Here is a 57671-nt window from a genome sequence, read left to right as displayed (position 1 = left end):
TCCCTGAGCAACTGCACGTTAACCCCTATTTGTGCACTTTCTACTACGAAATCAATAATCAACGCGCGCCATTCACCGATGCGCGCGTGCGCGCGGCCGTTAAGATGACGTCGGATCGCGACCTTATCGCCAAACAGATCATGGGCCAGGGGCAAATTCCGGCTTACACCTATACACCGAGCTTTATCGCCGGGGGAGCCTTTGCCCAACCGGAATGGGCTGGCTGGACGCAGGAAAAACGCAACGCAGATGCTCAAAAGCTGTTACAGGCAGCGGGATTCAGCGCGGAAAAACCACTTCAGTTCACCTTGCTGTACAACACGTCTGATCAGAATAAACAGCAGGCGATAGCGGCGGCCTCCATGTGGAAGAAAAACCTGGGCGCTGAGGTTACATTGCAGAACCAGGAGTGGAAAACGTCGTTGCAGAGTCGCCATGAGGGCCAGTTCGATGTCGCTCGCGCCACCTGGTGCGGGGATTACAACGAGCCGAGCGCCTTTCTCAATATGCTGCTTTCCAACAGCAGTAATAATACCTTTTTCTATAAGAGCCCGGCGTTTGACGCACTGCTTGGCAGCACGCTAAAAGCGCCGGACGCCGCCGCGCGCGCGGCTATTTATCAGCAGGCAGAAACGCTGCTGGATAAGGATTCTGCCTTGATCCCGGTGTATTACCGGGTTAGCGCACGCTTGGTTAAACCCACGGTCGGCGGTTTTACCGGCAAAGATCCGCTTGATTATGTTGATGTGAAAAACTTTTACATCATCAAGCAGTAACGACGGGTATTACCGGCAACAACGGTAATACAGAGCAAAGGCTGCGCCGTGTCGTTCCGCGGCGGCTGGCCAAAATCCCACCCGGTCAACGGGCAACGCAGAACCCATGATGGTTCTGTGATAATAAAAACTGGAGTTAACGATATGACCAACATCACAAAAAAATCACTCCTGGCTGCCGGTATTATTGCCGCGCTGGGGATTACAGCAATGGGAAGTGCGATCGCGGCTGAGGTGCCAGCGGGGGTACAGCTGGCAGACAAGCAGGAAATCGTTAAAAACAACGGTGCAGAAGTACAGTCTCTCGACCCGCACAAAATTGAAGGGGTGCCAGAGAACAACGTTACCCGCGATCTGATCGAAGGGTTGGCTAACACTACACCGGATGGTTCCATCGTTCCGGGCGCGGCAGAAAGCTGGGATAACAAAGACTTTAAAGTGTGGACCTTCCATCTGCGTAAAGACGCTAAGTGGTCTAACGGCCAACCGGTGACGGCGCAGGATTTTGTCTATAGCTGGCAGCGTATTGTCGATCCGAAAACCGCATCTCCTTATGCCAGCTACCTGCAATATGCCCACGTAGAGAACGTTGATGACATCATTGCCGGTAAAAAAGACAAATCCACCTTGGGCGTGAAAGCCATTGACGATCACACTTTCCAGGTCACGCTGACCGAACCGGTGCCTTATCTGGTGGAAATGACCCAGCACTACGCCATGAAGCCGGTCAATAAAGAAGCGGTAGAGAAGTTTGGCGAGAAATGGACTCTGCCACAGAACTACGTCAGCAACGGCGCCTATAAGCTGAAAGACTGGGTGGTGAACGAACGTATCGTGCTGGAGCGTAACCCAGAATATTGGGATAACGCCAAAACGGTAATCGATAAAGTGACCTTCCTGCCGATCTCATCGGAAGTGACCGATGTAAACCGCTACCGCACCGGCGAGATCGACATGACCTATAATAACTTGCCGATCGAACTGTTCCAGAAGCTGAAAAAAGAGATCCCGAATGAAGTGCGCGTAGCGCCTTATGTTTGCACCTATTACTACGAAATGAACAATCAGAAAGCGCCGTTTACCGATGCACGCGTGCGTGAGGCACTGAAACTGGGGCTGGATCGCGATATTATCGTCAATAAAGTCAAAAATCAGGGCGATCTGCCAGCGTACAGCTACACTCCGCCTTACGTTGATGGCGCAAAATTAACCGCACCAGAGTGGTTCGGCTGGACGCAGGAAAAACGTAATGAAGAAGCGAAAAAGCTGTTGGCTGAGGCAGGCTATGGCCCAGGCAAGCCGCTGACTTTCTCATTGTTATACAACACTTCCGATCTACATAAAAAACTGGCGATTGCTGCCGCCTCGATCTGGAAGAAAAACCTGGGTGTGGATGTGAAGCTGGTGAACCAGGAGTGGAAAACCTTCCTGGATAGCCGCCATCAGGGGAATTTTGACGTTGCACGTGCTGCTTGGTGTGCAGACTACAACGAGCCTAGCGCTTTCGTGAATACGATGCTGTCGGACAGCAGCAACAACACCTCACATTATAAAAACCCGGTGTTCGATAAGTTAGTGGCTGACACACTGCAAGCCAAAACTAAAGAAGAGCGCGCAGCGCTGTATCAGAAAGCCGAAGCTCAGTTGGATAAAGATTCCGTCATCGCGCCCGTTTATTATTATGTGAATGCCCGCCTGGTGAAACCTTACGTTGGTGGTTACACCGAGACCGACCCGCTTGATAACGTGTACGACAAAAACCTGTACATCATCAAGCATTGATACGGTAAGGATCGGTGGCGTAAGCCGCCGGTCCATTTTCAGACGATAAGCCGTTATCAGGCTGGAGCAGGGCTATGCTTAAATTTATCTTTCGTCGCCTGTTAGAGGCGATCCCAACGCTATTTATTCTTATCACCATCTCCTTCTTTATGATGCGCCTGGCACCCGGTAGCCCATTTACCGGCGAGCGCGCATTACCGCCAGAAGTCATGGCCAATATTGAAGCCAAATACCATTTGAACGACCCAATCTGGAAACAGTACGGGCATTATCTGGTGCAATTGTCGAAAGGCGATTTCGGCCCGTCGTTTAAATACAAAGACTATTCGGTGAACGATTTGGTGGCCGCCTCCTTCCCGGTTTCAGCCAAGCTGGGTTTTGCCGCCTTTATGCTGGCAGTGGTGCTGGGCGTCAGCGCCGGGGTGATCGCTGCGCTGAAGCAGAACACCAAATGGGACTACACGGTAATGGGGTTTGCCATGACTGGCGTGGTGATCCCCAGTTTTGTGGTAGCGCCGTTGTTGGTGCTGATTTTCGCTATCACCTTGAAATGGCTGCCCGGCGGCGGCTGGAATGGCGGGGCACCGAAGTTCATGATCCTGCCGATGGTGGCGTTATCGCTGGCCTATATTGCCAGCATCGCCCGTATTACCCGTGGCTCGATGATCGAAGTGCTGCACTCCAACTTTATCCGCACAGCGCGCGCCAAAGGTTTGCCGATGCGCCGCATTATTTTCCGTCATGCCCTGAAACCCGCGCTGCTGCCGGTGCTGTCGTATATGGGGCCGGCGTTTGTTGGCATCATCACCGGTTCGATGGTGATTGAAACCATCTATGGTCTGCCGGGGATTGGCCAGCTATTTGTCAACGGGGCGTTAAACCGTGACTACTCGCTGGTACTGAGCCTGACCATTCTGGTGGGCGCTCTGACCATTCTGTTTAATGCGATCGTCGACGTGCTGTACGCGGTGATCGATCCGAAAATCCGTTATTAATCTGGAGCACGTCTCATGTTGACGAAAAAGAACAGCGAAGCTCTGGAAAACTTCAGTGAGAAGCTGGAAGTTGAAGGGCGCAGTCTGTGGCAGGATGCGCGCCGCCGCTTTATACATAACCGTGCGGCGGTAACCAGCCTGTTTGTGTTGGCGCTGATAACCCTGTTTGTGGTCTTTGCGCCCTGGTTGTCACAGTTTGCCTATGATGACACCGATTGGGCGATGATGTCGGCCGCGCCAAGTATTGAGTCGGCACACTATTTTGGCACGGACTCCTCCGGGCGCGATCTGCTGGTGCGCGTAGCGATTGGCGGGCGAATTTCGCTGATGGTTGGCGTGGCCGCTGCGCTGGTAGCGGTGGTGGTCGGCACGCTGTATGGTGCGATGTCCGGTTATCTGGGGGGCAAAATCGACTCGGTGATGATGCGCCTGCTGGAAATCCTTAACTCCTTCCCGTTTATGTTTTTTGTGATCCTGCTGGTGACGTTCTTCGGGCAAAACATCCTGCTGATCTTTGTGGCGATCGGCATGGTGTCGTGGCTGGATATGGCACGTATCGTGCGCGGCCAGACCTTGAGCCTGAAGCGCAAAGAGTTTATCGAAGCGGCGCTGGTTTGTGGCGTTTCGACGCGCAATATCGTGTTGCGCCATATCGTGCCAAACGTGCTGGGCGTGGTGGTGGTCTATGCCTCGCTGCTGGTGCCGAGCATGATCCTGTTTGAATCCTTCCTGAGCTTTTTGGGATTAGGAACGCAGGAGCCGTTAAGCAGTTGGGGGGCATTACTCAGCGATGGCGCCAACTCGATGGAGGTTTCACCCTGGTTGCTGCTGTTCCCGGCAGGCTTCCTGGTGGTCACTCTGTTCTGTTTCAACTTTATCGGCGATGGCCTGCGTGATGCCCTCGATCCGAAAGATCGCTAAGGAGTGCCATCATGAGCATTATTGAAAATCCATTGCTGCTGGACGTCAACGATCTGCGCGTGACCTTTGCCACGCCAGATGGCGACGTTACGGCAGTAAACGATCTTAACTTCGATCTGCGTGCTGGCGAAACCTTAGGTATTGTGGGCGAGTCCGGCTCCGGCAAATCGCAAACGGCTTTTGCACTGATGGGCCTGCTGGCCAGCAATGGCCGCATCGGTGGTTCGGCGAAGTTTAACGGCCGTGAGATCCTCAACCTGCCAGAAAGCCAGTTGAACAAGCTGCGGGCTGAAGAGATCTCGATGATCTTCCAAGACCCGATGACGTCGCTCAACCCCTATATGCGCGTCGGCGAGCAGCTGATGGAAGTGCTGATGCTGCATAAGAAAATGAGCAAAAGCGAAGCCTTTGAAGAATCGGTACAGATGCTGGATGCGGTAAAAATGCCAGAGGCGCGTAAGCGTATGCGCATGTATCCGCATGAATTTTCCGGCGGCATGCGCCAACGGGTGATGATCGCCATGGCGCTGTTATGTCGGCCCAAATTGCTGATCGCCGATGAGCCCACGACGGCGCTGGACGTGACGGTGCAGGCGCAGATCATGACGTTGCTGAATGAGCTGAAGCGTGAGTTCAATACGGCAATCATCATGATTACCCATGATTTGGGGGTAGTAGCGGGGATTTGCAACAAAGTATTGGTGATGTATGCCGGTCGCACCATGGAATACGGCAGCGCGCGTGATGTGTTTTATCGCCCGAGCCATCCTTATTCGATTGGGCTACTGAATGCGGTACCACGGTTGGACGCTGAAGGTGAATCGCTGATGACCATCCCAGGTAACCCGCCAAACCTGCTGCGTTTACCCAAGGGGTGCCCGTTCCAGCCACGTTGCCCGTATGCCATGGAACAGTGCGCGAGTGCTCCGCCGCTGGAGCAGTTTGGTGAAGGGCGCTTGCGCGCCTGTTTCAAGCCGGTGGAGGCATTGGTATGACTGCAACCGATAAAAAAGTGCTGCTCGAAGTGGCCGATTTAAAAGTGCATTTCGATATTCACGATGACAAACAGTGGTTCTGGCAGGCACCGAAAACCCTGAAAGCGGTCGATGGGGTTACCTTACGGCTGTTCGAAGGTGAAACCTTGGGAGTGGTTGGGGAGTCTGGCTGCGGTAAATCCACCTTTGCCCGCGCGATTATCGGCCTGGTGAAAGCGACCAGCGGCCGGGTTGCCTGGTTGGGGAAAGATCTGCTGGGGATGAGCGATGCTGATTGGCGCAAAACCCGCAGCGATATCCAAATGATCTTCCAGGATCCGCTGGCTTCGCTTAACCCGCGCATGACCATCGGCGAAATCATCGCCGAACCTTTGCGCACCTATCATCCGAAAATGCCGCGCCAGGAAGTGAAGGACAAAGTGAAAGCGATGATGATGAAGGTAGGCCTGCTGCCGAACTTGATCAACCGCTATCCGCATGAATTCTCGGGGGGGCAGTGCCAGCGTATCGGTATTGCCCGCGCGCTGATCCTGGAACCGAAACTGGTGATTTGTGATGAACCGGTTTCGGCGCTGGACGTGTCGATTCAGGCGCAGGTGGTGAATCTGCTGCAGCAGCTGCAGCGCGAGATGGGGCTGTCGCTGATCTTTATCGCCCACGATCTGGCGGTGGTGAAGCACATCTCCGATCGCGTGCTGGTGATGTATTTGGGCCATGCTGTGGAGTTAGGAACCTATGATGAGGTGTATCATAACCCGCAGCACCCTTACACCAAGGCGCTGATGTCGGCGGTGCCGATCCCGGATCCGGACAAAGAGAAGGGCAAGCAGATCCAGCTGTTGGAGGGGGAACTACCGTCACCGATCAACCCGCCGTCCGGCTGCGTGTTCCGCACGCGCTGCCCGATCGCCGGGCCTGAGTGCGCCAAGACGCGCCCGCTGTTGGAGGGGAGTTTCCGCCATGCGGTATCCTGCCTGAAGGTAGATCCGCTTTGATTGACGAGTAACCAATAAAAAACCTGCCGCTGGGCAGGTTTTTTTATCTCGATGAGGCGCTTATTCTTTCCACAAAATGTGGCACAGCTTGTGGTCTTTTTCACGACAAATCAGCACGCGGGCAAAAACGTCATTGATGGGTTCACCGTCGCTGTCTGCCAGGCCAATCACCACCTCAGCAAAGAAGTCCGGGTTCAGATCGTAATCGACATGTTCCTGCCAATCTTCTGCCGGATCGTACAGCTCTGCGCCGCCACGCTCTTCGAACTGCAGATTGAACAGCAGAATATCCGCCGGATCGAGATTGTCGCCAGCCAGTTCCAGGAAAATGTCGTAAGCCTGCTCCAGCGTTTCGTCTTCGGTAAGACGATTATTCAAATCCATAAAAAATCCCGATAACAAATGAATTGGCGTTATTAAACCATGCCCGTTGCGGCTTTTACAGCAACGGACTGAAAAAGTAGAACAAACGCTCAACGATACGGTGCCAGAACGGGCGCTTCAGCCACTCTTGGGCATCCAGCAACTGCGAGCGGGCGATATAGTCATCCTGTACACAGGCCAGGTCGCTACCAAAACCGGCATCGTCAATCACCAGTGTGATCTCAAAGTTCAGCCACAGGCTGCGCATGTCCAGATTGACCGTGCCCACCAGGCTGAGTTGGCCGTCAACCAGCACGCTCTTGGTATGCAGCAACCCGCCTTTGAACTGGTAAATCTTCACCCCGGCTTCCAACAGCTCGGAGAAGAAGGCGCGGCTGGCCCAGCGCACCATCATCGAATCATTGTCGTGTGGCACGATAATGCTGACTTCAACACCGCGCAGCGCAGCGGTACAGATGGCATGCAGCAGATCGTCACTGGGCACGAAGTAGGGCGTGGTCATGATGAGCTGTTCACGTGCGGAATAGACCGCCGTGAGCAATGCCTGGTGGATCATCTCTTCAGGGAAACCAGGGCCGGAAGCGATCACCTGAATGGTATGGCCGGTTTCCTGCTCGAACGGCATGATATTGACGTCGGGTGGCGGTGGCAGAATACGTTTGCCGGTTTCGATCTCCCAGTCACAGGCGTAAACAATCCCTAAGGTGGTGGCTACTGGGCCTTCGGTCCGGGCCATCAGATCGATCCACTGGCCAACGCCTGCGTCTTGCTTGAAGAAGCGCGGATCGACCATGTTCATGCTGCCGGTATAGGCGATGTAATTGTCTATCAATACGATCTTACGGTGCTGTCGCAAATCCATACGGCGCAGGAAAACGCGGAACAGATTAACCTTGAGCGCTTCGACCACTTCGATTCCGGCGTTGCGCATCATGCCTGGGTAGGGGCTGCGGAAGAACTGCACGCTCCCGGCGGAATCCAGCATCAGGCGGCAATGCACCCCACGGCGTGCGGCGGCCATCAAGGATTCCGCCACCTGATCCGCCAGGCCCCCAGGTTGCCAGATGTAAAACACCATCTCAATGTTGTGCTGCGCCAGTTCGATATCGCGAATCAACGCCTTTAGCGTGCTGTCGGTAGTGGTGAGCAGTTGCAACTGATTCCCTTTGACGCCGTCAATACCCTGCCGATTATGGCAAAGCTGGAACAGCGGGCGGGCAACTTCACTGTATTCGGTGGCAAAAATCCGGCGGCTTTCTTTCAGCTCATTCAGCCAGCGTGCGGTAGACGGCCACATGGCTTTGGCGCGCTCGGCACGGCGTTTACCTAAATGCAATTCACCGAAAGATAAATAAGCGACTATCCCCACCAGCGGCAGAATATAGATCACCAACAACCAGGCCATGGCGGAAGGGGCAGTGCGTCGTTTCATAAGAATACGCAATGTGACACCGGCGACAAGCAGCCAGTAGCCAAACACCAGAAGCCAACTGATTACGGTATAAAATGTTGTCATAAAGACGAAAAATCCTGTTCAGAAACCCCTAACAGTGAGTGTACGCACAGAATGGTAAAGGTGAAACCTTTTCCCCGCACTTAAGTGACATAAAAATGATTGATGAAAGGCACTTGCCGAAAATAAAAGAGTACTTTTCTGCAAGCCGATGCGTGTAAACAGCATTTGATAGGCGACTTGGATTGCCGTCTGAAAAGGCTATAATGCCCGCGGTTGGCATTGGATGGGTGAAAGAACGATGAAACGCAGTAGAAACGAGGTGGGGCGCTGGCGGATGCTGCGGCAGATCCAGCGGCGCAGGCGCCATTGGCTGGAGCGCCAGTCCTGTAGTAACCGACATATCATTCGCGTACGCCGCCGGTTGGACGATCAGCACCGCCGCGCATTGTTGTTTGTCATGGCTTATGAATGGTGAAACAAAAACAGTCCCGCTTTGGGACTGTTTTTGGTAAGGATTATTTGCCCAGATAAGCGTTCAGCATCCATACCTGCTTTTCCTGCTCTTTGATGTAATCGCTCATCAGTGAGGAGGTGCCTTCATCACCAGCATCAGCGGCCAGCGTCAGCAGTTCACGCTGCTGCTGCAGCAGAATGGCGTAACCATTCAGCAGGCCGCGTAGCGTGCCTTTGTCGTCGGTCACGTTGGTATCTTCTTTGATGTCTGCGGTTTTCAGGTAGTCACTGAAAGCATGACGCGGTTGTGAACCCAGGGTTAGAATACGTTCCGCCAGCTCATCGACTTTGAGCAACAGATCGTTGTAAGTCTCTTCAAATTTAACGTGCAGTTCAAAGAAGTGCGGCCCGGAAATATTCCAGTGATAACCGCGTACGTTCATATACAGCACCTGATAGTTCGCCAGTAATGCATTCAGAGCGTCAGAGAGTTTTGCTGATTGCTTGGTATCCAGGCCAATATGCGTTTTTGCTGTTTTCTTTGCCGTTGCCATAATAATCTTCTCCTGATTGTGGGTTCCAATGATCTCGTTGACACAATAACTGGATTAATCTCAAGGTTAAAGACGATAGCAAGTATCACTATAATCGCTCAAACCGATAGTACAAAAGTAGAGTAGAGCCTTTATTGACGCAGGGCGAATTTTAATACTCCGGCGCCTAGGCTCACCAGCAGGGTGGCGGCAACCAATACGGCGATAAATGCACGATCGAACGCAGAGCGCGCCAGTTGGATCAGCTCTGCTGCGCTGTCAGCACTCATATTACCCGCTACGCGCAGCGCTTCATCAATGCTGTCATAGGCCAGATCGCCTACCTGCAGGCTATCTGGCAGTGCCAGGCTATGGCTGTAGACCGCCGTCATCAAGCCGCCCAATAGCGTGATGCCCAGCACGCCACCCAGTTCCCAGGAAACGTCTTCGATAGAGGCCACCATACCGGCTTTTTCTTCTGGGGCATTCAGCATGATGGCGGTAGACGCGGCCGTAATGGCGCCGCCAAGACCAAAGCCGATAATAAACAGACAAATAAGCTGCATTACCACGTTGCCTTGATACCAGAAAACGACGCCAAGAATACCCAGCGCGGTGAGGATAAAACCACCGATCAACATACTGCGCTCACCATAGCGTGGCATTAACATCCCGGCTAATGGGCCAGCCAGCGCAGAGGCCACTGGAATAGGGAGAATAAACAGCGCGGCCATTAAAGGCGACATTCCAAGCACCAGTTGCAGGCGTTGACTCAAGACCAGTTCAACCCCAACCAGTGCGATCATCGACATGATCGCCACACCGACACCGCTGGCAAACATACGGTTGCGGAACAGAGAAAAATCGATCATTGGATGCAGGGCGTGCTTCTGGCGGCGCACAAATAGCGTCAGAAACAGGATGCCGAGCGTCACTGCAAGGGCAAAGTCGCGCAGCGAAAGGCTGGGCTTACTCAATTCTTTCAACGCATAGATAGCCGCTACCAGGCCGAGCATGATCTGTATCGAACCCAGCACATCATAAGGGCGCTTATGATCACCGCCGCATTGTGGGATCAAATAGCATGCCAAGGGCAGTACCAGCATCACTACCGGCACGTTGATCAGAAATACTGCTCCCCACCAAAAAGAGGCCAGTAAGGCTCCGCCGACGACGGGCCCAAGCGCTGCGGCACCGGAGGCCACTGCTGCCCAGATGCCGATAGCCAGCGCGCGTTCACGCTCATCGGTAAACACGTGGCGCACAATGGATAAGGTGGCGGGCATCATCATGGCAGCCCCGACGGCCAGAAATGCGCGTGCCGCGATCAGCCACTGCGCGCTGGGGGAAAAGGCGGCGCACAGCGAAGCCAGGGCAAAAACCGGTAACCCGGCGATAAACATATTCTTATGGCCAAGGCGATCGCTTAGCATACCGGCTCCCGGCAGCAATCCGGCGACCACCAAGGGATAGGCGTTCACTATCCAGAGTTTTTGTGATGCAGTGGCATCCAGCGCCAGGGTCAGACGCGGCAAAGCGGTATAAAGCACCGTCATATCGGTAATAATGAGAAATAATGCGCTGGAGATCATTACCAGGATTAACCAGCGGTTTTGGGCGTGCATAATTTTATCCTAAAAAAACCGACGGCGCGGCTGCGCCATCTTGTGGTAACCACCCAATGTCTGCAGTGGTATACTGATTATAATATAAAATCCATACGTTCGTATTGAAAAGAGAATTTCTTAATGGGACGTCAACGAAGCATCGATCGTGACAAAGTGCTGGATGCAGCAGAGGAGATTGTGGCTACCCAAGGTGCCGCCGGGTTAACCATTGATTCGGTGGCTAAAGCCATGGGGATTTCTAAAGGTGGGGTGCAGTATTGCTTCGGTAATAAGGATGCTTTGATTGACGCAATGTTTGAACGCTGGGGCAAAGCTTATGACCGGGTTTTTGACAGCATTGCGGGTAACGATCCGGCTCCGATTACCGTTGTGCAGGCACATATGCAGGCCACACGCAGTTCCGATCAGGCATCCAGCGCCAAAGCGGCGGGCTTAATGGCCACGTTAATACAAACGCCGGAGCATCTGGGCAGCACGCGAGAATGGTATCGCGGCCGTATCGCAGGATTGGATCTGAACACTGAACAGGGCAGAAAGGCGCGATTGGCGTTTCTGGCAACTGAAGGGGCCTTTATGCTGCGCTTTTTTGGCTTTATGGATATTGAACAATCAGAGTGGGACGATATGTTTGCCGATATGCAAAAGTGGGTTCTCAACGAAATGGTTCAACATGATTAACCTATCACAGCGATAGGTGGCGGCCATATCATTCGGGGAGTATGTTTAATCCATAACTATTTAACAAACAAGAATTCCCTCGAAGAACCCACTTAGCCAGCCACACTCCGTGCTGGCTTTTTTTTGCTTAAAATACCTGCTTGAAGGGTTTTACCGTGACATCCGCATACACGCCAGCGGCGACGTAAGGGTCTTGCTGGGCCCAGGTTTTTGCAGCTTCCAGAGAGGCGAATTCTGCGATCACGGTAGACCCGCTAAAACCGGCTCTGCCGGGATCGTTGCTGTCGATCGCCGGGTTAGGGCCTGCAACGACCAATCTGCCTTGATCACGCAGCGCCTGTAGGCGGGCCAGGTGTGCCGGGCGAGCGGCCAAGCGTTTTTCCAGTGAATCGGGGACGTCTTGCGCGTAGATCAGATAAAGCATGTTTCACCTTTAAAATCATTACTATAGAACGGTGATGCCAAATTAGCGTAAAACGGGTAGCAAGGGAACGCCGATCCACATAATTTTGTGCCACTGAAAAAGAAAGATGAGGAATAGAAGTAAAAAGCACAGGATAAAGGCTAAACAGAGGTTAATATCCCTACTAATTAACAGGGTTTGGTCATGATTAAACCGATAGTTCGGTTTTCGTTATTGAATATGATTACCATTTGCATTTAAACTTAGCGGACCAGAGGAAATAGAATCATTATGCCGCTAAAGAAGATGTTCCTTATTCGCCGTTTTTCCGTGCCAATCGTTCTCTCCGTTGGCTTGCACAGTGCCTTGGTGGCTGCCTTGCTTTATGCTTCAGTAAAAGAAGTGATGGAGTTGCCCAAGCAACAAGAAGATGCTCCCATAAGCGTCATGATGGTCAATATGGCAGCACTGGCTGAGCCACCGCCGCCTGCTGCCGCAGAGCCGGAAACACAGGCAGAACCCGAGCCGGAACCGCTCCCTGAGCCACTGCCAGTGCCGGTCGCGATCCCGAAACCGGTGCCTGAAAAACCGAAACCGAAGCCCAAACCAAAGGTTGAAAAGCAGGTGAAGCGTGAAGTAAGGAAAGCAGAACCGCGTGAGCCTTCGCCTTTTGAGAGTGATTCACTGGCTAAATCGCTCGACAACGCGCCGATCAAACAGACACCTGCCGCGCCCGCTCCAGGGAGTTCACGGGAATTGGGGCCAAAGGCGTTGAGTCTGACTAAACCGATCTATCCCGCGCGGGCATTGGCGCTGCAAATTGAAGGTAAGGTAAAAGTACAGTTTGACATCGACAGCGATGGGCGCGTGACGAATATCCGTATCCTGTCGGCAGAGCCGCGTAACATGTTCGAGCGTGAAGCGAAACAGGCGATGCGTAAATGGCGTTATGAACCTAAAGCGGCACAGAATCTGACGAAAAACTTTATTTTTAAAATTGATGGTTCAACCGATTTGAACTGATGCTGTTTGAGCATTAAAAAAGGGCTGCCTGAGGTATCTGGCAGCCCTTGTGCATTTTGTGATAGTTATTCTTCGGTGCCAGTGCGGAAGTTCGTCTTGCCATCCGGCAGTGCTCGCGGGTTACCTTCAGCATCGACGGCCACATAGGTGAATACCGCTTCCGTGGCGCGATAGCGCTGGCCGATAGGCGCGGAAGATACCTTTTTCACCCACACTTCAATGTTAACGGTAATGGAACTGCGGCCGGTACGGATGCAATTGGCATAGCAACAAACCACATCGCCAACCGCGACGGGCTTCAGAAAGGTCATCCCGTCGACGCGTACGGTCACTACGCGCCCTTCGGCAATCTCTTTTGCCAGGATCGCACCACCGATATCCATTTGCGACATCAGCCAGCCGCCGAAAATATCGCCGTTGGCATTAGTATCCGCTGGCATAGCCAGCGTGCGCAGTACCAGCTCCCCGCTGGGTAAAGGTCGTTGTTGTGTCATCACGGTCTGCTTTATCAAAAAGGAATCACATTAATAGCGCCCACGACAAATCGCGTGGGCATCAGCACAGGCTATTTTTTTTGTTCTGCTGGCATATGTCGATAAATGTAGATACCGCTCAACAAGGTAAATACCAACGTCAGCGCGGTTAGGCCGAAGACCTTGAAGTTGACCCAGACGTCTTGTGGCAGCCAGAACGCCACATAGATATTGGCCAGGCCGCAGGCAAGGAAGAACAGCGCCCAGGCCAGATTGAGGTTGCTCCACACTTTATCGGGCAACGTCAGCTCTTTCCCCAGCATGCGCTGGATCAACGGCTTTTTCAGGATCAGTTGGCTAACCAATAACGCCAAGGCGAACAGGGTATAAATAACGGTGACTTTCCACTTGATAAAGAGATCGTTGTGGAACACCAGCGTCAACGTACCAAATACCGCCACCATCACGAAGGTGATCAGCGTCATCTTCTCAATTTTGCGATATTTGAACCAGGTAAAGACCAAGGCCAAGGCGGTAGCGGCGATCAAGGCACCGGAGGCAACATAGATATCGTAGAGCTTATAAAAAGCGAAAAAGACAATAAGTGGCAGAAAATCAAGAAACTGCTTCATAAATCAATCCATCATGAGTTTATCGGCCGACTATACCGGATTCGGCGGGATCTGTGTACTGCAGGAAAGCGCTGATTATCGGTGTTTGGCCAACAGATTTCCGCTGGCTGGGGCGGAATTTGCATAAACTTACGATTCTCTGCAGGGTTATTGCCTTGCGAGGCCAATGCATCGCATAGTAAACCTGATAATAGACAGATAATTTACTATGGAAAATAGCTATGCAGTGGAAATCTCTCCAGGCGCTGACGCCTGGTTTGACACATTTGTTAGGGTATGAACGCAGTTGGTTAAAACCGGATATCCGTGCCGGGTTGTCGGTGGCAGCAGTGGCGTTGCCGGTGGCGATTGCTTATGCCGAACTGGCGGGCGTCAGCCCGGTCGTCGGGCTCTACTCATGTATTTTGCCGATGATTGCTTACGCGATTTTCGGCTCATCGCGCCAGTTGATCGTGGGCCCGGATGCCGCCACCTGTGCGGTGATCGCCGCCGTGGTAACGCCGCTTGCCGCTGGGAACCAGGAGTTGCACTGGCAGCTAACCATCATGATGACCGCCATGATGGGAGGGTGGTGCGTGCTTGCCAGCCGCTTACGTTTCGGGGCTCTGGCCGATTTGTTATCCCGGCCCATTCTCAGCGGATTACTGAACGGCGTGGCGGTGACTATTGTTGTTGATCAAATTGGTAAAGTTGCTGGTTTCAGCACCCATCCTGCGCAACTGATCGAGCGGATTTATGCGTTACCCGGTAACTTATTGCGCAGCGATGGGCTGACCATCGGCGTTTCTCTGCTAACGCTGTTCGTGTTGTTCAGCGTTAAAAAACTGCGGCCAAACTGGCCAGCTCCGCTGTTTGCCATCATGTTGGCGACCTTTATCACTTGGGCGGGGGAGTTGCAGCAGCACGGCATTATTACCGTTGGCGGTTTCAGCGGCACGCTGCCCATCGTTCAGTGGCCAGATTTTCAGCCAGGGTTACTGCGTGACATGGTGATCCCTGCCTTGAACCTGGCGGTGGTGAGCTTTGTCAGCATGATGCTGACTGCCCGGAGCTTTGCGGCAAAAAATGGCTACGAAGTGAATGCCGATACCGAGTTCCGCGCGCTGGGGCTGGTAAACATTGTTTCTGCACTGTCGCAAGGGTTCGCTATCAGCGGTGCGGATTCACGCACGGCGGTAAACGATGCCAACGGTGGCAAGAGCCAGCTGGTTTCGATCATTGCCGCGGTAGTGATTGCCATCGTGCTGCTGTTCCTGACCGAACCGCTGCAGTTTATTCCCGTAGCGGGCTTGGGCGTGGTGTTGATGTATGCCGCCTGGTCGCTGCTCGATATCCGGGGTATCTGGATCCTGCGTCGGCGCAACGCGCAGGCGTTTCGCCTGGCGGTGTTCACGTTCATCAGTGTGCTGCTGGTGGGGGTGATCAGTGGCATCGGTCTGGCGGTATTGCTTGGGTTGATGCAATTTCTGCGTACCGTTTTCCGCCCTACCGAGCAATTGCTGGGGGTGAACGACGAAGGCATGATTCACTCGATGGGGAATAATAATGGCGTGAAAGCGGTCGCGGGGGTGATGATGTACCGTTTCAATTCACCGCTGACCTATTTTAACGTGGCTTATTTCAAGCGGCGTATCCTCAACCTGGTAGACAGCACGCCATTTCAGCCACGCTGGGTGGTGATTGACGCGGTGGCCAGTTTTACTCATGCAGATATCAGCGTATTGGCAGCCATTGATGAATTGAAGCGCGATCTGTTACAGCGTAACGTGAAGCTGGTGCTGGCTGGGCGGCGCACCGAACTGACGCGCTGGTTCCGCATCAACCGCGTAGGGCGCGATCAGGACCTGATTCTGGTGCCAGACCTCTATTTGGCCCTGAAGCTGATCCAAAGTAAGGAACAAGCAGAGCCTTAAGCAAAAAGGGCACGCCGAAGCGTGCCCTTGACATATCCAGTGAATAAATCAGTCGCGCAGCAACATATACAGGCGCGACAGATAAATCAGCAGCAGGGCAGAAACCAGGTTGCTGAGTGCCGTCAGGACCACGCTGGCGACGTTTGGTGTCAGAACCGACAGATGGCTGACCATAAACAGCACCAGCAACTTGGCGGCCAACCACAGCATCATGGCAGGAACAATCACACGGGCATTGGCGAAGGCCAGCTTGCAGCTCAATCTTATTGAAGCAAACACGCCTCTCTGGTCGGCAACAGAAATCACCGGCGCCAGCGAGAATGAGATCGCCAGGATCACGCCGGGCACGATGAACAGCGTCAGGCCAAGCTGGATCAGCAGGGTGCAGATAAACAGCAGCAGCAACAGACGCGGCAGCAGCGGTGCAGCAGTACCGATAGCCCGCAGTGCGCTGGTGCGTACGCCTTGGGAAACCAGACGGATCAGTGTCAACATCCCACCCACCAGCAGCACATTACCCACCAGAGCAGAAAACGTCGCGGCCGCAGAGACTTTTAACAACACCATTTGTTGCTCTGGTGTCATTTGCTGAATGATTTCCTGGATCCCCATACCGGCGGTTGACGTAAAATCACTTTCCGTGGCGCTCAGCAGTTTCAACTGCTCAACATCCGGGCTGAAAGCCTGATTGAGCAGCACAGAAATGAGCCCGGTCAACAGAGCCAGTAACAGGATACTGGCCAGTTGGTTACGGAAAAAGTTAAAACTGTCACGGTACAACGTGTTGGCCGTGATAGGCATGCAGACTCCTTGGCGTCGAGAACAAAGACAAATCAGTAGGTAATTGTACCCTGTTCCGCGCCGCTGTGGCACCCCGTGAGTTGCACAGCGCCTATTTCTTCGGCGATTAACCTGTTCGGAGCAAACGGCAGGGGTGGCAGTTGGTAACGAGCACGCGCCCGATCGCAGGCTTCATTATGCACGCCGTTTTCCCCAGATTGCGCGAACTCACGACACGGGCTTGGCCGATTGAGATAGATCGAACAGGATACCGTTTTACCGATCTCGCCTTGCAGGGCGCTACAGCGTGGAGATTTGCTGTTGGTGCCCTGCATACAGCGCAGGAAAGGGGTTAGGGGTTCAGTGACAGATAAAGGCACAGTGCCGCCGCCATCTTCCGCTTCAGCCCAATAGAATGATACTCGAAAATAACCGCAGCAGGCGCCGCAACTGATACAGGGATTTTGAATTTCGCTCATCTTGATTGCCCAGTGACTCCTTACGGTCACCAACCAAAACCAACATGAACGACAAAGTTACTCAGCGGCAATTTTTTTAGCAACTGAAAATTGGCATGCATATCATTTTTTGCAACAAACGGCCTTTTTTGATTTAGGTCAATTCTTGATTTATTAGCGGCTTAGGTGGCCTTGTTTTTGGTATGAATTTAAATTTTTACACATAAGATGTGATCTCGATTGGATCATAAATACCCTTTAGTAGGTATATTCTTCGAGACTGTAAACCACACAAATGGAATGGATAATGAAAAAGACAACTCTGGTGGTATTGGCGGCTATGATGGCCCCCATGTTTGCAAGTGCGCATCAGGCGGGTGATTTCCTGTTCCGTGCGGGCACCGCGACAGTGCGCCCAAATGCGGGTTCGGATAATGTTCTGGGTCAGGGATCGTTTGGTGTCAACAACAATACTCAGTTGGGCTTAACCTTCGGTTACATGGTCACGGACAATATCGGCGTTGAACTGTTGGCGGCGACGCCTTTCAACCACAACGTGTCACTGAAAGGCAGCGCGGTAAGCGGTGATATTGCCAGCGTGAAACATCTGCCGCCAACGCTGATGGCACAGTACTATTTCGGTGACAAGCAGGACAAACTGCGTCCTTATCTGGGTCTTGGTCTTAACTACACAATGTTCTTTGATGAGAAATTCAATGACTATGGTAAGAGTGCCGGGCTGAGCAATCTGGACCTGAAAAACTCTTGGGGTGTAGCAGCTCAGGCTGGTTTGGATTACAACCTGGATGAGCACTGGATGTTGAACATGTCAGTATGGTGGATGAACATCGAGACTCAAGTTCGCTTTGACGCTGGCGATCAACATCAGAATATTGATACGCGCCTGGATCCGTTCGTCTTCATGTTCGGTGCGGGTTACCGTTTCTAATATCACTTTACAGCAAAGAGGCACCGCTCGGTGCCTCTCTCTGTTTCATCTGCCGTATACCCACCCAACACAACATTGAACGGGTTTCATAACCGGGCACCAACGGCTGCACCCGGCATTTGATGGGGATCAGGCGTGGGTTGCCGCTTTCATTTCGCGCACAAACTTGCCCAGTTTAGCCAGCATTTCTGCGGGTTGTGCCTGGTTCTGCTCGATGATTTTTACAATCGCCGAACCTGAGATCGCACCGGCAGCGCCAGATTGCAGCGCATCTTTCACCTGCGAAGGTTCAGAAATACCAAAGCCCTGCAGCGGCGGTGCCGCATGGTATTCCCGCAGTTTGTTCACCAGATGATGCAGTGGCAACTGTGCGCGGCTTTCTGTGCCGGTGACTCCAGCGCGCGACAGCAGATAAGTGTAGCCGCGGCCATGCGAGGAGATCTCACGCAGCAGATCGTCGTCGGCATTCGGTGGGCAGATAAAGATCGGCGCGATGCCGTAGCGCGTTGCCGCCGCGCGGAACGGTGCCGATTCTTCAAATGGAACGTCAGCGATTAACACCGAGTCCACCCCTACTTCTGCGCAACGCTGATAAAAAGCGTCGATGCCTTTGTGGAACACCAGGTTGGCATACATCAACAGGCCGATGGGAATGATCGGGTGCTTCTGGCGGATCGCCGCCAGCATTTCAAAACAATGGCTTGGCGTGACGCCAGAGGCGAAAGCGCGCAGGGCGGCACCTTGGATGGTCGGGCCATCGGCCAGCGGATCGGAGAACGGGATCCCCAGTTCCAACGCGTCGGCACCGTTTTCGACCAGAGTGTCGATGATTTGCAGCGACAGCGCCGGGTTAGGATCGCCCAGGGTGACAAACGGCACGAACGCGCCTTCTCTGTTGCCTTCCAGGCGTTTAAACAGCTGCTGGTAACGTTCCATCAGATTTCTCCCCGAGCTTTCAGAATATCGTGAACGGTAAATATGTCTTTGTCGCCGCGGCCGGACAGGTTAACCACCAGGATCTGCTCTTTTTCCGGGGTTTCACGGATCATTTTCAGCGCATAGGCCAGCGCATGGGAAGACTCCAGCGCCGGGATAATGCCTTCGTGGCGCGACAAGGCTTTGAACGCTTCCAGCGCCTCATCGTCGGTAATCGACACATATTCTGCGCGGCCGATGCTGTTCAGATAGGCGTGCTGCGGCCCGACGGAAGGGAAGTCCAGCCCGGCGGAAATAGAGTAAGACTCTTCGATTTGCCCTTCGGAGGTTTGCATCATCGGTGCCTTCATGCCGAAGTAAATGCCGACCCGGCCATGCTTCAGTGGGGCGCCGTGCTGGCCGGTTTCGATACCCATGCCAGCCGGTTCAACGCCGATCAGGCGGACGCTGGCGTCGTCGATGAAATCGGCAAACATGCCAATGGCGTTGGAACCGCCGCCAATACAGGCCAACACCGCATCCGGTAAACGGCCTTCGCGCTCCAGCATCTGGGCTTTGGTTTCTTCCCCGATCATCCGCTGGAATTCACGCACAATGGTAGGGTAAGGATGCGGGCCTGCCGCCGTACCGAGCATGTAGTGGGCTTTTTCGTAAGTGCCAGACCAGTCGCGCAGCGCTTCATTGCAGGCATCTTTCAGCGTGGAGGAGCCGCTGTGCACCGGGATGACTTCAGCGCCCATCAGGCGCATGCGGAATACGTTCGGTGATTGGCGCTCAATGTCTTTTGCGCCCATATAGATGCGGCATTTCAGCCCGAGCAGCGCGCAGGCCAGCGCTGAAGCCACACCGTGTTGACCTGCGCCGGTTTCCGCAATGATCTCGGTTTTGCCCATGCGCTTGGCAAGCAGCGCCTGGCCTAGTACCTGATTGGTTTTGTGCGCGCCGCCGTGCAGCAGATCTTCACGCTTCAGGTAGAGCTTGGTTTTGGTGCCTGCGGTCAGGTTTTTACACAGCGTCAGGGCGGTTGGGCGGCCAGCATAGTTTTTCAGCAGATCGATAAACTCTGCCTGAAACTCTGGATCGCGCTGTGCGCTGACGAAGGCTTCTTCAAGTTGTTTCAGGGCCGGCATCAGAATTTGTGGCACATACTGACCACCAAATTCGCCGAAGTAGGGGTTAAGCAGCGTCATGATGTTTCCCGTTATTATCCATTAAAAATTGTGTTCACAATCAGTAAGCGCGCAGAGCCTGGAACACCGCAGTCAAACGTGCGGCATCCTTGATACCGGGCTGGCTCTCTACGCCGGAATTAAAGTCGAGGCCCGCACAGCCGAGCTGGGCGGCGGCAGCGCAGTTGTCGGCATTCAAGCCACCGGCCAGCATCACATTACTCAGGGTTTCCCCCTGCAGCAGCGCCCAGTTGAAACGCACACCTGTACCACCGGCTCCGTTATCCAGCAGATAACGATCCACATGCTGCAGATCGCGGGCGGGCAGGTGCTCTTTTACGCTCAAGGCTTTCCAGATTTGACAGGCCGCGGGCAGCTTGGCGCGCAGGGCGCTGATATAAGCCTGGTCTTCTGCGCCGTGCAGTTGCACGGCATACAGGCCCAGCTGTTCTGCCGTGTGCGCCAGGGTTTCCACCGGTGCGTCGCAGAAGACGCCAACGTACTTCAGCGGCGCTGCGGCAATCACTTCCCGGCTGCGGGCGATGTCGATGCAGCGCGGTGAGCGCTCAACAAAGATCAGCCCACCGTAGTTGGCACCGGCCTGATAGGCGGCGGCGGCGTCTTGCGGGCGAGTCAGACCGCAGACTTTGTTGTCACCCAGGATCACCCGGCAGACCGCACTGCGCAGATCGCTTTCCGACATCAGCGCACTGCCGATCAGGAAACCGTTGGCAAAGTGGCTGAGCTCGCGGATCTGACCGTAGTTGTTGATTCCCGATTCGCTGATCACCGTAACGCCCTGCGGCACCTGGGGTGCCAAGACGCGGGTGCGATTGAGGTCGATCGAAAGATCGCGCAGATCGCGGTTGTTGATGCCGATCACTTTGGCTTCAAGCTGCACCGCGCGTTGCAGCTCTTCTTCGCTGATCACCTCGGTCAACACGCCCATATTCAGGCCGTGGGCCACCGCAGCCAACTGACGGTATTGCTCGTCATTCAAGACCGACAGCATCAGCAGGATGGCATCGGCCTGATAATAGCGCGCCAGGTAGATCTGGTACGGATCGATAATGAAATCTTTGCACAATACCGGCTGGGTAACGGTTTTGCTCACCAGCGGCAGAAAATCGTAGCTGCCCTGGAAATATTTTTCATCGGTGAGCACAGAAATCGCCGAGGCGAAATCCTTGTAGACCGCAGCGATTTCCACCGGATCAAAATTTTCGCGGATCACACCTTTAGAAGGTGAGGCCTTTTTGCATTCAAGAATAAATGCCGTTTGGGTTCCTTGCAGCGCCTGATAAAAACTACGGTTGCTTGGCACAATCTCATGCTGAAAGTGGGCGAGTGGTTGCTGTTGGCTTCGTGCCGCGACCCATTGCGCTTTATCACGAACAATCCTGTTGAGCACGGTTTCCTGCTGCATTACTTATCCTCTTGCTGCCAAAGCGGTAACACGGCTATAGGCCTGCCCGCTGTGAATCATATCCAGTGCCTGTTGCGCGTTGTGGCGCAGATCTTCCTGCCCAAATAACTTCATCAGCAGCGCTACGTTGGCGGCCACCGCTGCGGCGTGAGCCGGTTCACCGTTACCTTGTAACAACCTTGCCAGAATGTCACGGTTTTCTTCCGGTGATCCTCCCAGCAAGGAGTCCAGCGAATAACTTGTCAACCCAAAGGATTGTGGCGTCAGTTGATAGCTTTCAATCTCACCGTTATTCAGCTCGGCCACGTGGGTGGTGGCATGAATAGCCACTTCATCCATCCCGCCGCCGTGCACCACGGCCGCGCGTCGGTAGCCCAACACGCGCAGGGTTTCGGCGATGGGCAGCACCAGTTCCGGGCTATAAACCCCAATCAGCGCCAGCGGCGGGCGTGCCGGATTGATCAGTGGGCCGAGCACGTTGAACACCGTGCGGGTTTTCAACTGTTGACGCACCGGCATCGCGTGGCGGAAACCGGTGTGATACTGCGGTGCAAACAAGAAGCACACGCCGAGCTCATCTAGTGCCTGGCGCGATTTTTCTGCCGGCAGATCCAGGCTGATGCCAAACGCCGCCAGAAGATCGGAAGATCCCGAACGGCTGGAAACGCTGCGGTTGCCGTGTTTGGCGATTTTGGCACCGCAAGCTGCTGCAACAAAGGCGCTGGCCGTCGAAATGTTAATGCTGTTGGTGCCGTCACCGCCGGTACCAACGATGTCCGCAAAATCATAATCCGGCCGTGGGAATGGCAGCGCATCATCCAGCAATGCTCTGGCCGCTCCGGCAATCTCTTCAGGGCGTTCGCCGCGAATTTTCATGCTGATCAGGGCGGCAGCCAACTGGCTGTGTTCCAGTTCGCCGCGCATGATGGCGCTGAACAGTTGCTGGCTTTCCTGCTGGTCCATCGACTCTGATCGATACAGCTTTTGAAGAATAGGTTGCATAGTCATTTTCTCTCAATTATTTCGTCAGAGCCCAGGCCAATGTCTGCTCAAGCAGACGCGCGCCGTGGGTAGTCAGGATCGATTCAGGGTGGAACTGGAAACCACAGACGCGGTGCCGATCGTGGCGCACCGCCATCACCATGTCACCGAAGCGGGCGTTTACCGTCAGTTCGGCTGGGATATTACTGCCGACCAGCGAGTGGTAGCGCGCGACCGGCAGCGGATTCGGCATGCCAGCAAACATCCCTTCGCCATCATGAGTAATAGCAGACGCCTTGCCATGCAGGATCTCACCGGCTTGCCCCACGTGGCCGCCATAGGCTTCAACAATGGCCTGATGGCCGAGGCAGATACCCATAATCGGCATCTGGCCGCGCAGCCGCTGCAGCAGTTCTGGCATGCAACCGGCGTCCGCTGGGGTGCCAGGGCCGGGGGAGAGCATCAGCACCGGTTGTTCCATCTGTTGCAGCCGTTCGACGATGATATCGGCGGCGATCTGGTTACGGTAAATCACTACCTGATGACCACTGGCACGCAGTTGATCAACCAGGTTGTAGGTAAAGGAATCGACGTTATCGAGCAGCAAAATATCGGCCATTAGAACACCTCCTTGGCCTGATGCGCGCTGGCGATGGCACGCAGCACGGCGCGTGCTTTATTACGGGTTTCATCGGCTTCTGCCTGGGGAACGGAATCCAGCACCACACCGGCACCGGCTTGCACGGTGGCAATGCCGTCTTCAACATAGGCTGAGCGGATGACAATACAGGTATCGAGATCGCCATGGGCGGTGAAATACCCAACTGCGCCGCCGTAGCTGCCGCGGCGTGAGCCTTCGGAGGCGGCAATCAGCTGCATAGCACGCACTTTTGGTGCGCCGCTCAGGGTCCCCATGTTCATACAGGCCTGATAGGCGTGCAGCACGTCGAGATCGGCGCGCAGGGTGCCGACCACGCGGGAAACCAGGTGCATTACGAAGGAGTAACGATCGACTTTGGTCAGGTCAGCCACATAGCGGCTGCCCGCTTCGCAGATACGCGCCAGATCGTTGCGCGCCAGATCGACCAGCATCAGGTGCTCGGCCAGCTCTTTGTGATCGGTACGCATTTCCAATTCGATGCGGCTGTCGAGATCCAGATCCAGAGAGCCATCGGCACGGCGGCCACGCGGGCGGGTACCGGCGATCGGATAAATTTCGATCTGGCGGTTGGTAGCGTCATATTTCAGCGCGCTTTCCGGTGAAGCGCCGAACAGGGTGAACTCGTCATCCTGCATGAAAAACATGTAAGGGCTCGGGTTGCTGTCTTTCAACGTTTGGTAGGCGGCCAGCGGTGCCGGGCAAGGCAGCGAGAAACGGCGTGAAGGCACTACCTGGAAGATTTCGCCATGGCGGATCGCCTGCTGCAGTTCATTGACCACGGCACCGTACTCCTCATCGCTCTGGTTGCAGCTTAACTGCATGTTTTCCAGCTTCTGATGGGGGATCGCTTGGGGAACCTGCTGCAAATGGGCCTGAATCTGTTCAAGACGCTGTTGCAAACGCTGTGACTCGCTGCTTTCACCGGTGAACACGCTGGCTTGCAAACGGGCAACGCCGCATTGGTGATCGAGAACCAGCAGGGTTTCTGCCAGATAGAAGCAGAAGTCAGGGCAACGCTGGTCGTGGCGCAGTTCCGGCAACGCTTCGAACCCGGCGACCAGATCATAGGCAAACAGGCCGCCGAGCAACATGGCTTCGCGTTCGTCTGCCGGGGCATCGACCAGCGTCAGCAAGGAGCGTAGTGCATCGAAAACCGACAGTGAACGTAGGCGGGCATCTTCATCCTGCACGGCGTCGATGGCAGGGAACACCAATTCACGGCTGTTCGGGCGCACCTGGATCTGCACTGCGCTCGGCAGCGCCTCGTCCAGTAACGGCAACAGCGCCGCGCCATTAGCGGTGAGTGCTTGAATGCTGACTTTACGGCCCAGAGCGGTAATGCGCAGAGCGCTGTCGATCACCAGCAGGCTTTTCAGGTTCTGTTTGCTGGTGATCTCTGCTGATTCCAGCAGCAGGGTGGCCGGGCGGGCGCCACACAGCTGGTGGAAAATCGCCGTGGGATCGCCGCGGTAATCGGCCTGCGCCGTCAGCAGGTTAAGTTGTGGTTTGATGTTCATCATCGGTAGTTCCAGTTAAATTTTTTCCGTAAAAAAGCCCGCGTAACTAGCGGGCTTAGGGAATCTGCAGTGTCAGATGACAGGTATGCGTGATTACTCCGCCCGTGAAAGGGAGGTACGCCACCAACGAAGAAGAGAAGTTTGCTTAATCATCTTATGCTCTCTTGATTATCATCCAGCACGGCCATTGCCGTGAACTTGTGTACTAGTAAACTAGTTCAGGAGTGTAAAGTCAACCCTCTTTTCGCACAACAGCTTAGCGCCAAGTATGAAATCTTGTCATTAACAGGGGGAGGTGGAAGGGCGTTGGGGCTGAAGGCGAAGGGATAATAGATTTCCGTCTAGCCTACTATAACGGTTATGATATAAAACCAAGCCATTGCAGGACATCTCTTTTGACAGACAGTAGCCCACAGTCTTCCGCTTTTACTCTGTACGATCTCCACAGCCATACCACCGCCTCCGACGGCTATCTGACGCCGACGCAGTTGGTGCAGCGTGCGGTTGAGATGCGCGTTGGTGTGTTGGCGATTACCGATCATGACACTATTAATGGTTTGGCAGAGGCCGCGGCGGCGATCGTGCAGCAGGCGTTGCCGTTGCAGTTGGTCAACGGTGTGGAGATTTCCACCCTGTGGGAAAACCACGAGATTCATATTGTGGGCTTAGGCATGGACATTGCGCATCCCGCATTGACCCAACTGCTGGCCGAACAGACGCAGCGCCGCAACCTGCGAGCGCAGGAGATTGGCGTGCGGCTGGCGAAAGCGCGCATTCCCGATGCGTTTGCCGGAGCACAGCAACTGGCGGGAGATGGCGCGGTGACGCGTGGTCATTTTGCTCGTTATCTGGTGCAAACCGGCGTGGCCGATAACCTGGCGCAGGTATTCAAAAAGTATCTTGCGAAGGGGAAAACCGGCTATGTTCCGCCACAGTGGTGTACAATAGAACAAGCTATTGATGTGATTCATCAATCCGGCGGGCAAGCCGTGATGGCTCACCCTGGCCGCTACGAACTGACGGCCAAGTGGCTCAAGCGTTTGCTGGCGCATTTTGCCGAAAACGGTGGCGATGCCATGGAAGTGGCGCAGTGTCAGCAGGCACCGCATGAACGCACGTTGTTGGCTAAGTATGCGCAGGATTACCAATTACTGGCGTCACAGGGCTCTGATTTTCATCAGCCCTGTTCGTGGATCGAACTGGGACGGAAGCTGTGGCTACCCGGCGGCGTTGAGCCGGTGTGGCGTGACTGGCCACAGCAGGCGAAAACCGCAGCCCAATAAGCTTTCGCGTTGCCAGCATGTATCATTTTCAGGAGTAACAGATGAGCCAGTTATTTTATATTCACCCAGATAATCCGCAGCAGCGTCTGATTAACCAGGCGGTTGAAGTGCTGCGCAAGGGCGGGGTGATTGTTTACCCAACGGATTCTGGCTACGCGCTGGGCTGCAAACTGGAAGAAAAGGCGGCGATGGAGCGAATTTGCCGTATCCGTCAGTTGGATGGCAACCACAATTTCACCCTGATGTGTCGCGATCTGTCGGAACTGTCGACCTATGCCTATGTGGATAACACGGCGTTTCGTCTGATTAAGAACAATACGCCGGGTAATTACACCTTTATTCTGAAAGCCACCAAAGAAGTGCCGCGCCGCCTGATGAACGACAAACGTAAAACCATCGGCCTGCGTGTGCCTTCTAATCCGATCGCACTGGCATTGCTGGAAGTGTTGAACGAGCCGATGATGTCGACCACGCTGATGCTGCCGGGCAATGATTTTGCTGAGTCCGATCCGGAAGAGATCAGTGAGCACCTGGGTAAGCAGGTGGATCTGGTGATCCACGGTGGTTTCCTCGGCCAGCAGCCGACCACGGTGATCGATCTGACCGAGTCTGCGCCAGAAGTGGTGCGCGAGGGGGCGGGCGATCCTGCTCCCTTTCGATGAAGTGCCCGATGAAGGCGGTTCCAACCTCGGATAAAGCCTGTATAATACGCGGTTGGTTTTAACCAAGAGATGACTTTTGTGGCCGCACTCCGCCGGAATACGGCCACAAAATCCCCCCGACGCCTGTGAAGGCGACACTAGAGGTTGCTCAATGAGCGAGAAGTTACAGAAAGTTTTAGCGCGCGCCGGCCATGGCTCGCGTCGTGAAATCGAAACCATGATTGAAGCTGGCCGCGTCAGCGTTGATGGCAAAATTGCCAAGCTGGGCGATCGTGTCGAAGTGAATCCTGCGATGAAAATTCGTATGGATGGTCATGTGGTTTCTATCAAAGAATCCGAAGAAGCGGTGTGCCGCGTATTGGCGTATTACAAGCCGGAAGGCGAGCTTTGCACGCGTAGCGATCCCGAAGGCCGCCCAACGGTGTTTGATCGCCTGCCAAAGCTGCGGGGTTCGCGCTGGGTGGCGGTAGGGCGTTTGGACGTCAACACCTCCGGTCTGCTGCTGTTCACCACCGACGGTGAATTGGCAAACCGCCTGATGCACCCAAGCCGCGAAGTCGAGCGTGAATATGCGGTACGCGTATTCGGCCAGATCGATGACGAGAAAATCAAGCAACTGAGCCGCGGTGTGCAGTTGGAAGACGGCCCGGCGGCTTTTCGTACCATCACTTTTCAGGGCGGCGAAGGCATCAACCAGTGGTACAACGTTACCCTGACCGAAGGGCGCAACCGTGAAGTTCGTCGCCTGTGGGAGGCCGTTGGCGTTCAGGTCAGCCGCCTGATTCGCGTTCGCTATGGTGACATCGATCTGCCTAAAGGGCTGCCACGTGGCGGCTGGACAGAGCTGGATTTAAAGGCGATCAACTACCTGCGTGAACTGGTGGAACTGAAGCCGGAAACCGTCAGCAAGCTGCCGGTTGAGCGTGAGCGCCGCCGTGTGAAAGCCAATCAGATCCGCCGTGCGGTCAAGCGCCACAGCCAGGTTGCAACCGGCAGTCGCCGCGGTGCGCCGGGCAGCAAACCGGGTAAGCCTGCCAAACGTAGTTAAGATCTCCCCGCATAGCCCTGCCTGAACGGCGGGGCTAGCGCGTTCTGTTACCAATCGATCCCTTGCTGTGCTTTGATCCCAGCGTCAAACGCGTGCTTCACCGGCCGCATTTCGGTGACGGTATCCGCCAATTCCAATAAATCACGGTGGCAACCGCGCCCGGTGATAATCACGGTCTGATGCGCTGGGCGCTGATGCACCGCGGTGAGCAACTCTTCCAGTTCCAGATAGCCGTAGCTCACCATATAGGTCAACTCGTCCAACAGCACCAGATCCAGGCTGCTGTCAGCCAGCATGCGCTTGCCATGCTGCCAAACGGCCTGACAGGCAGCAGTATCATTCTCTTTGTCCTGAGTTTCCCAGGTAAAGCCGGTCGCCATGACCTGAAACTCTACGCCGTGCCGTTGCAGCAGGTTTTTCTCACCGTTTGGCCATTGCCCTTTGATAAACTGGATCACGCCAGCTTTCATGCCGTGGCCCACCGCGCGGGTGACGGTGCCGAAAGCTGCCGTGGTTTTGCCTTTGCCGTTGCCGGTAAATACCATTAATAAACCGCGCACGTCTTGAGCGGCGGCAATACGTGCATCCACCTGTTGTTTTAAACGTTGCTGACGCTGTTGGTGACGATCTTCAGCCATCTCAAGGAACTCCTTATTCGGCTGCGCCGGGTTTGCGGTTAGGCTGGGCATCAAAACTGATGCCGGTCTTGCGACGGCTGTCATCCCCCATCAGATACAGGTATAACGGCATAATGTCGGCCGGGGTTTTCAACTTGCTTTTATCTTCATCGGGGAAAGCAGATGCGCGCATTTGCGTGCGAGTTCCCCCCGGATTGATGCAATTTACCCGCAGATTCCGAGTTCTATATTCGTCAGCCAAAACCTGCATCATGCCTTCAGTGGCGAATTTGGAAACCGCGTAAGCGCCCCAATTGGCACGGCCCATGCGGCCAACGCTGGAGCTGGTAAAGATCAGCGAGCCCGAGCTGGATTTCAGCAGCAGTGGCAGCAGTGCCTGAGTGAGCATGAAGGTGGCGTTGACGTTGACCTGCATCACGTCGTGCCACATCGTCAGCGAAAGTTCAGCCATGGGGGCGATATCCCCCAGTAACCCGGCATTGTGCAGCACGCCATCAAGACGCGGTACGCAGGCCTGCAATGCGTTGGCGATCTGCTGGCACTGTTCAGGCGTGGCCTGCAATAAATCGAGCGTCACAATGTGTGCGGGGGCACCACCGCCCGCGGCGATTTCCGCCTGTACCGCCTGCAGTTTGCTTTCTGTGCGCCCCAGCAGGATCAGTTGCGCACCAAATCGTGCGTAGGTCAGCGCCGCCTCGCGGCCAATACCATCACCAGCGCCAGTCACCAGGATAATGCGTTGATCGAGTAGGTCATGTTTCGGTTGGTAATGCACAATAGCTCCTCGCGCAGGGAGTGCCGATAGTGATGAGTGTGTATCATCGGTTTGATGAATAATGCGTGTTATATGCCTGAAATGGATCGCATTTTCAATGATTAGCCCGCAGAATCGGCATTCTTTTGTAACAAAAACGGCTTGCTTGTCTCGGAGAGAAAACCATAGTGAAGTGGTCACATAAGGAATTTTCATTTGGCCGCGACAGCCGTAGCAGCAATTGGTTAAAATAAATCAAGATCATACTAACAACCTGTAAATAAAGGCGGAATCTGTGGAGTTTATATCTATTTACGGCCTTTTTCTGGCCAAAGTTGCCACGGTGGTGATTGCCATTGCTGCATTGGTATTACTGGCGGTCAGCCTGGGGCAGCGTAAAAATCAGCACAAAGGGGAATTACAGCTGACCGATCTGGGTGAGCAGTATCGTGAGATGCAGCGCGAGATGCGCCTGGCACGCATGGGGGCGGCGGAACAGAAAGCCTGGAGCAAGCAGTTTAAGAAACAAACCAAAGCCGATGAAAAACTGAAAAAACAGCGTGCCAAGTCTGGTGCGGTGGAGGCCAGTAAACCTTGCCTGTATGTGCTGGATTTCAAAGGCAGCATGGATGCTCACGAGGTGACTTCACTGCGTGAAGAGATCTCAGCGGTATTGGCGGTTGCAACGGCGCAGGATGAAGTGCTGCTGCGCCTGGAAAGCCCCGGCGGCGTGGTGCACGGTTATGGCCTGGCCGCGTCGCAGTTGGAGCGCCTGCGCAAAGGTGGCATCCGTCTGACGGTCGCCGTGGATAAAGTGGCTGCCAGCGGCGGTTACATGATGGCCTGCGTGGCCGATCGCATCGTGGCAGCCCCTTTCGCCATTATCGGTTCAATCGGCGTGGTGGCGCAGATCCCCAACTTTCATCGCTTGTTACAGAAGAATGAAATAGATGTTGAGCTGCATACCGCCGGCGAGTTTAAGCGCACTCTGACGTTGTTTGGTGAAAATACCGAACAAGGCCGTGAAAAATTCCGCGAAGAACTGAATGAGACCCACCAACTGTTCAAGCAGTTTGTCCAGCAACAACGGCCTTCATTGGACATCGACAGCGTCGCGACCGGTGAACATTGGTTCGGCATCCAGTCGAAAGAAAAAGGGCTGATTGATGCGATAGGCACCAGCGACGATCTGCTGATTGCCGAGATGGAAAATCATGAGGTAATTGGTGTGCGCTATACCCGCCGCAAACGTTTGATCGATCGTTTTACCGGCAGTGCGGCAGAGAGTATTGATCGCTTGCTGCTGCGCTGGTGGCAGCGCGGTGAGAAACCGTTGCTCTGAATTGCGCAAGAAACAACCTTACGGGGGCTTCGGCCCCCGTTTTTCATGCTTCATCGGCCAGGTGATATTTCTCGGAAAGCACATGGGCTAAATGTTTAAACATATTAAACACTGCGGTGGTTTTTGCGGTTGGCAGGCCATCGGGATCTAAAAAGAATTCGCCGCGGAAAACCAGAACGTTGTTTTTTTGCTCAACATCGGTAGCGATCATGCCGTGCAGATAATCTTCGTGCTGGCGGATGATGTTATTTGCCTCTGCCAGCAGCGCTTCCCGTGCAATAGGCTGAGTCGTCGTGCGCATTTTATTACACTCCAGATAAAAAATTCTGCCGCTATTCTAACGCTGGTTCGCGTTTATCCGCAAACCGACTAAGGTTTACTTGCCATCTGGCGGGTGTCAATGGCAGGCAGTCATTAGCGAAATATCGCTTTCCGTGCTAATTAGGTTGCGTGTCGTCTTTTATCAGGTACAGTGTGGGATTTTGTAGCTTCTGGTGGAAGGATTTGTTTACGCTTCGCGAGGCCCCGTGGGGGCGAACTTCTGGGCGCGGGCGATAAGCAGACATCGATCGGGAACCTGTGGTTAGGTTGAGCAATTTGGCAACCATGAGAAAAAACAGGTTGATCTCTTGCCAGAGTGCCGCAATATAAAAAAGAGATACGAATTGCCGCGGTACGGCGAGATAAATGGCTTCTTTTTAGAAGAAATAAAATTAGGTAAAGGTAAATATGGGCAAAGCTCTCGTAATAGTTGAGTCCCCGGCAAAAGCCAAAACTATTAATAAATATTTGGGAAGTGACTACGTGGTGAAGTCCAGCGTCGGTCATATCCGTGATTTGCCGACCAGTGGCTCAGCCAGTAAAAAGAGCGCTGAATCAACCGAAGACAAAGCCAAGAAGAAAGTTAAGAAGGATGAAAAGACGGCGCTGGTCAACCGTATGGGCGTCGATCCTTATCATGGCTGGAAGGCGCATTACGAAATTCTGCCGGGTAAAGAAAAAGTGGTTGCCGAGCTAAAATCGTTAGCCGAAAACGCCGACCACATTTATCTCGCAACCGACCTTGACCGCGAAGGGGAGGCCATCGCTTGGCACCTGCGGGAAGTGATCGGTGGGGATGACAAACGCTTCAGCCGCGTGGTGTTTAACGAAATCACCAAAAACGCCATCCAACAGGCGTTTAAAGCCCCGGGTGAACTGAATATTGACCGTGTTAACGCCCAGCAGGCGCGTCGCTTTATGGACCGCGTGGTGGGTTATATGGTTTCACCTCTGCTGTGGAAGAAAATTGCGCGTGGCCTGTCCGCAGGGCGAGTGCAATCGGTAGCGGTACGTCTGGTGGTGGAGCGCGAGCGCGAGATCAAAGCGTTCGTACCGGAAGAATACTGGGAATTGCACGCCGATCTGCTGGCCAAGAATGAAACCGCGCTGCAGATGGAAGTCACTCATGTTCACGACAAGCCCTTCAAGCCGGTTAACCGTGAGCAAACCCATGCGGCAGTCAAGCTGCTGGAAAAAGCCCGTTATACGGTGCTGGATCGCGAAGACAAACCGACCAGCAGCAAGCCAGGGGCGCCTTTCATTACCTCTACGCTGCAGCAGGCTGCCAGCACCCGCCTGAGTTTTGGCGTGAAGAAAACCATGATGATGGCGCAACGCCTGTATGAAGCGGGCCACATCACCTATATGCGTACCGACTCCACCAACCTGAGCCAGGATGCGCTCAACATGGTGCGCGGTTACATTGGCGACAACTTCGGTGATAAATATTTGCCGAAAGCGGCGAACCAGTACAGCAGCAAAGAAAACTCGCAGGAAGCGCACGAAGCGATTCGTCCTTCCGATGTTAGCGTCTTGGCTGAGCAGCTAAAAGACATGGAAGCGGATGCGCAGAAACTGTATCAGCTGATTTGGCGCCAGTTTGTCGCCTGTCAGATGACGCCAGCGCAGTACGATTCCACCACCTTGACGGTGAAGGCCGGTGACTTCCAACTGCGTGCCAAAGGCCGTACGCTGCGTTTTGACGGCTGGACCAAGGTCATGCCGGCACTGCGCAAGGGTGATGAAGATCGTACCTTGCCGTTTGTTGAGATCGGCTCTGACTTGGATCTGCAAAAACTGATCCCAAGCCAGCACTTTACCAAGCCACCGGCGCGTTACAGTGAAGCGTCGCTGGTGAAAGAGCTGGAAAAACGTGGCATTGGCCGCCCATCCACCTATGCGTCGATCATCTCGACCATTCAGGATCGTGGCTATGTGCGGGTTGAAAGCCGTCGATTCTATGCGGAAAAAATGGGTGAAATCGTTACCGATCGCCTGGAAGAGAACTTCCGTGAACTGATGAACTACGATTTCACCGCGCGGATGGAAGATGGCCTGGATCAGGTCGCCAACAACCAGGCTGAATGGAAAGCGGTGCTTGATGGGTTCTTCGCTGAGTTCAGTGAACAGTTGGAAACGGCAGAAAAAGATCCGGAAGAAGGCGGTATGCGCCCGAACCAGATGGTGATGACCAGCATTGACTGCCCGACCTGTAGCCGCAAAATGGGGATCCGCACCGCCAGTACCGGCGTTTTCCTCGGCTGCTCCGGCTATGCGTTAACGCCAAAAGAGCGCTGCAAGACCACCATCAACCTGGTGCCGGAAGCGGAAGTGCTGAACATCCTCGAAGGGGATGATGCGGAAACCAACGCCCTGCGCGCCCGTCGCCGCTGCCAGAAATGCGGCACTGCGATGGACAGTTACCTGATCGATAACCAGCGCAAATTGCATGTCTGCGGTAATAACCCGGCCTGTGATGGTTATGAGATCGAAGAAGGCGAATTCCGCCTGAAAGGCTATGATGGCCCGATCGTAGAATGTGAAAAATGCGGTTCTGAAATGCACCTGAAAATGGGGCGTTTCGGTAAATATATGGGTTGCACCAACGAAACCTGTAAGAACACGCGTAAAATTCTGCGTAACGGCGATGTGGCACCACCGAAGGAAGATCCGGTTCCGCTGCCAGAGCTGCCGTGTGAGAAATCAGACGCCTACTTTGTCTTGCGTGATGGCGCAGCGGGCGTATTCCTGGCGGCCAACACCTTCCCGAAATCGCGTGAAACTCGTGCGCCACTGGTGGAAGAGCTGCGGCGCTTCAAGGATCGCCTGCCGGAAAAACTGCGTTATCTGGCAGATGCGCCGCTGGCTGACGCCGAAGGTAACAAGGCCATGGTGCGTTTCAGCCGGAAAACCAAGCAGCAATATGTCTCCTCAGAAAAAGACGGCAAGGCCACTGGCTGGTCTGCCTTCTATGTTGATGGCAAATGGGTTGAAGGTAAGAAATAAACCGGTCATGGTCGCTTTATCAGAAACCAGCCCAACGTGGCTGGTTTTTTCTTGGCTCAAGCAGGCTGGCAGGGCTTTCTTTACTGCTTTTTGCTCACTTGAAGAGCCGTTATTCACGCGAAATAATCGTTATTTCGCGGTGGCTCGGATCTATACTTGATACAGCAACATGATATAGTGGTTATATAAAAAGTTTTTTTATGATTAAAGCTTATTAATAACGGCGCTTTCTTCAGCATTTGGGCGAAATCACTGTGTTTAGGGCTTTGGCTATTGCCCCACCGGAACGACACCGAGATACCTGGCTGCGGCCTGCCGCAGTGTTTAACCTAGGACGGTATTAAGATATGAAATTGCAGCAACTGCGTTACATCGTAGAAGTGGTGAATCATAACCTGAACGTCTCTTCTACGGCAGAAGGCCTTTATACCTCTCAACCGGGTATCAGTAAGCAGGTGAGAATGCTGGAAGATGAGCTTGGCATTCAGATTTTCGCCCGCAGTGGCAAGCATCTCACTCAGGTGACGCCCGCCGGTTTGGAAATCATTCGTATTGCTCGTGAGGTGTTGTCGAAAGTCGATGCCATTAAGGCCGTTGCCGGTGAACATACCTATCCCGATAAAGGCTCGCTGTACGTTGCTACAACGCATACCCAGGCGCGCTATGCGTTGCCCAACGTGATTAAGGGCTTTATCGATCGCTATCCGCGCGTGTCGTTGCATATGCACCAGGGGTCGCCGACGCAGATCGCCGAAGCAGTCTCCAAGGGGTCAGCCGATTTTGCCATTGCCACCGAAGCGTTGCATCTGTATGACGATTTGATCATGTTGCCGTGTTACCACTGGAATCGTGCCGTGGTTGTGAAGCCCGATCATCCTTTGGCAGGAAAGAGCCACATCACCATTGAAGAACTGGCTGCTTACCCGATTGTTACCTATACCTTTGGTTTTACCGGCCGCTCTGAGCTGGACACGGCGTTCAACCGTGCCGGGCTGACGCCGCGCATCGTGTTTACCGCTACCGATGCAGATGTGATAAAAACCTATGTGCGCTTGGGATTAGGGGTAGGGGTGATTGCCAGCATGGCGGTGGATCCGGCACATGATCCCGATCTGGTCACTGTGAATGCGAGCGATATCTTTACCTATAGCACCACCAAGATTGGCTTCCGCCGCAGCACCTTCCTGCGCAGCTATATGTACGACTTTATCCAGCGTTTCGCACCGCACCTGACCCGCGACGTGGTGGACACCGCCGTGGCGCTGCGCTCAAATGAAGATATCGAAGCCATGTTCAACGATATCAAACTGCCGGTGAAGTAATGTTTCCAACGGGCTGGTGTTTTACCAGCCCGCTCTCCTGCCATTCCCACCAGCCCGCCGTGCTCTCTGCCATTCTGTGCAAATCGTGTTGTTATAAAAATGTTAAAACTCAGTCTGTGTTATCTTTAAACAGACCTCAGTCATTACCCTGTTTTGACATAATAAAAATGGAGGAGCTATGTCACCCAATATTCGTGAAACAAGTATGGATAAGTTGGTGGTGCTGAATAGTGAGTATCGCTACTACAGCTTGCCACTGGCGGCCAGACAGTTAGGGGATATCGACCGGCTGCCGAAATCAATGAAGGTGTTGCTGGAAAACCTGCTGCGCCATGTGGATGGCGATACGGTGCAGGAGGAGGATCTGCAGGCGATCGTCGGTTGGCTGCAAAACGGCCATGCCGAGCGTGAAATTGCCTATCGTCCGGCACGGGTGCTGATGCAAGACTTTACCGGCGTGCCGGCGGTGGTGGATTTAGCGGCGATGCGTGAAGCGGTACAGCGTTTGGGGGGTAACGTCGAGCAGGTAAACCCGTTGTCACCGGTAGATCTGGTGATTGACCACTCGGTCACCGTTGATGAGTTTGGCGATGACGGAGCCTTTGCCGAGAACGTGCGCATCGAAATGGAGCGCAACCACGAGCGCTATACCTTCCTGCGTTGGGGGCAAAAAGCCTTTAACCGTTTCCGCGTGGTGCCGCCGGGCACCGGTATCTGTCACCAGGTTAACCTGGAATATCTGGGGCAAACCGTCTGGCATACTGAAGAGAACGGCCAGCGTATTGCGTTCCCGGATACCTTGGTCGGCACCGACTCTCACACCACCATGATTAACGGTTTAGGCATTCTAGGCTGGGGCGTCGGGGGCATCGAAGCGGAAGCCGCTATGCTGGGCCAGCCGGTGTCGATGCTGATCCCTGACGTGGTGGGGTTCAAGCTTACCGGTAAACTGAGAGAAGGGATCACGGCCACCGACCTGGTGTTGACCGTCACCCAAATGCTGCGCAAGCATGGGGTGGTGGGTAAGTTTGTGGAATTTTACGGCGATGGGCTGGCGGATTTGCCGCTGGCAGATCGTGCGACCATCGCCAATATGTCACCGGAATTCGGCGCGACCTGCGGTTTCTTCCCGGTGGATGATGTCACCCTGGGTTACCTGAAGCTGAGTGGCCGCGGCGCCGAGCAGATCGCACTGGTCGAAGCTTATGCCAAAGCGCAGGGCATGTGGCGTAACCCTGGCGACGAACCGGTCTTTACCAGCACTCTGGCCTTGGACATGTCGACGGTTGAAGCCAGCCTGGCTGGGCCGAAGCGCCCGCAGGATCGCGTTGCCTTGCCGCAGGTACCACAAGCGTTCAATGCGGCAACCGAGCTGGAGCTAGGTAGCCAGAAAGATAAACAGATGGCCAAGAGCTTCACGCTGAATGGCGAGCAGCATGAGCTGCAGAGCGGCGCGGTGGTGATTGCAGCGATCACCTCTTGCACTAATACGTCTAACCCAAGCGTGATGATGGCCGCTGGCCTGCTGGCGAAAAAAGCGGTAGAGAAGGGGCTGAAGACGAAGCCCTGGGTGAAAACCTCGCTGGCTCCCGGTTCCAAGGTGGTCACCGAATATTTCAACAGCGCCAAGTTGACGCCGTATCTGGAGGCCTTGGGCTTTAACCTGGTGGGTTATGGTTGCACTACCTGCATCGGTAACTCTGGGCCGTTGCCTGAGCCGATTGAGCAGGCGATCAAGGCGGCCGATCTGACCGTTGGAGCGGTGCTGTCTGGCAACCGCAACTTCGAGGGGCGCATCCATCCGCTGGTGAAGACCAACTGGCTGGCCTCACCGCCGCTGGTGGTGGCCTATGCGTTGGCGGGTAACATGAAGGTGGATCTCACCCGGGATCCGTTGGGCGAAGGGCATGATGGCAAGCCGGTCTACCTGAAAGATATCTGGCCAACCGGTAAAGAAATTGCGCAGGCGGTGGAAGAGGTTCGTACAGCGATGTTCCATAAAGAATATAGCGCGGTGTTTGACGGTGATGCGGAGTGGCAGTCGATCCAGGTTACCGGTTCGGCAACCTACCAGTGGCAGGCAGATTCCACCTATATTCGCCATCCGCCGTTTTTCAGCAGCATGAAAGCGCTGCCGGATCCGGTGCAGGACATCAAAAATGCCCGAATTCTGGCGATGCTCGCCGATTCAGTGACCACCGATCATATTTCGCCAGCGGGTAACATCAAGCGCGACAGCCCGGCAGGGCGTTACCTGAGTGAGCGCGACGTTGAGGTGAATGACTTCAACTCTTACGGCTCGCGCCGTGGTAACCATGAAGTGATGATGCGGGGGACCTTTGCCAATATCCGTATCCGCAACGAAATGGTGCCGGGTGTGGAAGGGGGGTATACCCGCCATCTGCCGTCGCAAAACCAGATGTCGATCTATGATGCCGCGATGCGCTATCAGCAAGAACGGGTGCCGCTGGCGGTCATTGCCGGTAAAGAATACGGTTCCGGTTCCAGCCGTGACTGGGCGGCGAAAGGCCCGCGCCTGCTCGGCGTGCGTGTGGTGATCGCCGAATCCTTCGAGCGTATCCACCGTTCCAACCTGATTGGCATGGGTATTCTGCCGCTGGAATTCCCACAAGGCGTAACGCGCAAAACGCTGGGGCTGACCGGGGAAGAACAGATCGACGTGAGTGGTTTGCAAGCCTTAACGCCGGGTCAGCGGGTGCCGGTCTGTATCACCTACGCCGATGGCCGACAGGAGGTAGTGAATACCCGTTGCCGTATTGATACTGGCAATGAACTGACCTACTACCAGCACGACGGCATTCTGCACTATGTCATCCGTAAAATGCTGTAAAACAATCAGGGCGCCGTTCTGGCGCCCTGTTGATAACCGCTAATTATTTTTGGTCCAGCAAATGCCCCATTTTGGCGGCTTTGGTGGCGAGGTAGCGCTCGTTCTTAGGGTTACGTCCAACAATCAGCGGCACTCGCTCGGTGATGTTGATGCCGGCCTCGGTCAGAATCTCAACTTTTTTCGGATTGTTGGTCAGCAAACGCACGGCATCCACGCCCAACAGTTTGAACATATCAGCACACAGGGTGAAATCACGCTCGTCTGCGGCGAAGCCGAGCTGGTGGTTGGCTTCTACCGTATCCGCCCCTTTATCCTGCAAAGCGTAGGCGCGAATCTTGTTCAGCAGGCCGATGTTACGGCCTTCCTGACGATGATACAGCAGAATACCGCGGCCTTCTTCCGCGATACGCTCCAGTGCGGCCTCCAATTGAAAACCACAGTCACAGCGCAGGCTGAACAAGGCGTCGCCGGTTAAACATTCGGAATGCACGCGTGCGAGTACCGGCGTTTCGCCAGAGATATCACCGAACACCAGTGCCAGATGATCGTGCCCGGTTGCCAGTTCTTCAAATCCCACCATCAGGAAATCACCCCATGGCGTTGGCAGTTTGGCTTCTGCCACCCGTTTAAGCTGCATGTTACTCTCCACTGACGAGATCCCCTTGTTTGTGCAGGGGATCTTTTATTAAAACTGTATGACCCAGGCTTTGTTGTAGGGTGATGATATTACCCTTATTCGGCATAAAATGCGTTGCGAATGTGCGTTACAGCTCAGGTAAACCTTGTTTACCAGGAAAGCCAGGTGCCGTTGGTTTCAGTGTAGCGCCTATGCGCTGGCAGTTGGGGAGACTTGGTAATGATTTCTGCGCACTTGGCGAGTGGGGGCGTGCGGTTGAGTGGGTTTACGAACCGTACCGTTATTCATTGAAGTAAATCAGTTGTTATATCAATAATTATTTATAGATGAACGGTTTTGCGGTAATAATAGAGCTCGCCCTGAAGTTAAATAAAAATATTCAGGGCGAGGTAATTAAGTGAGTTAATTCCCTGGTGTCGGCATAGTATCAAATGATTTAAATTTATGAGTACGTTATATTCATAATTCCAAGAGTGTGTTGAGGATTAAGCCATTTGATATTTGAAGTCTTTCCACTGAGGAATTTGACATTCGCTGAATTGATCGGCGCTGTAGTATGTACCACTTTACCTTTATCGTTATAACAACTGATATTGACAGTACTCTGCGAGTGGTTAACTGTGCAACCGCCAGCAACAATCGCCCCTCTGAAGTTGATGACGCCGCTTGAGGCGCTGTTCGCGAGTGGGATGTTGATGAGTAAAAGGAGACTCATTGAAGCTGAAATGCAGGCGAGCTTGTAAGCGTTCATGGTACACCTCTTTAAGCAAGGAGTGCACATCCATGTAACATAAATACGAGCAGTCATTAATAATCTAGTCAGCCTTTTTTCGAATAGCAATAGCAACAATGAAAATTAAAATATTTAGGTGATAGAAGAGTGTGAGAATTAATTTCAAGCTTATTGGATGGATATCGCATTAATAGTCACCTTGGTTACTATAAGGCTGGTGGAATGAGCTTCAATCTGGAGCTACATTGAACTTTGCATTGCCAACCGGTCACGAGTATAAACGGAGTGATGTTATATCTGCTAATGAAATGGATTGCGTTATTATATTAAGGGTTGCAGAAATAACGTGGGGCGTGTGGACATATTGAATCCCACATCGCTGAAGTGGGTGGCAATAATCATGAGGAGAAATATCAAAGAAAATAACCTTGCCAGCGTCGAAATAAAGAGAGGTTATCAATGAAAAAGCGCCTGTTGCTGGTGTGTTTACCCCTGCTGCTACCGATAGCTGCTTTGGCAAATGTCTCTATCGCTGTCAATGTGTCCGGCGTTTCAGTGCATCTGGGAGAGCAGGAAAGACGAGGCTGCTACTGGGATGGCTATGATTGGCGTCCGCCACAGTGGTGGCATGCGCATCAGGGGCACGGTGTAGGGGAACCCAATGACAACGGTCTGTATTGGGGGCGAACCGTACAATCAACGTGGCAATAACGCTAGCCCCCATAGTCGGCCTTATTCGCAAAACGACTATGATCCGCGCCATTAGCCGCTGTTTTCCTTGCTATCTGTAATACAATCCTTTCCCTCACGGCGCTAACCCCCTAATATTTGCGGCAAGATACTCATCATCAGGCCACGCTGACGACCTATGCCAACCAGCCAGACGTTTACTTCATTGCAGCAAAATCAACACCGACGGGATAAATGCCATTTGTCATTACTGACGTTGGGCGTGGTGGTGGCCTTTATCTTCAGCTTGAGCGCCGGGGACGTCTGGATCTGGCCTACGCAGTGGCTGAGTGAGTCTGCTCGGTTGTTTGTCTGGCAGTTGCGCCTGCCGCGGGCGTTAGCGGTGATGTTAGTCGGAGCCAGCCTGGCGGTTGCCGGGGCGGCAATGCAGGCGCTGTTTGAAAATCCGTTGGCGGAGCCAGGATTGCTTGGTGTGGCGAACGGGGCCGGAGTGGCTCTGGTGCTGGCCGTGCTGTTTGGCAACGGTTTATTACCGGTTGCCCTGATGAGCCTGAGTGCCATCCTCGGTGCGCTGGTGATGACCTTCCTGTTATTGAGTTTTGCCCGCCGTCGCCGTTTGAGCAATGCACGCCTGTTATTAGTGGGAGTGGCTTTGGGGATTGTCTGCAGCGCCATCATGACCTGGGCCGTCTATTTCAGTTCCAGTCTCGATCTGCGGCAACTGATGTATTGGATGATGGGGGGATTTGGCGGGGTGGATTGGCGACAGAAGTGGTTGTTACTGCTCGTTTTGCCTGTGCTGCTGTGGCTGTGCGCTCAGGGCAAGGTGCTTAACCTGATGACTCTGGGCGAAGTTCAGGCCCACCAACTTGGGCTTTCTCTCTATCTGTGGCGCTACCTGCTGGTGCTGGCGATTGGCTGGCTGGTGGGCACCAGCGTGGCACTGGCTGGGGTGATCGGCTTTGTCGGGTTGGTTATTCCTCATATGCTGCGGCTCAGTGGCTTAACCAATCAGCGCTTTCTATTGCCTGGTTGTGCGCTGGCGGGGGCCGGTGTTTTGCTGATTGCTGACGTGCTGGCACGCATCACACTGCTCGCTGCGGAATTGCCTATCGGTGTGGTGACGGCCACGCTGGGGGCACCGCTATTTATCTGGTTACTGGCTCGCTCAAAAAGCGTAAGGTAAATCCGTGGCCGGTGTGAACCACAGGCACTTTCTCTGCTTCACCTGCAAATAAAACAATAGGATGAAATCTGATGAGCAAACCGATTTATACCGTTGCGTTGCAAACCATTGAGAACCAGCTAACGACCCTTGGGGCCTACGAAGGGAACGTTCTGCTGGTCGTCAACGTCGCTTCCGAATGTGGTCTGACGAAGCAGTATGAAGGGTTAGAAAATCTCTATGAGGCCTACCAAGAACAGGGTTTTGCCGTGCTGGGTTTCCCATCAAACGAATTTTTGGGGCAGGAACCGGGTAGCAATGAAGAGATCCTGGCCTTCTGCCGCAGTACTTTTGGCGTCCAATTCCCGATGTTTGCCAAAATCGAAGTGAATGGTACTAATCGCCATCCGCTTTATCAGGCACTGATCACGGCAAAACCTCAGGCCATCGCCCCCGAAGGCAGTGAGTTTTTGGCGCGTATGAGCAGCAAAGGGCGAGCGCCAAAACAGACGGGTGACATTTTGTGGAACTTTGAGAAATTTTTGATTGGCCGTGATGGTACGGTAATTCAGCGTTTTTCTCCTGATATGACGCCGGAAGATCCGCTGCTGGTACAAGCGATTACAGCGGCGCTGGCGAAGTAAAGGGGCTATCAGAACATGTTGCAACTCAGCCAAGTGGCAGTAGAAGGTCGTTTCGCCCCGGTTTCGGGGCAAATAGGAGCTGGGTTGCAGGTTCACCTGATTGGCCCCAACGGCGCAGGGAAAAGTACGCTGTTGGCGAGGCTGGCAGGGGTTTTGCCCGGCCAGGGAGAAATTCTGTTGTCGGGGCGGCCGCTGGGGGATTATTCAGGCCATGACTTGGCGCAGCGCCGTGCTTATCTCTGCCAGCAGCAGCCACCCGTTGCTCTGATGCCGGTCTTCCAATACCTCGCTTTGCATCTGCCTGCGGGAGCAGACGTCAGAGAGTTGGAAAACACCATCCTTTACTTGTCACGCTGTTTGAAACTGGCAGACAAATTATCACGCATGTTGACCCAGCTATCCGGCGGCGAATGGCAGCGAGTGCGCTTGGCTGCGGCGCTGTTGCAGGTATGGCCTACGGTGAACCCACGCAGTCAGTTACTGCTGCTTGATGAACCGACCAACAGCCTGGATGTGGCGCAGAAAGTGGCTCTGGATCGCCTGCTGCGGGAATTTTGTCACAGTGGGCGCAGCGCGTTAATTTGCGCACACGATCTGAACCATACTCTGCAACAGGCCGAACAGGTCTGGTTGCTGCATGCCGGGCGATTGGTGATGCAAGGGAGCACGCATGAGGTGATGAAGCCAGAGGTGCTGTCGCGCATTTATGACGTGGAGTTTCACTTACAGGCGCTAGGCGATCAGCGCTGGATTATGACTAAGACGGCATAGTTGTTTTTTTGCTGTTATTTTAATCAGTTAAGTTTGTGCGCGAATATTTTGCGAATCATCAATCTATCATCTGATTTTTCCCTCAAAAAAGATTCTTTCATTGAAAAGCGTTAATGACGTGCTACGCTAGACAAGCTTAATTAGGGTTTTTAAAAAATTAAAACAGCACAATAATCTGATTATATTGAATATTTTAGTTTCTGTTAATGGCGGCGTTTTTCAGAAAGTTCCCAGATTGCCACTTACAGCTTAAGGTTTTGTTAAGCTAACCGACGTACATTGGCGGCGAACCTACCAAGAATCATTCTTCGGCGTTTAGCGTTGGTTAAATGAAACAGTTTTACAGTGGCTTAAAGAAATTAAGACGTTTGAGGTTTAACTATGGATCAATTCCTGCCTTTTTCACGCCCAGCGATTGGTGATGAAGAAATTGCGGCGGTAGAAAAGGTGCTGCGTTCCGGCTGGATCACCACCGGGCCACAGAATCAGCAGTTGGAAAGTGAGTTTTGTAAAACCTTCGGATGCAAACATGCAGTTGCCGTTTGTTCTGCGACAGCGGGTATGCATATCACCCTGATGGCACTGGGTATCAGGCCTGGTGATGAGGTGATAACACCGTCACAGACCTGGGTTTCAACACTGAACATGATCGAATTGCTAGGCGCAACGCCGGTGATGATTGATGTTGACCGCGATACGCTGATGGTGAGTGCCGCCGATGTGGAAGCCGCCATCACAGCACGAACCAAAGCCATTATCCCCGTTCACTATGCGGGTGCACCATTGCAGATGGATGCGCTGCGCGAGGTGGCCCAACGCCACAATATCCCCCTGATCGAAGATGCGGCCCATGCGGTGGGTGCCCGTTTTAACGGCGAGTGGGTCGGCGCACGTGGGACCGCAATTTTCTCTTTCCACGCGATAAAGAATTTGACCTGTGCTGAGGGCGGCCTGATTGCCACCGACGACGATGCGTTGGCCGATCGTGTGCGTTGCCTGAAGTTTCATGGCTTGGGGGTTGATGCCTTCGATCGTCAGTTGCAAGGGCGCAAGCCGCAGGCTGAAGTGGTTGAGCCGGGCTATAAATACAACCTTTCGGATATTCATGCGGCGATTGCCGTAGTGCAACTGGCGCGCCTGCCAGAGCTGAATACGCGGCGCAAAATACTGGCCGAACGTTACCTCAATGCGTTGAAAGATTCTCCTTTCCAGCCGTTGGGGTTGCCAGATTATCCGCACGATCACGCCTGGCATCTGTTTATGGTCCGTGTTGACGAAGAGCGCTGTGGTATCGGGCGTGATCAACTGATGGAGCGCTTGAAAGAAGTGGGTGTTGGCACCGGCCTGCATTTCCGCGCTGCCCATACGCAAAAATTCTATCGCGAGCGTTATCCGCAGCTTTCGTTGCCTAATACCGAATGGAATTCGGCGCGTTTATGCACCTTACCGCTATTCCCTGACATGACCGAAGCCGATGTCGATCGCGTGGTCAATGCCTTATCTTCTGTTGTGGAGTTATCTCGTGTCGCGCGCTGAATCGATCAAGAAAGTTTCGGTGGTCATCCCGGTATTCAACGAACAGGAAAGCTTGCCTGCACTGTTGGAGCGTACCTCCGCCGCCTGTAAGCAGTTATCCCAACCTTATGAAATTATTCTGGTTGATGATGGTAGCAGCGATAATTCCGCCGAGATGTTGACGGCGGCCGCTGAGCAGCCAGATAGCTGCATTATTGCGGTATTGCTGAACCGTAACTACGGCCAACATTCTGCCATTATGGCCGGTTTCAATCAGGTCAGCGGCGATCTGGTGATCACGCTGGATGCCGATTTACAAAACCCACCGGAAGAAATCCCACGCTTGGTGAGCGTGGCTGAAGAAGGATACGACGTGGTGGGCACCGTGCGTGCCAACCGTCAGGACTCCTGGTTCCGCAAGTCGGCTTCACGCATGATCAATATGATGATTCAGCGTGCTACCGGCAAGTCGATGGGGGATTACGGCTGTATGCTGCGTGCCTATCGCCGTCATATCGTTGAGGCAATGTTACATTGTCACGAGCGCAGCACTTTTATCCCTATCCTGGCGAATACTTTCGCCCGCCGCACCACTGAAATTGAGGTGCGCCACGCCGAACGTGAGTTCGGTGATTCCAAATATAGCCTGATGAAGTTGATCAACCTGATGTATGACCTGATCACTTGCCTGACGACCACGCCACTGCGTTTGCTGAGTGTGATCGGTAGCGTGGTGGCGTTATCCGGGTTTATTTTGGCGGTACTGTTGATCGCCCTGCGTTTGATCCTGGGGCCTGAATGGGCTGCCGGTGGGGTGTTCACCCTGTTTGCCGTGCTTTTCACCTTCATTGGCGCGCAGTTTGTTGGCATGGGTTTGCTGGGGGAGTATATCGGCCGGATTTACAATGATGTTCGCGCACGCCCTCGTTATTTTGTTCAGAAAGTGGTCGGCGATAAGCAGACCCAAAATACTCAGGAAGAAGAATGATGAAAGCTATTGTATTTGCTTACCATGATATCGGCTGTGCTGGTTTGCAGGCGCTGACTGAAGCGGGTTATGACGTGCAGGCGGTGTTCACCCATACCGACGATCCTGGTGAAAACAACTTCTTCTCTTCTGTTGCCCGCCAAGGGGCTGAGCTGGATTTGCCGGTTTATGCACCGGAAGATGTGAACCACCCGCTGTGGGTTGAGCGCATTCGTGAACTGCAGCCTGACATCATTTTCTCTTTCTACTACCGCAACATGCTGAGTGAAGAAGTGCTGTCATTGGCACCGAAGGGCGGTTTCAACCTGCATGGTTCACTGTTACCACGTTATCGCGGGCGTGCGCCGGTTAACTGGGCGCTGCTGAATGGCGAAACAGAAACCGGCGTGACGCTGCACAAAATGGTTAAGCGTCCAGATGCAGGGGATATCGTTGGCCAGCATAAAGTCGCGATCTCCAGTAGCGACACTGCGCTGACGTTGCATAAGAAAGTGTTGGAAGCCGCACAGGCACTGTTGAAAGAGCAGTTGCCAAAGCTGAAAAACGGCACAGCAACCTTCACCCAGCAAAATGAAGCGGATGCCAGCTATTTTGGCCGCCGCACGGCAGCGGATGGCGAGATCCTGTGGCACAAGTCTGCCCGTGAGATCGACAATCTGGTGCGTGCAGTCACCGAACCTTACCCAGGTGCATTCAGCTATCTCGGCCAGCGCAAGCTGATCGTATGGCGTTCGCGCGTGTTGGACACCCGGCATGACAAGCAGCCGGGTACCGTACTAAGCACGTCACCGCTGATTATTGCCTGTGGCGATGGCGCGTTGGAGATCGTCGCAGGCCAGAGCGAGTCTGGTTTATACGTACAGGGCTCACGTCTGGCGCTGGAGATGGGTATTGTGACCGATGTTCGCCTGGCTCCGAAGCCAAGTGCAGCGATGAAGCGCAGAACCCGCGTATTGATCCTCGGGGTTAACGGCTTTATTGGTAACCACCTGACCGAGCGCTTGCTGCGTGAAGACCGTTATGACATTTATGGTCTGGATATCGGTTCCGACGCCATCAGCCGTTTCCTGGATAACCCACGCTTCCACTTTGTTGAGGGAGATATCAGCATCCATTCCGAGTGGATCGAGTATCACATCAAGAAATGTGATGTGGTCCTGCCGCTGGTGGCGATCGCCACGCCGATCGAATACACCCGTAATCCACTGAAAGTGTTCGAGCTGGATTTCGAAGAAAACCTGAAAATCGTTCGCGACTGTGTGAAATACAACAAACGCATCATTTTCCCATCCACGTCTGAAGTTTATGGCATGTGTGATGATAAAGAGTTTGATGAAGACAGTTCACGCCTGATCGTTGGGCCAATCAGCAAACAACGTTGGATCTATTCCGTATCCAAGCAGTTGCTGGACCGGGTGATCTGGGCCTACGGTGCCAAAGAAGGCCTGAAGTTCACCCTGTTCCGTCCGTTTAACTGGATGGGGCCGCGCCTGGATAATCTGGATGCAGCACGTATCGGTTCTTCCCGTGCTATCACCCAGTTGATCCTCAACCTGGTTGAAGGTTCACCGATCAAACTGGTTGACGGTGGGGCGCAGAAACGCTGCTTTACCGACATCAATGACGGTATTGAAGCGCTATACCGCATTATTGAAAACCGTGATGGGATGTGTGACGGCCAGATCGTCAACATCGGCAACCCGACCAACGAAGCGAGCATTCGTGAACTGGCGGAAATGTTGTTGGAAAGCTTCAACAACCACCCGTTGCGTGGCAACTTCCCGCCGTTTGCCGGATTCAAAGATGTGGAAAGCAGCAGCTACTACGGCAAGGGTTATCAGGACGTAGAGCATCGCACGCCAAGCATCAAAAATGCGCGCCGCTTGCTGGGCTGGCAGCCTACTATCGCGATGCAGCAGACCGTTGCCGACACCCTGGATTACTTCCTGCGTACTACGGTGAAGGAAGGTAATGGTGCATGAAGAAGGTTGGCCTGCGAGTTGATGTAGATACCTTCAGCGGTACCCGTGAAGGGGTGCCGCGGTTGTTGGAGCTGTTCGATAAGCAAGGTATTCAGGCCAGTTTCTTCTTCAGCGTAGGGCCAGACAATATGGGGCGCCACTTGTGGCGCCTCCTTCGTCCCCAATTCCTGATGAAAATGCTGCGCTCAAACGCGGCTTCGCTGTATGGCTGGGATATTTTGCTGGCCGGCACCGCCTGGCCGGGGCGTAACATCTCCCGTGCGTTGGGGGCGCTGATGAAGCGTACCGCCGAGGCTGGTCATGAAGTGGGGCTGCACGCCTGGGATCATCAAGGCTGGCAGGCTCGCGTAGCGCGCTGGTCTGAAGAAGAATTGAAACGACAAGTGCAGTTGGGCGTTGACGCGCTGACCGCGAGCACCGGGCAACCGGTTACCTGCTCGGCGGTGGCAGGTTGGCGTGCCGATCAGCGGGTCGTTGAAGTGAAGCAGGGGTTCAATTTCCAATACAACAGCGATTGCCGTGGCACACATCCGTTTCGTCCGTTATTAAACAACGGTCAACCAGGAACGGTGCAAATCCCCGTGACACTCCCCACCTTTGATGAAGTGATTGGCAGCGAAGTCAGCATGGCGGGCTTCAATGACTACATTCTGCGCGCCATCGAAAACGATCGGGGCGTGCCGGTGTACACCATTCACACCGAAGTGGAGGGCATGTCGCAAGCGGCCATGTTTGAAGATCTGTTGCAGCGTGCGCAGCAGCAGGGCATCGAATTCTGCCCATTGAGCGCCTTGTTACCTGCGGATCCGGCCTCGCTGCCGTTAGGCCGCATTACGCGGGCACCGTTCCCTGGCCGTGAAGGCTGGTTAGGTTGTCAAACTGAAGTAGAGGAAAAAGACGTTTCATGAAAGCGCTGAAAGGAACCTGGGCCATTGTCGTGGCCATTTTTTTTGTTCTGGTCTATCTGATTCCGCTCAATGGACGCCTGCTATGGCAACCAGATGAAACTCGCTATGCCGAGATTAGCCGTGAAATGCTGGCGAAGGGGGATTGGGTTGTCCCTAATCTGCTTGGCCTGCGTTATTTTGAAAAACCGGTCGCCGGTTACTGGTTCAATAACGTCAGTCAGTGGCTGTTTGGCGATAACAATTTTGCCGTGCGTTTTGCTTCCGTATTCAGCACCGGGCTGGCCGCATTGCTGGTGTTTGCCCTGGCCTGGCTGATGTGGAAAAACGCGCACCGTGCCTACTTGGCGGTGCTGATCTTCCTGTCGATGTTCCTGGTGTTCAGCGTTGGCACCTACAGCGTACTCGATCCGATGATCTCGCTGTGGCTGACGGCGGCGATGGTCAGTTATTATCTGACGCTGAAAGCAACTAGCGTCAGAGGCAAACTGACGGGCTATGTGCTGCTCGGTTTGGCCTGTGGTATGGGCTTTATGACCAAAGGGTTCCTGGCGCTGGCGGTACCGGTGATTGCGGTGATCCCGATTGTGATCCAGCAGCGCAAAATCAAAGAGCTGCTGATTTACGGGCCGGTGGCGGTGGTGGTGGCGGTGCTGCTGAGCCTGCCGTGGGCACTGGCGGTGGCCCAGCGTGAACCGGATTACTGGAACTATTTCTTCTGGATCGAGCACATCCAGCGCTTTGCCGAAGAGAATGCCCAGCATAAAGCGCCAATCTGGTATTACCTGCCGATCCTGATTGCTGCAGTATTTCCTTGGCTGGGCCTATTACCTGGCTCATTACTCAAAGGTTGGCGTGAGCGCGCTCAGCGCCCAGAACTGTTTTTCCTGCTGAGCTGGGTGCTGATGCCGTTAATTTTTTTCAGCATCGCCAAGGGCAAGTTGGCGACCTACATTCTGCCGTGTATGGCACCGTTGGCATTGCTGATGGCGGCCTATGCGGAAGATTGCGTAGCGCAATTGCGCACCCGCGTGTTCAAAGCAAATGCCGTACTCAACGGTCTGTTCGGCCTGGTGGGGATCGCGGCTTTATTGTTGATGGTGCTGGGGTTGTTGCCTAACGCTAAGCTGTTCACTCCAGATGAGTGGCCGAAGATTGTTTTTGGCTTTGTTGCTTTCGCTGGGTGGCTGATGTTTGCTGTGATTTCTGCGCGCAAAAATGCGCAGCGTTGGGCTTGGGCCGCGGCCTGTCCACTGTTGCTCTGCTTGCTGATTGGTTATGCCATTCCGCAGCAGGTCATTGATTCAAAACAGCCGCAGAATTTTATACGGGCTAATCTGCCGGTGCTGAGTCAGAGTCACTATGTCCTCACTGACAGCGTGGGGGTTGCCGCAGGGTTGGCTTGGGAACTGAAACGCAGCAACATACTGATGTTCAGCCAAAAAGGGGAAGTATCCTACGGCCTGAGTTACGAAGATTCTCGCAGCCACTATATTCGTGATGAGGATTTCCCGCAGTGGCTTGAGCAGGCGCGCAAACAGGGGGATGTATCGCTGGTGTTGCAGCTTTCCCGTGGCGAGGAGGTATCACAGAATCTCCCTGTGCCGGATAGCATGACCAAAATGCACCGTTTAGCGCTGCTATGGTACAAACAGCTGCCATGATGGCTTATGTACTGGTTATGCTGGTTAGCCTGTTTACCTGCGCAGGGCAGTTATGCCAAAAACAGGCTGCACAAACCTGGGATCGGGCGGGAAACCAGCGTGTGAGCACGACGCTACGCTGGCTGTCTCTGGCGGTCATCTTCCTGGGGCTGGGCATGCTGTTATGGCTTAACGTGCTGCAGCGTTTGCCGCTCAGCTTGGCCTACCCGATGCTCAGCCTGAACTTTGTGTTGGTGACGCTGACGGCACGTTGGCTGTTTAACGAGCCTACTACGCTGCGCCACTGGTGTGGAGTGGTGTCAATTATGCTGGGGATCCTGCTGATGAGCCTTAATTCATGAGGGGTTACGCTTGGGGCGCCGCCAGCGTTCTGCTGGTGACGTTGGCACAATTGCTGATGAAATGGGGAATGGCGCAAATTCCACTCTTATCATTGGCAGAGGTGAGTTTGGAACTGGTAGGCCACTATTGGCAGGCGCTATTGGCAGTCAGTGGTGGCATATTCGGCTATGCCTTATCGATGCTGTGCTGGTTCTTTGCCTTACGCCACCTGCCGCTGAATCGTGCTTACCCGTTGTTGAGCGTCAGCTACGCGTTGGTTTATCTGGCCGCGGTGTTCCTACCTTGGTTTGATGAGCCAGCGACGTTGCTGAAAACATTGGGCACCTTGTTTATTCTGTTGGGTGTCTGGCTAATTAACAGCAAGGCGGGCGATAACTCCTCCCAATAGCGGATAGATCCGCTATATCTCCTTCACAATGCTTGCCTTTTTCGTGTCTTGAGAGATAAATTAGCGCAAAACAACGCTATCCTTACTTAAGTTACTCTGTGCTTGCTCGCTGGTAATAGGCGGGTAGCGTGATTCAGTGAAGGAAATGATGCGATGCGTGTGTGGTTTTTATTCGTCTGTTTGATTCTGGCGGGTTGCAGCAGCAATGCGCCACCGCCGAATGGCCGCCTGTCCGATTCAATCGTCGTTGTCGCGCAACTGAATGAGCAATTACGCCAATGGTATGGCACCCCGTATCGCTATGGTGGTTTAGATCGTGGCGGTGTGGATTGTTCTGGCTTTGTCTACCGTACTTTCCGCGATCGTTTTGACCTGCAATTGCCTCGTTCTACTGAACAGCAGACCGGCGTTGGTACTCAAGTATCGCGTGACGAACTGTTGCCGGGGGATCTGGTCTTCTTCAAAACCGGCAGCGGTGGCAATGGCCTGCATGTTGGGATCTACGATACCAACAACCAGTTTATCCATGCTTCCACAAGCCAGGGTGTGACCCGTTCCTCGCTTAATAATGTGTACTGGCGGAAAGTCTATTGGCAAGCGCGCCGAATCTAGCGTGTGACCCGTTGCGCTGGTGTATCATGGCCTCATCCCAATGCTTGCGGAAATCACCATGAATGATTTACGTTTATTAATTTCTGACTCTTACGATCCTTGGTTCAACCTGGCGGTTGAAGAGTGCATCTTCCGCGAAATGACGACGCAGAAAATCCTGTTCCTGTGGCGTAATGCGGAAACCGTGGTGATTGGCCAGTCACAAAATCCGTGGAAAGAGTGTAATACCCGGCGCATGGAGCAGGACGGCATTCGTTTGGCACGGCGCAGCAGCGGCGGTGGTGCTGTATTTCACGATCTCGGTAATACCTGTTTCACGTTTATGGCGGGGAAGCCGGGTTATGATAAAACCGTATCGACCGGTATTATTCTGCAAGCGTTGAACCAGTTGGGGATTAGCGCAACGGCCTCTGGGCGCAACGATCTGGTGGTGGATACGGCCGATGGGATCCGCAAAATATCCGGTTCTGCCTATCGTGAGACACAGGATCGTGGTTTTCATCATGGTACTCTGTTGCTGAACGCCGATCTCAATCGTTTGGCTGATTACCTCAATCCCGATCCTAAAAAACTGCAGGCGAAAGGTATTACTTCCGTCCGTTCGCGTGTGGCTAACCTGGCAGAATTCTTGCCAGAGATTGACCATCAGCAGGTTTGTGACGCCATCATCCAGGCCTTTTTTGCCCATTATGGTGAAAGCGCAACCGCGGAGGTGATTTCACCGGATGTTTTCCCCAATTTGCCGAACTTTGCACAACAGTTTGCTAAACAGAGCAGTTGGGAATGGAATTTTGGTAAAGCACCTGCGTTCAGCCATCTGCTGAATGAGCGTTTTAGCTGGGGAGGTGTGGATATCTTTTTTGATGTTGAAAAGGGAGGCATTGTCCGGGCGCAAATTTTCACCGACAGCCTTAATCCGGCCCCTTTGCAAGCCTTGGCCAAGATGCTGATGGGCTGCGCTTATCGTAGTGAGGCACTGGCAGCCTGCTGCGATCGTCTGCAAATACAGTTCCCGCAACAGTCTGCTGAACTTACCGAGTTGCGAGGGTGGTTGATGGAAACGATTAAGTAACCGTTGCCTACCATACGGAAAGACCAAGGATGGGGAAACCTGTCCTTTTTTTATCCCTCTGTCTTATCGCTTGCTAATTTACCTTTCTGGATTGGCCAATCCGACGATTAGCGCCACAGGGTAAAATATGTAGCAAGCTCTCTTTTCTTTGCGGGTTTTCTGATAATAAGCACAGTGCTCAAAAAAAGACCATTTGATTAACATTCACGGCAGGTTTGTAAATATTAATTCTGGTATTAGACCAAAGGAACTTATAAGTCAAGATGACACGCCATGAGGGGGCTGATTTTTTGCGTAGCACAAGTTATTTGTATATAAGTAAAATTAATGTTTTTTTGTGACATTCAATAGGGTGAATGTTCACGACGTTATCATCTCAGCGTTCTCTTTTTTGGGATTTTTCTAATAAAATCAGAGGTAACTCATTAGGGGTTATGTGTCTGGCGATCATAAATTTTAATAGTATAAAAAACACGCTTTCTTTGGTTATTGCAGTCTTAAGATAAATTAATTTTCAGTGGGATTATTTGTGCTTTTAACATAGCTTAAATCTATCGATTAATTCATAATTTATTGGTAATAATATTTATGTTTCAGATTAATCTCATGGGGGTTGATAGGTAAAATATATTCATATAGGATGAAATTCTCGCCGTTAAGTTTTTGGCATTAAAATGAAAATTCAATTTGAATCTGACTTTATTAGTCACTCTGTTTTTCAACCGGTTTACTCAATGGGGGGGGAGTTGCTGGCTGTGGAAATTCTCAGCCGTTTCAATAGTCTGGATGGCGATTTGGCAATACCAATGGATATTGGGATTAATTTATTATCCCCTGAGCAACGGATTGAATTATTTAATGAACAAATGTTGTTGGTTGAGCAGCAGGCAACATGGTTTATTGAAAATGACGTATTATTGACCATTAACATTGAAGAAAACGTCGTTGACTTGCTACTCGGCGATTTTGTATTACGCCGGCGTATTCAACAGTTACCATTTCTTACCTTTGAAATTAGTGAGGGTTTTCCTAATTTATCTGCGGGGAAACACAATCAAAAGATCAGGCTACTGAGTGACTATTTTACCTTGTGGCTGGATGACTTTGGTTCGGGGAAAACAACGCTTACCGCGCTGTATGACGGGTTGTTTGACTACGTAAAGATTGATAAACGCTTTTATTGGCAGCTGTTTACTCATCCAGGTTATGACGTGGTCATAGATTCATTATTGAAGAATATCAATCTTCTCTGTAAGGGGGTGATAGTTTGTGGAGTAGGAAAAAAAGAATGCATTAATAAACTTAGAAACGCTGGTGTTTTAGGGCTGCAGGGGGGGTTATGGCCTGTCACTAGTGTGGATAATTTGCGAACTCTGCGAAGGATCTCTACAGAATTCGACAACAATAACTGATATTGTTAACACATATAATAGGGTTAATAATGGACGGAATGATTGTTTTCGCGCTCCCGGTATTGTTATTTATCGCATTATTTTCGTTCGCCAAGCATTTTTTTTGTCAGCGCAGTAAATCATTAAAAGTCACCCGGCGTCGCCGGTAGCATATTCGCCTCTGCCCGGTTAACGGGCAGGGCGTTATCCCTGCAATTCCTCCGTATTAATCCGCGTACTCAAGCTCTACACTGAGGGTAATGGAGGGCCTATGCCGCAGTTTAACAATACTTACCACCAGCAGTTGCCCGGTTTTTACACCGAGTTGAACCCCACGCCCCTTACCGGTGCTCGTTTGCTGTACCACAGCCAGCCTTTGGCGCGTGAACTCGGGCTGGATGAAAGCTGGTTTACGCCGGAAAACACGCCGGTTTGGGCCGGGGAGAGGCTGCTGCCAGGCATGCAACCCCTGGCGCAGGTTTATAGCGGCCACCAGTTTGGTGCCTGGGCCGGGCAGTTGGGTGATGGCCGTGGAATTTTACTGGGTGAACAGCAATTAGCCGACGGGCGCAGCATGGACTGGCATCTGAAAGGGGCCGGGCTGACGCCTTATTCGCGCATGGGGGATGGGCGAGCGGTATTGCGTTCGGTGATCCGGGAGTTTCTGGCTTCTGAAGCGCTGCATCACCTGGGAATACCCACCACGCGTGCGTTGACCATCGTAACCAGCGAGCAACCGGTATTTCGCGAGCAGCCAGAGCGCGGTGCGATGCTGCTGCGTGTAGCAGAAAGCCATATCCGTTTTGGTCACTTTGAGCATTTTTATTACCGCAGGCAGCCAGAGCAGGTGAAGCAACTGGCAGATTTCGTGATTGCGCACCACTGGCCGCAGTGGCATGAGGAAACAGAGCGTTATGCGCTGTGGTTTACCGAGGTGGTAGAACGTACCGCGCGCCTGATGGCGCATTGGCAGACCGTTGGTTTTGCCCATGGGGTGATGAATACCGATAACATGTCAATTCTCGGCCTCACTCTGGACTTTGGGCCTTACGGTTTCCTTGATGATTACCAACCCAATTACATCTGTAACCACTCCGATCACCAGGGCCGTTACGCCTTTGACAATCAACCGGCGGTTGGGTTGTGGAATCTGCATCGCCTGGCGCAAACGCTCTCTGGCCTGATGACCACTGAGCAGTTACAGACGGCGTTAGCAGCGTATGAGCCTGCGTTGATGCAGGCCTATGGTGAACAGATGCGCGCGAAGCTGGGTTTCTTTACCCCCTCAGAGCAGGACAACGAGCTATTGACGGGTCTGTTGAGCCTGATGATGCAGGAAGGGCGGGATTATACCCGAACGTTCCGCCTGCTGAGCGATGTGGAGCAATGGCAGGCGCATTCCCCTTTGCGAGATGAGTTTATCGATCGTGCTGCGTTCGATCGTTGGTATCAGCGATACCGCCTGCGTTTGCAGCAAGAGCAGGTGAGCGATGCTGAACGCCAGCTGGCGATGAAAGCGGTGAATCCCAAGCTGATTTTGCGCAATTATCTGGCGCAGCAGGCAATCGAAGCGGCCGAACAGAATGATGTCAGCAAACTTGCGCGGCTGCACCAGGCATTGCTGCAGCCGTTTGCCGATGATCCGCAGTATGACGATCTGGCAGGCTTACCCCCTGAATGGGGTAAGCATCTGGAGATTTCCTGCTCAAGCTGAGGCTAGAGCAGTTTTTCGATATGTTCACCGAGCCGTTCTGGCTTGGTAAACGGAGCAAAGCGCGTGATTCGGGCACCCTCTGCAGTGAACAGAAACTTGGTGAAATTCCATCTGATGCGTTGGCTGCCCAGCAAACCGGGCGCTCGGCGTTTCAGTTCGCTGAACAGCGGATGAGCATCCGCACCGTTAACGTCGATCTTGCTGAACAATGGGAAGCTGACGCCGTAATTCAGAGTGCAGAAGTCGGCGATCGCGCGTGCATCTCCTGGCTCTTGTTTGCCAAATTGATTGCAGGGAAACCCGAGCACCACCAAGCCGCGTGCGCGGTAGCGTTGCCAGAGAGTTTCCAACCCCCGGTACTGTGGGGTAAAGCCACAACGACTGGCGGTGTTGACCACCAGATAAACCCGTGCGGGGAAGTCGGCTAGCGTTTTGTGCTCCCCCTGCAGGGTAATGCAGGGAATGGTTAACAGCGAGTTGCTCATGCCAAGGCTCCGCGTTGCCGGTGGGGCGCGTTAAACACCCCACTCAAAGCGATCAGAAACGAGTATCCACCGCATCTGCCAACATGGCCAGCAACTGTTCGCTGTCGGCCCAACTCAGGCAAGGATCGGTGATCGATTGGCCGTAGGTTAACGGCTGGCCGCTGACGATTTTCTGTGTTCCTTCCACCAGGAAACTTTCCGCCATCACGCCGGCGATGGCCATTGAACCGGCACGGATCTGCTGGCAGACGTTCTCAGCCACCTCTAGCTGGCGGCGGTGCATCTTCTGGCAATTACCGTGGCTGAAATCGATCACCAGATGTTCTGGGAGATCGAACTCACGCAGGCTGTCGCAGGCGGCCACTACATCACTGGCGTGATAGTTCGGCTTTTTGCCCCCGCGCATAATAATGTGGCCGAACGGATTACCGCTGGTCTGATAAATGGTCATCTGGCCATGCTTGTCGGGCGACAGGAACATATGGCGGGCACGAGCCGCGCGGATCGCATCGATGGCAATACGGGTATTACCGTCGGTACCGTTCTTGAAGCCTACTGGGCAGGAGAGCGCAGAGGCCATCTCGCGGTGAACCTGGCTTTCGGTAGTACGAGCGCCAATCGCCCCCCAACTGATTAAATCGGCAATATACTGGCCGATCACCATATCCAGAAACTCGGTGGCGGTAGGTAGGCCAAGCTGGTTGACGGCCAGCAACAGCTTGCGGGCTATTTCAATCCCACGGTTGACCTGAAAACTGCCATCCAGATCGGGATCGGAAATTAACCCTTTCCAGCCGACAACGGTACGCGGTTTTTCAAAATAGGTACGCATCACGATTTCCAGACGATCCTGATAGCGTTCGCGCAGGGCATTCAAGCGGTGTGCATAGTCGGTAGCCGCATCCAGATCGTGAATGGAGCAGGGGCCAATGACCACTAACAGGCGACGATCTTCGCCCATCAGGATGTTTTCAATACGTTTACGTGACGCTGTCACATTATCGGCAATGGCGTCTGAGATCGGCAACTTTTCCGCTAACGCTTGGGGCGTAACGAGGTTATCGATGCGCGCGGTCCGCAGTTCATCTGTTTTTTGCATGATTTTCTCTAAAACTGTTCTTCGCTACGGCAGGAATACCGGGAAGTGATGAGGATCACAATAACGTAAAAATCGCTGAATTCAACCGTAGTGGGCCGGTTATTTTGCATAAACCTGTAAAAAGCAACGCAGGTTAAAATTAAGTGGCAGGCAGCAGGCCTACCACGCATATTTTAGCTTCAGAACATACGGCGGCTCATGCCGAGAATATCGAGGATTTTGGTGGAGATTTCTTCTACCGAATAGTTGGTGGTATTGAGGTAGCGGATTTGATTCTTGCGGAACAAGGCTTCGACTTCCGCTAATTCCATCCGACACTGGCGTATTGACGCATAACGGCTGTTCTCTCGCCGCTCTTCACGGATGGCGGCTAAGCGTTCCGGGTCAATCGTCAGGCCAAACAGCTTGTGCTGAAAGGGTTTTAGCGCGGCAGGCAGTTGCAGATTGTCCATATCGTCGGCGGTGAACGGATAATTGGCCGCACGGATGCCAAACTGCATGGCCAGATACAGGCTGGTGGGGGTTTTGCCACAGCGTGAAACGCCCAGCAGGATCACCTGTGCCTGATCGAGATTACGCAGCGAAATGCCATCATCATGCGCCAAAGTGTAATCAATAGCGGCGATACGGGCGTCATATTTGTCGAGATTGCTTTCGGTCAAACCGTGGGTGCGATTGGCGATGGGCGTAGGTTCTACCCCCAGTTCCCCTTGTAACGGCCCAACCAGGG

General features: G+C 53.5%; 54 protein-coding genes, 1 pseudogene and 1 other annotated feature (2 of these 56 cut by a window edge). Of the genes and pseudogenes, 33 read left to right on the top strand and 22 right to left on the bottom strand.

Translation table 11 applies throughout. The features are described from left to right. The 6 genes from BMI79_RS02425 to oppF form a co-directional block, all read left to right on the top strand. Positions 1 to 776 carry the end of an ABC transporter substrate-binding protein gene (locus BMI79_RS02425; protein WP_076940233.1) on the top strand. Its footprint begins 862 nt before the window's first position, so 776 of the gene's 1638 nt are visible here — the last part of the coding sequence; its start codon lies off the left edge, out of view; the stop codon is at positions 774 to 776. Positions 777 to 920: 144 nt separating this feature from the next. Further along, entirely contained in the window at positions 921 to 2558 is a 1638-nt protein-coding gene (oppA, locus tag BMI79_RS02420) for an oligopeptide ABC transporter substrate-binding protein OppA (protein WP_076940232.1), read from the top strand. 74 nt (positions 2559 to 2632) lie between these two features. Further along, positions 2633 to 3553 carry an oligopeptide ABC transporter permease OppB gene (gene oppB / locus BMI79_RS02415; RefSeq protein ID WP_076940231.1) on the top strand — a complete coding sequence of 307 codons (921 nt, stop codon included), beginning with the start codon at positions 2633 to 2635 and terminating at the stop codon, positions 3551 to 3553. Between the two features lie 15 nt (positions 3554 to 3568). Next, complete coding sequence (gene oppC, locus BMI79_RS02410) at positions 3569 to 4474, top strand: oligopeptide ABC transporter permease OppC (RefSeq protein WP_076940230.1); 906 nt, start codon at positions 3569 to 3571, stop codon at positions 4472 to 4474. 11 nt (positions 4475 to 4485) lie between these two features. Continuing rightward, a complete protein-coding gene (gene oppD, locus BMI79_RS02405) occupies positions 4486 to 5469 on the top strand; it encodes an ABC transporter ATP-binding protein (RefSeq protein ID WP_076940229.1) in 984 nt (327 codons plus the stop codon). Further along, the gene (gene oppF / locus BMI79_RS02400; protein WP_076940228.1) at positions 5466 to 6464 is read left to right on the top strand and encodes a murein tripeptide/oligopeptide ABC transporter ATP binding protein OppF; all 999 of its coding nucleotides are present in this window, start codon (positions 5466 to 5468) and stop codon (positions 6462 to 6464) included. The genes oppD and oppF overlap by 4 nt, the downstream gene beginning before the upstream one ends. Before the next feature lie 60 nt (positions 6465 to 6524). Here oppF and BMI79_RS02395 read toward each other — a convergent pair whose 3' ends face one another. Both BMI79_RS02395 and cls read right to left on the bottom strand, forming a co-directional pair. Beyond that, positions 6525 to 6848, bottom strand: coding sequence for an HI1450 family dsDNA-mimic protein (locus BMI79_RS02395; RefSeq protein ID WP_073534922.1), 324 nt, complete (start codon positions 6846 to 6848; stop codon positions 6525 to 6527). Positions 6849 to 6903: 55 nt separating this feature from the next. Next, positions 6904 to 8364, bottom strand: a complete 1461-nt coding sequence (gene cls / locus BMI79_RS02390) for a cardiolipin synthase (RefSeq protein ID WP_076940227.1) — start codon at positions 8362 to 8364, stop codon at positions 6904 to 6906. Between the two features lie 238 nt (positions 8365 to 8602). Here cls and BMI79_RS02385 point away from each other — a divergent pair, with 238 nt between their 5' ends. Further along, positions 8603 to 8779 (top strand): YciY family protein, encoded by a 177-nt coding sequence (locus BMI79_RS02385; RefSeq protein WP_076940226.1) that lies wholly within the window; start codon positions 8603 to 8605, stop codon positions 8777 to 8779. A gap of 40 nt (positions 8780 to 8819) precedes the next feature. On the opposite strand, the gene BMI79_RS02380 is transcribed toward BMI79_RS02385, so the two are convergent. Further along, a complete protein-coding gene (locus tag BMI79_RS02380; protein ID WP_076940225.1) occupies positions 8820 to 9311 on the bottom strand; it encodes a Dps family protein in 492 nt (163 codons plus the stop codon). A 131-nt stretch (positions 9312 to 9442) separates the two neighbouring features. Continuing rightward, positions 9443 to 10915: an MFS transporter gene (locus BMI79_RS02375; RefSeq protein WP_076940224.1), complete on the bottom strand. Its 1473-nt coding sequence runs from the start codon at positions 10913 to 10915 to the stop codon at positions 9443 to 9445. A 123-nt stretch (positions 10916 to 11038) separates the two neighbouring features. Between BMI79_RS02375 and BMI79_RS02370 the strand changes: the two genes are divergently transcribed. Next, the gene (locus tag BMI79_RS02370) at positions 11039 to 11596 is read left to right on the top strand and encodes a TetR/AcrR family transcriptional regulator (protein WP_076940223.1); all 558 of its coding nucleotides are present in this window, start codon (positions 11039 to 11041) and stop codon (positions 11594 to 11596) included. A gap of 127 nt (positions 11597 to 11723) precedes the next feature. Here the strand turns inward: BMI79_RS02370 and BMI79_RS02365 are convergent, their stop codons facing one another. Beyond that, positions 11724 to 12020 (bottom strand): YciI family protein, encoded by a 297-nt coding sequence (locus BMI79_RS02365; RefSeq protein WP_076940222.1) that lies wholly within the window; start codon positions 12018 to 12020, stop codon positions 11724 to 11726. A gap of 270 nt (positions 12021 to 12290) precedes the next feature. Between BMI79_RS02365 and tonB the strand changes: the two genes are divergently transcribed. Beyond that, positions 12291 to 13022, top strand: coding sequence for a TonB system transport protein TonB (gene tonB / locus BMI79_RS02360; protein ID WP_076940221.1), 732 nt, complete (start codon positions 12291 to 12293; stop codon positions 13020 to 13022). A gap of 65 nt (positions 13023 to 13087) precedes the next feature. Here tonB and yciA read toward each other — a convergent pair whose 3' ends face one another. Next, on the bottom strand, positions 13088 to 13516 hold the full coding sequence (yciA, locus tag BMI79_RS02355) for an acyl-CoA thioester hydrolase YciA (RefSeq protein ID WP_076940220.1): 429 nt from the start codon (positions 13514 to 13516) through the stop codon (positions 13088 to 13090). A gap of 71 nt (positions 13517 to 13587) precedes the next feature. Further along, complete coding sequence (locus BMI79_RS02350; RefSeq protein ID WP_076940219.1) at positions 13588 to 14127, bottom strand: septation protein A; 540 nt, start codon at positions 14125 to 14127, stop codon at positions 13588 to 13590. A gap of 221 nt (positions 14128 to 14348) precedes the next feature. On the opposite strand from BMI79_RS02350, the gene BMI79_RS02345 reads away from it, so the two are divergent. Then, positions 14349 to 16040 (top strand): SulP family inorganic anion transporter, encoded by a 1692-nt coding sequence (locus BMI79_RS02345; protein ID WP_076940218.1) that lies wholly within the window; start codon positions 14349 to 14351, stop codon positions 16038 to 16040. A gap of 48 nt (positions 16041 to 16088) precedes the next feature. Here BMI79_RS02345 and BMI79_RS02340 read toward each other — a convergent pair whose 3' ends face one another. Both BMI79_RS02340 and BMI79_RS02335 read right to left on the bottom strand, forming a co-directional pair. Next, positions 16089 to 16841 carry a YciC family protein gene (locus tag BMI79_RS02340; RefSeq protein ID WP_076940217.1) on the bottom strand — a complete coding sequence of 251 codons (753 nt, stop codon included), beginning with the start codon at positions 16839 to 16841 and terminating at the stop codon, positions 16089 to 16091. 32 nt (positions 16842 to 16873) lie between these two features. Beyond that, a complete protein-coding gene (locus tag BMI79_RS02335) occupies positions 16874 to 17299 on the bottom strand; it encodes a YkgJ family cysteine cluster protein (RefSeq protein WP_076940216.1) in 426 nt (141 codons plus the stop codon). 286 nt (positions 17300 to 17585) lie between these two features. On the opposite strand from BMI79_RS02335, the gene ompW reads away from it, so the two are divergent. Next, positions 17586 to 18227, top strand: coding sequence for an outer membrane protein OmpW (ompW, locus tag BMI79_RS02330; protein ID WP_125828694.1), 642 nt, complete (start codon positions 17586 to 17588; stop codon positions 18225 to 18227). 129 nt (positions 18228 to 18356) lie between these two features. Here ompW and trpA read toward each other — a convergent pair whose 3' ends face one another. From trpA to BMI79_RS02300, 6 genes are read right to left on the bottom strand one after another with little or no spacing between them, the layout of a single operon-like run. Further along, positions 18357 to 19163 (bottom strand): tryptophan synthase subunit alpha, encoded by an 807-nt coding sequence (gene trpA, locus BMI79_RS02325; protein WP_076940214.1) that lies wholly within the window; start codon positions 19161 to 19163, stop codon positions 18357 to 18359. Next, on the bottom strand, positions 19163 to 20353 hold the full coding sequence (gene trpB, locus BMI79_RS02320) for a tryptophan synthase subunit beta (RefSeq protein ID WP_076940213.1): 1191 nt from the start codon (positions 20351 to 20353) through the stop codon (positions 19163 to 19165). Before trpB ends, trpA begins: the two co-directional genes overlap by 1 nt. 40 nt (positions 20354 to 20393) lie before the next feature. Further along, positions 20394 to 21758: a bifunctional indole-3-glycerol-phosphate synthase TrpC/phosphoribosylanthranilate isomerase TrpF gene (trpCF, locus tag BMI79_RS02315; RefSeq protein WP_076940212.1), complete on the bottom strand. Its 1365-nt coding sequence runs from the start codon at positions 21756 to 21758 to the stop codon at positions 20394 to 20396. Between the two features lie 3 nt (positions 21759 to 21761). Further along, the gene (gene trpD / locus BMI79_RS02310) at positions 21762 to 22760 is read right to left on the bottom strand and encodes an anthranilate phosphoribosyltransferase (RefSeq protein WP_076940211.1); all 999 of its coding nucleotides are present in this window, start codon (positions 22758 to 22760) and stop codon (positions 21762 to 21764) included. A gap of 16 nt (positions 22761 to 22776) precedes the next feature. Next, positions 22777 to 23358: a glutamine amidotransferase-related protein gene (locus tag BMI79_RS02305; RefSeq protein ID WP_076940210.1), complete on the bottom strand. Its 582-nt coding sequence runs from the start codon at positions 23356 to 23358 to the stop codon at positions 22777 to 22779. After that, positions 23358 to 24920, bottom strand: a complete 1563-nt coding sequence (locus BMI79_RS02300; protein WP_076940209.1) for an anthranilate synthase component 1 — start codon at positions 24918 to 24920, stop codon at positions 23358 to 23360. Before BMI79_RS02300 ends, BMI79_RS02305 begins: the two co-directional genes overlap by 1 nt. Before the next feature lie 25 nt (positions 24921 to 24945). Further along, positions 24946 to 25049 (bottom strand) — a sequence feature (Trp leader region). A gap of 263 nt (positions 25050 to 25312) precedes the next feature. Between BMI79_RS02300 and rnm the strand changes: the two genes are divergently transcribed. The 3 genes from rnm to rluB all read left to right on the top strand — a co-directional run bounded on the left by rnm (position 25313) and on the right by rluB (position 27910). Beyond that, positions 25313 to 26200 carry an RNase RNM gene (gene rnm, locus BMI79_RS02295; protein ID WP_076940208.1) on the top strand — a complete coding sequence of 296 codons (888 nt, stop codon included), beginning with the start codon at positions 25313 to 25315 and terminating at the stop codon, positions 26198 to 26200. Positions 26201 to 26241: 41 nt separating this feature from the next. Then, positions 26242 to 26862: an L-threonylcarbamoyladenylate synthase gene (locus BMI79_RS02290; protein ID WP_076940207.1), complete on the top strand. Its 621-nt coding sequence runs from the start codon at positions 26242 to 26244 to the stop codon at positions 26860 to 26862. A gap of 151 nt (positions 26863 to 27013) precedes the next feature. Next, on the top strand, positions 27014 to 27910 hold the full coding sequence (gene rluB / locus BMI79_RS02285) for a 23S rRNA pseudouridine(2605) synthase RluB (protein WP_076940206.1): 897 nt from the start codon (positions 27014 to 27016) through the stop codon (positions 27908 to 27910). 47 nt (positions 27911 to 27957) lie between these two features. On the opposite strand, the gene cobO is transcribed toward rluB, so the two are convergent. Both cobO and BMI79_RS02275 read right to left on the bottom strand, forming a co-directional pair. Further along, positions 27958 to 28548, bottom strand: coding sequence for a cob(I)yrinic acid a,c-diamide adenosyltransferase (gene cobO, locus BMI79_RS02280; RefSeq protein WP_076940205.1), 591 nt, complete (start codon positions 28546 to 28548; stop codon positions 27958 to 27960). Between the two features lie 13 nt (positions 28549 to 28561). Continuing rightward, the gene (locus tag BMI79_RS02275; protein WP_076940204.1) at positions 28562 to 29323 is read right to left on the bottom strand and encodes a YciK family oxidoreductase; all 762 of its coding nucleotides are present in this window, start codon (positions 29321 to 29323) and stop codon (positions 28562 to 28564) included. Between the two features lie 274 nt (positions 29324 to 29597). Here BMI79_RS02275 and sohB point away from each other — a divergent pair, with 274 nt between their 5' ends. Continuing rightward, entirely contained in the window at positions 29598 to 30644 is a 1047-nt protein-coding gene (gene sohB / locus BMI79_RS02270) for a protease SohB (protein ID WP_076940203.1), read from the top strand. Between the two features lie 43 nt (positions 30645 to 30687). Here the strand turns inward: sohB and BMI79_RS02265 are convergent, their stop codons facing one another. Further along, entirely contained in the window at positions 30688 to 30945 is a 258-nt protein-coding gene (locus BMI79_RS02265) for a YciN family protein (protein WP_076940202.1), read from the bottom strand. A gap of 428 nt (positions 30946 to 31373) precedes the next feature. Here BMI79_RS02265 and topA point away from each other — a divergent pair, with 428 nt between their 5' ends. From topA to acnA, 3 genes are all read left to right on the top strand, one after another. Further along, the gene (gene topA, locus BMI79_RS02260) at positions 31374 to 33971 is read left to right on the top strand and encodes a type I DNA topoisomerase (protein ID WP_076940201.1); all 2598 of its coding nucleotides are present in this window, start codon (positions 31374 to 31376) and stop codon (positions 33969 to 33971) included. Between the two features lie 347 nt (positions 33972 to 34318). Further along, positions 34319 to 35293 carry an HTH-type transcriptional regulator CysB gene (cysB, locus tag BMI79_RS02255; protein ID WP_076940200.1) on the top strand — a complete coding sequence of 325 codons (975 nt, stop codon included), beginning with the start codon at positions 34319 to 34321 and terminating at the stop codon, positions 35291 to 35293. Between the two features lie 178 nt (positions 35294 to 35471). After that, positions 35472 to 38144 (top strand): aconitate hydratase AcnA, encoded by a 2673-nt coding sequence (acnA, locus tag BMI79_RS02250; RefSeq protein ID WP_076940199.1) that lies wholly within the window; start codon positions 35472 to 35474, stop codon positions 38142 to 38144. Between the two features lie 43 nt (positions 38145 to 38187). Here acnA and ribA read toward each other — a convergent pair whose 3' ends face one another. Next, the gene (gene ribA, locus BMI79_RS02245) at positions 38188 to 38781 is read right to left on the bottom strand and encodes a GTP cyclohydrolase II (protein ID WP_076940198.1); all 594 of its coding nucleotides are present in this window, start codon (positions 38779 to 38781) and stop codon (positions 38188 to 38190) included. Between the two features lie 1192 nt (positions 38782 to 39973). On the opposite strand from ribA, the pseudogene BMI79_RS02235 reads away from it, so the two are divergent. From BMI79_RS02235 to BMI79_RS02165, 15 genes and pseudogenes are all read left to right on the top strand, one after another. After that, positions 39974 to 40195 (top strand): annotated as a pseudogene (locus BMI79_RS02235) (DUF2502 domain-containing protein); the annotation flags it as partial. Positions 40196 to 40382: 187 nt separating this feature from the next. Beyond that, entirely contained in the window at positions 40383 to 41390 is a 1008-nt protein-coding gene (gene btuC, locus BMI79_RS02230) for a vitamin B12 ABC transporter permease BtuC (protein ID WP_076940196.1), read from the top strand. Between the two features lie 71 nt (positions 41391 to 41461). Beyond that, positions 41462 to 42013 carry a glutathione peroxidase gene (locus BMI79_RS02225; RefSeq protein ID WP_076940195.1) on the top strand — a complete coding sequence of 184 codons (552 nt, stop codon included), beginning with the start codon at positions 41462 to 41464 and terminating at the stop codon, positions 42011 to 42013. A gap of 15 nt (positions 42014 to 42028) precedes the next feature. Next, positions 42029 to 42784 carry a vitamin B12 ABC transporter ATP-binding protein BtuD gene (gene btuD, locus BMI79_RS02220; RefSeq protein ID WP_076940194.1) on the top strand — a complete coding sequence of 252 codons (756 nt, stop codon included), beginning with the start codon at positions 42029 to 42031 and terminating at the stop codon, positions 42782 to 42784. Positions 42785 to 43165: 381 nt separating this feature from the next. Beyond that, on the top strand, positions 43166 to 44320 hold the full coding sequence (arnB, locus tag BMI79_RS02215; protein ID WP_076940193.1) for a UDP-4-amino-4-deoxy-L-arabinose aminotransferase: 1155 nt from the start codon (positions 43166 to 43168) through the stop codon (positions 44318 to 44320). Beyond that, positions 44307 to 45287, top strand: coding sequence for an undecaprenyl-phosphate 4-deoxy-4-formamido-L-arabinose transferase (gene arnC, locus BMI79_RS02210; protein ID WP_076940192.1), 981 nt, complete (start codon positions 44307 to 44309; stop codon positions 45285 to 45287). Before arnB ends, arnC begins: the two co-directional genes overlap by 14 nt. Beyond that, positions 45287 to 47269: a bifunctional UDP-4-amino-4-deoxy-L-arabinose formyltransferase/UDP-glucuronic acid oxidase ArnA gene (gene arnA / locus BMI79_RS02205; protein ID WP_076940389.1), complete on the top strand. Its 1983-nt coding sequence runs from the start codon at positions 45287 to 45289 to the stop codon at positions 47267 to 47269. Before arnC ends, arnA begins: the two co-directional genes overlap by 1 nt. Then, on the top strand, positions 47266 to 48177 hold the full coding sequence (gene arnD, locus BMI79_RS02200) for a 4-deoxy-4-formamido-L-arabinose-phosphoundecaprenol deformylase (protein ID WP_076940191.1): 912 nt from the start codon (positions 47266 to 47268) through the stop codon (positions 48175 to 48177). The genes arnA and arnD overlap by 4 nt, the downstream gene beginning before the upstream one ends. After that, a complete protein-coding gene (arnT, locus tag BMI79_RS02195; RefSeq protein ID WP_076940190.1) occupies positions 48174 to 49838 on the top strand; it encodes a lipid IV(A) 4-amino-4-deoxy-L-arabinosyltransferase in 1665 nt (554 codons plus the stop codon). Before arnD ends, arnT begins: the two co-directional genes overlap by 4 nt. Then, positions 49835 to 50179 (top strand): 4-amino-4-deoxy-L-arabinose-phosphoundecaprenol flippase subunit ArnE, encoded by a 345-nt coding sequence (gene arnE / locus BMI79_RS02190; RefSeq protein ID WP_076940189.1) that lies wholly within the window; start codon positions 49835 to 49837, stop codon positions 50177 to 50179. Before arnT ends, arnE begins: the two co-directional genes overlap by 4 nt. Beyond that, positions 50176 to 50568 (top strand): 4-amino-4-deoxy-L-arabinose-phosphoundecaprenol flippase subunit ArnF, encoded by a 393-nt coding sequence (gene arnF, locus BMI79_RS02185; RefSeq protein ID WP_076940188.1) that lies wholly within the window; start codon positions 50176 to 50178, stop codon positions 50566 to 50568. Before arnE ends, arnF begins: the two co-directional genes overlap by 4 nt. Positions 50569 to 50721: 153 nt before the next feature. Next, positions 50722 to 51180, top strand: coding sequence for an NlpC/P60 family protein (locus BMI79_RS02180; protein ID WP_076940187.1), 459 nt, complete (start codon positions 50722 to 50724; stop codon positions 51178 to 51180). 58 nt (positions 51181 to 51238) lie between these two features. After that, the gene (gene lplA, locus BMI79_RS02175) at positions 51239 to 52252 is read left to right on the top strand and encodes a lipoate--protein ligase (RefSeq protein ID WP_076940388.1); all 1014 of its coding nucleotides are present in this window, start codon (positions 51239 to 51241) and stop codon (positions 52250 to 52252) included. A 674-nt stretch (positions 52253 to 52926) separates the two neighbouring features. Continuing rightward, a complete protein-coding gene (locus BMI79_RS02170; protein WP_076940186.1) occupies positions 52927 to 53664 on the top strand; it encodes an EAL domain-containing protein in 738 nt (245 codons plus the stop codon). Between the two features lie 250 nt (positions 53665 to 53914). Next, on the top strand, positions 53915 to 55357 hold the full coding sequence (locus BMI79_RS02165) for a protein adenylyltransferase SelO (protein WP_076940185.1): 1443 nt from the start codon (positions 53915 to 53917) through the stop codon (positions 55355 to 55357). Positions 55358 to 55359: 2 nt separating this feature from the next. Here the strand turns inward: BMI79_RS02165 and BMI79_RS02160 are convergent, their stop codons facing one another. The 3 genes from BMI79_RS02160 to ppsR all read right to left on the bottom strand — a co-directional run. Continuing rightward, entirely contained in the window at positions 55360 to 55842 is a 483-nt protein-coding gene (locus tag BMI79_RS02160; protein ID WP_076940184.1) for a glutathione peroxidase, read from the bottom strand. Between the two features lie 52 nt (positions 55843 to 55894). Continuing rightward, on the bottom strand, positions 55895 to 56941 hold the full coding sequence (locus BMI79_RS02155) for a 3-deoxy-7-phosphoheptulonate synthase (RefSeq protein WP_076940183.1): 1047 nt from the start codon (positions 56939 to 56941) through the stop codon (positions 55895 to 55897). A gap of 179 nt (positions 56942 to 57120) precedes the next feature. After that, positions 57121 to 57671: the 3' portion of a posphoenolpyruvate synthetase regulatory kinase/phosphorylase PpsR gene (ppsR, locus tag BMI79_RS02150; protein WP_076940182.1), read on the bottom strand. The gene runs 271 nt beyond the window's last position; only the last 551 of its 822 coding nucleotides appear in the window; its start codon lies beyond the right edge, outside the window — the gene reads right to left on this strand; it ends in the stop codon at positions 57121 to 57123.

It is taken from the genome of Serratia oryzae (genome assembly GCF_001976145.1).
Lineage (GTDB): Bacteria > Pseudomonadota > Gammaproteobacteria > Enterobacterales > Enterobacteriaceae > Chania > Chania oryzae.
The sequence above is the reverse complement of the archived record's forward strand: the minus strand, read 5'-3'. Positions and strand labels throughout refer to the sequence as shown.

Coding starts and splice junctions, on each gene's coding strand:
- oppA (WP_076940232.1), top strand. CDS start 921: ATGACCAACATCACAAAAAAATCACTCCTGGCTGCCGGTATTATTGCC.
- oppB (WP_076940231.1), top strand. CDS start 2,633: ATGCTTAAATTTATCTTTCGTCGCCTGTTAGAGGCGATCCCAACGCTA.
- oppC (WP_076940230.1), top strand. CDS start 3,569: ATGTTGACGAAAAAGAACAGCGAAGCTCTGGAAAACTTCAGTGAGAAG.
- oppD (WP_076940229.1), top strand. CDS start 4,486: ATGAGCATTATTGAAAATCCATTGCTGCTGGACGTCAACGATCTGCGC.
- oppF (WP_076940228.1), top strand. CDS start 5,466: ATGACTGCAACCGATAAAAAAGTGCTGCTCGAAGTGGCCGATTTAAAA.
- BMI79_RS02395 (WP_073534922.1), bottom strand. CDS start 6,848: ATGGATTTGAATAATCGTCTTACCGAAGACGAAACGCTGGAGCAGGCT.
- cls (WP_076940227.1), bottom strand. CDS start 8,364: ATGACAACATTTTATACCGTAATCAGTTGGCTTCTGGTGTTTGGCTAC.
- BMI79_RS02385 (WP_076940226.1), top strand. CDS start 8,603: ATGAAACGCAGTAGAAACGAGGTGGGGCGCTGGCGGATGCTGCGGCAG.
- BMI79_RS02380 (WP_076940225.1), bottom strand. CDS start 9,311: ATGGCAACGGCAAAGAAAACAGCAAAAACGCATATTGGCCTGGATACC.
- BMI79_RS02375 (WP_076940224.1), bottom strand. CDS start 10,915: ATGCACGCCCAAAACCGCTGGTTAATCCTGGTAATGATCTCCAGCGCA.
- BMI79_RS02370 (WP_076940223.1), top strand. CDS start 11,039: ATGGGACGTCAACGAAGCATCGATCGTGACAAAGTGCTGGATGCAGCA.
- BMI79_RS02365 (WP_076940222.1), bottom strand. CDS start 12,020: ATGCTTTATCTGATCTACGCGCAAGACGTCCCCGATTCACTGGAAAAA.
- tonB (WP_076940221.1), top strand. CDS start 12,291: ATGCCGCTAAAGAAGATGTTCCTTATTCGCCGTTTTTCCGTGCCAATC.
- yciA (WP_076940220.1), bottom strand. CDS start 13,516: ATGACACAACAACGACCTTTACCCAGCGGGGAGCTGGTACTGCGCACG.
- BMI79_RS02350 (WP_076940219.1), bottom strand. CDS start 14,127: ATGAAGCAGTTTCTTGATTTTCTGCCACTTATTGTCTTTTTCGCTTTT.
- BMI79_RS02345 (WP_076940218.1), top strand. CDS start 14,349: ATGCAGTGGAAATCTCTCCAGGCGCTGACGCCTGGTTTGACACATTTG.
- BMI79_RS02340 (WP_076940217.1), bottom strand. CDS start 16,841: ATGCCTATCACGGCCAACACGTTGTACCGTGACAGTTTTAACTTTTTC.
- BMI79_RS02335 (WP_076940216.1), bottom strand. CDS start 17,299: ATGAGCGAAATTCAAAATCCCTGTATCAGTTGCGGCGCCTGCTGCGGT.
- ompW (WP_125828694.1), top strand. CDS start 17,586: ATGAAAAAGACAACTCTGGTGGTATTGGCGGCTATGATGGCCCCCATG.
- trpA (WP_076940214.1), bottom strand. CDS start 19,163: ATGGAACGTTACCAGCAGCTGTTTAAACGCCTGGAAGGCAACAGAGAA.
- trpB (WP_076940213.1), bottom strand. CDS start 20,353: ATGACGCTGCTTAACCCCTACTTCGGCGAATTTGGTGGTCAGTATGTG.
- trpCF (WP_076940212.1), bottom strand. CDS start 21,758: ATGCAGCAGGAAACCGTGCTCAACAGGATTGTTCGTGATAAAGCGCAA.
- trpD (WP_076940211.1), bottom strand. CDS start 22,760: ATGCAACCTATTCTTCAAAAGCTGTATCGATCAGAGTCGATGGACCAG.
- BMI79_RS02305 (WP_076940210.1), bottom strand. CDS start 23,358: ATGGCCGATATTTTGCTGCTCGATAACGTCGATTCCTTTACCTACAAC.
- BMI79_RS02300 (WP_076940209.1), bottom strand. CDS start 24,920: ATGATGAACATCAAACCACAACTTAACCTGCTGACGGCGCAGGCCGAT.
- BMI79_RS02290 (WP_076940207.1), top strand. CDS start 26,242: ATGAGCCAGTTATTTTATATTCACCCAGATAATCCGCAGCAGCGTCTG.
- rluB (WP_076940206.1), top strand. CDS start 27,014: ATGAGCGAGAAGTTACAGAAAGTTTTAGCGCGCGCCGGCCATGGCTCG.
- cobO (WP_076940205.1), bottom strand. CDS start 28,548: ATGGCTGAAGATCGTCACCAACAGCGTCAGCAACGTTTAAAACAACAG.
- BMI79_RS02265 (WP_076940202.1), bottom strand. CDS start 30,945: ATGCGCACGACGACTCAGCCTATTGCACGGGAAGCGCTGCTGGCAGAG.
- topA (WP_076940201.1), top strand. CDS start 31,374: ATGGGCAAAGCTCTCGTAATAGTTGAGTCCCCGGCAAAAGCCAAAACT.
- cysB (WP_076940200.1), top strand. CDS start 34,319: ATGAAATTGCAGCAACTGCGTTACATCGTAGAAGTGGTGAATCATAAC.
- acnA (WP_076940199.1), top strand. CDS start 35,472: ATGTCACCCAATATTCGTGAAACAAGTATGGATAAGTTGGTGGTGCTG.
- ribA (WP_076940198.1), bottom strand. CDS start 38,781: ATGCAGCTTAAACGGGTGGCAGAAGCCAAACTGCCAACGCCATGGGGT.
- btuC (WP_076940196.1), top strand. CDS start 40,383: ATGCCAACCAGCCAGACGTTTACTTCATTGCAGCAAAATCAACACCGA.
- BMI79_RS02225 (WP_076940195.1), top strand. CDS start 41,462: ATGAGCAAACCGATTTATACCGTTGCGTTGCAAACCATTGAGAACCAG.
- btuD (WP_076940194.1), top strand. CDS start 42,029: ATGTTGCAACTCAGCCAAGTGGCAGTAGAAGGTCGTTTCGCCCCGGTT.
- arnB (WP_076940193.1), top strand. CDS start 43,166: ATGGATCAATTCCTGCCTTTTTCACGCCCAGCGATTGGTGATGAAGAA.
- arnA (WP_076940389.1), top strand. CDS start 45,287: ATGAAAGCTATTGTATTTGCTTACCATGATATCGGCTGTGCTGGTTTG.
- arnD (WP_076940191.1), top strand. CDS start 47,266: ATGAAGAAGGTTGGCCTGCGAGTTGATGTAGATACCTTCAGCGGTACC.
- arnT (WP_076940190.1), top strand. CDS start 48,174: ATGAAAGCGCTGAAAGGAACCTGGGCCATTGTCGTGGCCATTTTTTTT.
- arnE (WP_076940189.1), top strand. CDS start 49,835: ATGATGGCTTATGTACTGGTTATGCTGGTTAGCCTGTTTACCTGCGCA.
- arnF (WP_076940188.1), top strand. CDS start 50,176: ATGAGGGGTTACGCTTGGGGCGCCGCCAGCGTTCTGCTGGTGACGTTG.
- BMI79_RS02180 (WP_076940187.1), top strand. CDS start 50,722: ATGCGTGTGTGGTTTTTATTCGTCTGTTTGATTCTGGCGGGTTGCAGC.
- lplA (WP_076940388.1), top strand. CDS start 51,239: ATGAATGATTTACGTTTATTAATTTCTGACTCTTACGATCCTTGGTTC.
- BMI79_RS02170 (WP_076940186.1), top strand. CDS start 52,927: ATGAAAATTCAATTTGAATCTGACTTTATTAGTCACTCTGTTTTTCAA.
- BMI79_RS02165 (WP_076940185.1), top strand. CDS start 53,915: ATGCCGCAGTTTAACAATACTTACCACCAGCAGTTGCCCGGTTTTTAC.
- BMI79_RS02160 (WP_076940184.1), bottom strand. CDS start 55,842: ATGAGCAACTCGCTGTTAACCATTCCCTGCATTACCCTGCAGGGGGAG.
- BMI79_RS02155 (WP_076940183.1), bottom strand. CDS start 56,941: ATGCAAAAAACAGATGAACTGCGGACCGCGCGCATCGATAACCTCGTT.